Annotated in this window: 55 protein-coding genes and 1 tRNA gene (2 of these 56 only partly in view); 38 read left to right on the top strand and 18 right to left on the bottom strand. The window is 65.5% G+C overall.

The features are described from left to right. From G3W89_RS22970 to G3W89_RS22915, 12 genes are all read left to right on the top strand, one after another. Positions 1-367 carry the 3' portion of a TatD family hydrolase gene (locus G3W89_RS22970; protein WP_162577613.1) on the top strand. Its footprint begins 494 nt before the window's first position, so only the last 367 of its 861 coding nucleotides appear in the window; its start codon lies off the left edge, out of view; the stop codon is at positions 365-367. A gap of 120 nt (positions 368-487) precedes the next feature. Then, complete coding sequence (locus tag G3W89_RS22965; RefSeq protein ID WP_162576327.1) at positions 488-916, top strand: hypothetical protein; 429 nt, start codon at positions 488-490, stop codon at positions 914-916. Positions 917-983: 67 nt separating this feature from the next. Further along, positions 984-1,517 (top strand): DNA-deoxyinosine glycosylase, encoded by a 534-nt coding sequence (locus tag G3W89_RS22960; RefSeq protein WP_162576326.1) that lies wholly within the window; start codon positions 984-986, stop codon positions 1,515-1,517. Continuing rightward, positions 1,514-2,263: a spermidine synthase gene (locus G3W89_RS22955; RefSeq protein WP_162576325.1), complete on the top strand. Its 750-nt coding sequence runs from the start codon at positions 1,514-1,516 to the stop codon at positions 2,261-2,263. Before G3W89_RS22960 ends, G3W89_RS22955 begins: the two co-directional genes overlap by 4 nt. Then, entirely contained in the window at positions 2,260-4,131 is a 1,872-nt protein-coding gene (locus tag G3W89_RS22950) for a GspE/PulE family protein (protein ID WP_162576324.1), read from the top strand. The genes G3W89_RS22955 and G3W89_RS22950 overlap by 4 nt, the downstream gene beginning before the upstream one ends. Positions 4,132-4,252: 121 nt before the next feature. Next, complete coding sequence (locus G3W89_RS22945) at positions 4,253-4,741, top strand: tripartite tricarboxylate transporter TctB family protein (RefSeq protein WP_162576323.1); 489 nt, start codon at positions 4,253-4,255, stop codon at positions 4,739-4,741. An 11-nt stretch (positions 4,742-4,752) separates the two neighbouring features. After that, on the top strand, positions 4,753-6,267 hold the full coding sequence (locus G3W89_RS22940) for a tripartite tricarboxylate transporter permease (RefSeq protein ID WP_162576322.1): 1,515 nt from the start codon (positions 4,753-4,755) through the stop codon (positions 6,265-6,267). Between the two features lie 94 nt (positions 6,268-6,361). Beyond that, positions 6,362-7,336: a Bug family tripartite tricarboxylate transporter substrate binding protein gene (locus tag G3W89_RS22935; protein ID WP_162577612.1), complete on the top strand. Its 975-nt coding sequence runs from the start codon at positions 6,362-6,364 to the stop codon at positions 7,334-7,336. 4 nt (positions 7,337-7,340) lie between these two features. Beyond that, complete coding sequence (locus G3W89_RS22930) at positions 7,341-8,954, top strand: gamma-glutamyltransferase family protein (protein WP_162576321.1); 1,614 nt, start codon at positions 7,341-7,343, stop codon at positions 8,952-8,954. 6 nt (positions 8,955-8,960) lie between these two features. Then, positions 8,961-9,881 carry a DMT family transporter gene (locus G3W89_RS22925; protein ID WP_162576320.1) on the top strand — a complete coding sequence of 307 codons (921 nt, stop codon included), beginning with the start codon at positions 8,961-8,963 and terminating at the stop codon, positions 9,879-9,881. 156 nt (positions 9,882-10,037) lie between these two features. Next, positions 10,038-10,829 carry an SDR family oxidoreductase gene (locus G3W89_RS22920; RefSeq protein WP_162576319.1) on the top strand — a complete coding sequence of 264 codons (792 nt, stop codon included), beginning with the start codon at positions 10,038-10,040 and terminating at the stop codon, positions 10,827-10,829. 213 nt (positions 10,830-11,042) lie between these two features. Next, a complete protein-coding gene (locus G3W89_RS22915; protein WP_162576318.1) occupies positions 11,043-12,029 on the top strand; it encodes a quinone oxidoreductase family protein in 987 nt (328 codons plus the stop codon). A gap of 7 nt (positions 12,030-12,036) precedes the next feature. On the opposite strand, the gene G3W89_RS22910 is transcribed toward G3W89_RS22915, so the two are convergent. The 4 genes from G3W89_RS22910 to G3W89_RS22895 form a co-directional block, all read right to left on the bottom strand. Further along, entirely contained in the window at positions 12,037-13,695 is a 1,659-nt protein-coding gene (locus G3W89_RS22910) for a Na/Pi cotransporter family protein (protein ID WP_162576317.1), read from the bottom strand. Between the two features lie 53 nt (positions 13,696-13,748). Next, positions 13,749-14,252 (bottom strand): signal peptidase II, encoded by a 504-nt coding sequence (gene lspA, locus G3W89_RS22905; protein WP_162576316.1) that lies wholly within the window; start codon positions 14,250-14,252, stop codon positions 13,749-13,751. Continuing rightward, on the bottom strand, positions 14,252-17,122 hold the full coding sequence (gene ileS / locus G3W89_RS22900; protein ID WP_162576315.1) for an isoleucine--tRNA ligase: 2,871 nt from the start codon (positions 17,120-17,122) through the stop codon (positions 14,252-14,254). The genes lspA and ileS overlap by 1 nt, the downstream gene beginning before the upstream one ends. Positions 17,123-17,244: 122 nt before the next feature. Beyond that, on the bottom strand, positions 17,245-18,282 hold the full coding sequence (locus G3W89_RS22895; RefSeq protein ID WP_162576314.1) for a bifunctional riboflavin kinase/FAD synthetase: 1,038 nt from the start codon (positions 18,280-18,282) through the stop codon (positions 17,245-17,247). 165 nt (positions 18,283-18,447) lie between these two features. Between G3W89_RS22895 and G3W89_RS22890 the strand changes: the two genes are divergently transcribed. Further along, positions 18,448-19,005: an HNH endonuclease gene (locus tag G3W89_RS22890; RefSeq protein ID WP_068681453.1), complete on the top strand. Its 558-nt coding sequence runs from the start codon at positions 18,448-18,450 to the stop codon at positions 19,003-19,005. Here the strand turns inward: G3W89_RS22890 and G3W89_RS22885 are convergent. From G3W89_RS22885 to G3W89_RS22870, 4 genes are all read right to left on the bottom strand, one after another. Continuing rightward, positions 19,002-19,799 carry an enoyl-CoA hydratase gene (locus tag G3W89_RS22885; RefSeq protein ID WP_162576313.1) on the bottom strand — a complete coding sequence of 266 codons (798 nt, stop codon included), beginning with the start codon at positions 19,797-19,799 and terminating at the stop codon, positions 19,002-19,004. The two genes, G3W89_RS22890 and G3W89_RS22885, sit on opposite strands and share 4 nt — an antisense overlap. 11 nt (positions 19,800-19,810) lie before the next feature. Next, positions 19,811-21,190: an alpha/beta fold hydrolase gene (locus G3W89_RS22880; protein ID WP_162576312.1), complete on the bottom strand. Its 1,380-nt coding sequence runs from the start codon at positions 21,188-21,190 to the stop codon at positions 19,811-19,813. 88 nt (positions 21,191-21,278) lie between these two features. Next, positions 21,279-22,394 (bottom strand): acyl-CoA dehydrogenase family protein, encoded by a 1,116-nt coding sequence (locus G3W89_RS22875; protein WP_162576311.1) that lies wholly within the window; start codon positions 22,392-22,394, stop codon positions 21,279-21,281. Positions 22,395-22,422: 28 nt separating this feature from the next. After that, entirely contained in the window at positions 22,423-23,604 is a 1,182-nt protein-coding gene (locus G3W89_RS22870) for an acyl-CoA dehydrogenase family protein (protein ID WP_162576310.1), read from the bottom strand. A gap of 152 nt (positions 23,605-23,756) precedes the next feature. Here G3W89_RS22870 and purN point away from each other — a divergent pair, with 152 nt between their 5' ends. The 3 genes from purN (at position 23,757) to G3W89_RS22855 (ending at position 27,033) form a co-directional block, all read left to right on the top strand. Then, entirely contained in the window at positions 23,757-24,341 is a 585-nt protein-coding gene (purN, locus tag G3W89_RS22865; protein WP_162576309.1) for a phosphoribosylglycinamide formyltransferase, read from the top strand. A 74-nt stretch (positions 24,342-24,415) separates the two neighbouring features. Next, positions 24,416-25,687 (top strand): RsmB/NOP family class I SAM-dependent RNA methyltransferase, encoded by a 1,272-nt coding sequence (locus tag G3W89_RS22860; protein ID WP_162576308.1) that lies wholly within the window; start codon positions 24,416-24,418, stop codon positions 25,685-25,687. Between the two features lie 131 nt (positions 25,688-25,818). Then, positions 25,819-27,033, top strand: coding sequence for a DesA family fatty acid desaturase (locus G3W89_RS22855; protein WP_162576307.1), 1,215 nt, complete (start codon positions 25,819-25,821; stop codon positions 27,031-27,033). A 128-nt stretch (positions 27,034-27,161) separates the two neighbouring features. On the opposite strand, the gene rpmG is transcribed toward G3W89_RS22855, so the two are convergent. The 3 genes from rpmG to trxB form a co-directional block, all read right to left on the bottom strand. Then, positions 27,162-27,335 carry a 50S ribosomal protein L33 gene (rpmG, locus tag G3W89_RS22850; RefSeq protein ID WP_007830291.1) on the bottom strand — a complete coding sequence of 58 codons (174 nt, stop codon included), beginning with the start codon at positions 27,333-27,335 and terminating at the stop codon, positions 27,162-27,164. Positions 27,336-27,346: 11 nt separating this feature from the next. After that, positions 27,347-27,580 carry a 50S ribosomal protein L28 gene (gene rpmB, locus G3W89_RS22845; RefSeq protein WP_162576306.1) on the bottom strand — a complete coding sequence of 78 codons (234 nt, stop codon included), beginning with the start codon at positions 27,578-27,580 and terminating at the stop codon, positions 27,347-27,349. A gap of 188 nt (positions 27,581-27,768) precedes the next feature. After that, positions 27,769-28,731, bottom strand: a complete 963-nt coding sequence (gene trxB, locus G3W89_RS22840) for a thioredoxin-disulfide reductase (protein ID WP_162576305.1) — start codon at positions 28,729-28,731, stop codon at positions 27,769-27,771. 166 nt (positions 28,732-28,897) lie between these two features. On the opposite strand from trxB, the gene G3W89_RS22835 reads away from it, so the two are divergent. The 8 genes from G3W89_RS22835 to G3W89_RS22800 all read left to right on the top strand — a co-directional run bounded on the left by G3W89_RS22835 (position 28,898) and on the right by G3W89_RS22800 (position 37,965). Beyond that, a complete protein-coding gene (locus G3W89_RS22835; protein ID WP_162576304.1) occupies positions 28,898-29,572 on the top strand; it encodes a Crp/Fnr family transcriptional regulator in 675 nt (224 codons plus the stop codon). A gap of 133 nt (positions 29,573-29,705) precedes the next feature. Further along, entirely contained in the window at positions 29,706-32,087 is a 2,382-nt protein-coding gene (locus tag G3W89_RS22830) for a DNA translocase FtsK (RefSeq protein WP_162576303.1), read from the top strand. Between the two features lie 13 nt (positions 32,088-32,100). Next, positions 32,101-32,742 carry an outer membrane lipoprotein chaperone LolA gene (lolA, locus tag G3W89_RS22825; RefSeq protein ID WP_162576302.1) on the top strand — a complete coding sequence of 214 codons (642 nt, stop codon included), beginning with the start codon at positions 32,101-32,103 and terminating at the stop codon, positions 32,740-32,742. 67 nt (positions 32,743-32,809) lie between these two features. Then, on the top strand, positions 32,810-34,105 hold the full coding sequence (locus G3W89_RS22820; RefSeq protein WP_162576301.1) for a replication-associated recombination protein A: 1,296 nt from the start codon (positions 32,810-32,812) through the stop codon (positions 34,103-34,105). A 224-nt stretch (positions 34,106-34,329) separates the two neighbouring features. Beyond that, entirely contained in the window at positions 34,330-35,259 is a 930-nt protein-coding gene (locus G3W89_RS22815; RefSeq protein ID WP_068681425.1) for a branched-chain amino acid ABC transporter permease, read from the top strand. Between the two features lie 12 nt (positions 35,260-35,271). Continuing rightward, positions 35,272-36,459, top strand: coding sequence for a branched-chain amino acid ABC transporter permease (locus G3W89_RS22810; RefSeq protein WP_162576300.1), 1,188 nt, complete (start codon positions 35,272-35,274; stop codon positions 36,457-36,459). A gap of 17 nt (positions 36,460-36,476) precedes the next feature. Beyond that, the gene (locus G3W89_RS22805) at positions 36,477-37,247 is read left to right on the top strand and encodes an ABC transporter ATP-binding protein (RefSeq protein ID WP_162576299.1); all 771 of its coding nucleotides are present in this window, start codon (positions 36,477-36,479) and stop codon (positions 37,245-37,247) included. 1 nt (position 37,248) lies between these two features. Then, positions 37,249-37,965 (top strand): ABC transporter ATP-binding protein, encoded by a 717-nt coding sequence (locus G3W89_RS22800; RefSeq protein ID WP_162576298.1) that lies wholly within the window; start codon positions 37,249-37,251, stop codon positions 37,963-37,965. 27 nt (positions 37,966-37,992) lie between these two features. Here G3W89_RS22800 and G3W89_RS22795 read toward each other — a convergent pair whose 3' ends face one another. Beyond that, positions 37,993-38,973, bottom strand: coding sequence for a Bug family tripartite tricarboxylate transporter substrate binding protein (locus tag G3W89_RS22795; RefSeq protein ID WP_162576297.1), 981 nt, complete (start codon positions 38,971-38,973; stop codon positions 37,993-37,995). Between the two features lie 58 nt (positions 38,974-39,031). Next, positions 39,032-40,096, bottom strand: coding sequence for a CDP-6-deoxy-delta-3,4-glucoseen reductase (locus G3W89_RS22790; protein ID WP_162576296.1), 1,065 nt, complete (start codon positions 40,094-40,096; stop codon positions 39,032-39,034). A gap of 40 nt (positions 40,097-40,136) precedes the next feature. On the opposite strand from G3W89_RS22790, the gene G3W89_RS22785 reads away from it, so the two are divergent. Both G3W89_RS22785 and G3W89_RS22780 read left to right on the top strand, forming a co-directional pair. Further along, a complete protein-coding gene (locus G3W89_RS22785; protein WP_162576295.1) occupies positions 40,137-41,060 on the top strand; it encodes an SDR family oxidoreductase in 924 nt (307 codons plus the stop codon). 42 nt (positions 41,061-41,102) lie between these two features. Further along, positions 41,103-41,687, top strand: a complete 585-nt coding sequence (locus tag G3W89_RS22780; protein ID WP_162576294.1) for a GNAT family N-acetyltransferase — start codon at positions 41,103-41,105, stop codon at positions 41,685-41,687. Positions 41,688-41,742: 55 nt separating this feature from the next. Here the strand turns inward: G3W89_RS22780 and G3W89_RS22775 are convergent, their stop codons facing one another. Beyond that, positions 41,743-42,093, bottom strand: coding sequence for an alpha/beta hydrolase (locus G3W89_RS22775; protein WP_162576293.1), 351 nt, complete (start codon positions 42,091-42,093; stop codon positions 41,743-41,745). A 234-nt stretch (positions 42,094-42,327) separates the two neighbouring features. On the opposite strand from G3W89_RS22775, the gene G3W89_RS22770 reads away from it, so the two are divergent. Continuing rightward, on the top strand, positions 42,328-43,212 hold the full coding sequence (locus tag G3W89_RS22770) for a S1C family serine protease (RefSeq protein WP_162576292.1): 885 nt from the start codon (positions 42,328-42,330) through the stop codon (positions 43,210-43,212). Between the two features lie 20 nt (positions 43,213-43,232). Beyond that, on the top strand, positions 43,233-43,595 hold the full coding sequence (locus tag G3W89_RS22765) for a response regulator transcription factor (RefSeq protein ID WP_162576291.1): 363 nt from the start codon (positions 43,233-43,235) through the stop codon (positions 43,593-43,595). A gap of 203 nt (positions 43,596-43,798) precedes the next feature. Here G3W89_RS22765 and G3W89_RS22760 read toward each other — a convergent pair whose 3' ends face one another. Further along, positions 43,799-43,954: a hypothetical protein gene (locus G3W89_RS22760; protein WP_162576290.1), complete on the bottom strand. Its 156-nt coding sequence runs from the start codon at positions 43,952-43,954 to the stop codon at positions 43,799-43,801. Between the two features lie 417 nt (positions 43,955-44,371). Here G3W89_RS22760 and G3W89_RS22755 point away from each other — a divergent pair, with 417 nt between their 5' ends. Continuing rightward, entirely contained in the window at positions 44,372-44,650 is a 279-nt protein-coding gene (locus tag G3W89_RS22755; protein WP_162576289.1) for a hypothetical protein, read from the top strand. A gap of 267 nt (positions 44,651-44,917) precedes the next feature. Further along, complete coding sequence (locus G3W89_RS22750) at positions 44,918-45,316, top strand: RNA recognition motif domain-containing protein (RefSeq protein ID WP_162576288.1); 399 nt, start codon at positions 44,918-44,920, stop codon at positions 45,314-45,316. A gap of 91 nt (positions 45,317-45,407) precedes the next feature. Here G3W89_RS22750 and G3W89_RS22745 read toward each other — a convergent pair. Then, positions 45,408-45,492, bottom strand: a tRNA-Leu gene (locus G3W89_RS22745). Between the two features lie 51 nt (positions 45,493-45,543). Between G3W89_RS22745 and cysM the strand changes: the two genes are divergently transcribed. Genes cysM through G3W89_RS22725 form a run of 4 tightly spaced genes read left to right on the top strand, consistent with a single transcriptional unit; the run spans position 45,544 to position 48,398 of the window. Next, positions 45,544-46,446 (top strand): cysteine synthase CysM, encoded by a 903-nt coding sequence (gene cysM, locus G3W89_RS22740; protein WP_162576287.1) that lies wholly within the window; start codon positions 45,544-45,546, stop codon positions 46,444-46,446. Positions 46,447-46,451: 5 nt separating this feature from the next. Further along, a complete protein-coding gene (locus tag G3W89_RS22735) occupies positions 46,452-47,009 on the top strand; it encodes an NUDIX domain-containing protein (RefSeq protein ID WP_162576286.1) in 558 nt (185 codons plus the stop codon). Positions 47,010-47,039: 30 nt separating this feature from the next. Then, complete coding sequence (locus G3W89_RS22730) at positions 47,040-47,267, top strand: sulfurtransferase TusA family protein (RefSeq protein WP_162576285.1); 228 nt, start codon at positions 47,040-47,042, stop codon at positions 47,265-47,267. 12 nt (positions 47,268-47,279) lie between these two features. Beyond that, positions 47,280-48,398 (top strand): SGNH/GDSL hydrolase family protein, encoded by a 1,119-nt coding sequence (locus G3W89_RS22725; protein ID WP_162576284.1) that lies wholly within the window; start codon positions 47,280-47,282, stop codon positions 48,396-48,398. Here the strand turns inward: G3W89_RS22725 and galU are convergent. Then, entirely contained in the window at positions 48,379-49,269 is an 891-nt protein-coding gene (galU, locus tag G3W89_RS22720) for a UTP--glucose-1-phosphate uridylyltransferase GalU (RefSeq protein WP_162576283.1), read from the bottom strand. The two genes, G3W89_RS22725 and galU, sit on opposite strands and share 20 nt — an antisense overlap. An 86-nt stretch (positions 49,270-49,355) precedes the next feature. Then, entirely contained in the window at positions 49,356-52,226 is a 2,871-nt protein-coding gene (locus tag G3W89_RS22715; protein WP_162576282.1) for a valine--tRNA ligase, read from the bottom strand. Between the two features lie 183 nt (positions 52,227-52,409). On the opposite strand from G3W89_RS22715, the gene yaaA reads away from it, so the two are divergent. The 4 genes in view from yaaA to queF are tightly spaced (at most 34 nt apart) and all read left to right on the top strand, a layout consistent with a single transcriptional unit that may run on beyond the window. Further along, positions 52,410-53,195, top strand: a complete 786-nt coding sequence (gene yaaA, locus G3W89_RS22710; protein ID WP_162576281.1) for a peroxide stress protein YaaA — start codon at positions 52,410-52,412, stop codon at positions 53,193-53,195. Further along, on the top strand, positions 53,192-54,034 hold the full coding sequence (locus G3W89_RS22705) for a 2OG-Fe(II) oxygenase (protein ID WP_162576280.1): 843 nt from the start codon (positions 53,192-53,194) through the stop codon (positions 54,032-54,034). The genes yaaA and G3W89_RS22705 overlap by 4 nt, the downstream gene beginning before the upstream one ends. 34 nt (positions 54,035-54,068) lie before the next feature. After that, positions 54,069-54,962 carry an alpha/beta fold hydrolase gene (locus tag G3W89_RS22700; RefSeq protein ID WP_162576279.1) on the top strand — a complete coding sequence of 298 codons (894 nt, stop codon included), beginning with the start codon at positions 54,069-54,071 and terminating at the stop codon, positions 54,960-54,962. After that, positions 54,959-55,748, top strand: the 5' portion of a protein-coding gene (queF, locus tag G3W89_RS22695) for an NADPH-dependent 7-cyano-7-deazaguanine reductase QueF (RefSeq protein WP_162576278.1). It continues 68 nt past the right edge of the window; the window shows 790 of its 858 coding nt (coding positions 1-790); its start codon is at positions 54,959-54,961; its stop codon lies off the right edge, out of view. Before G3W89_RS22700 ends, queF begins: the two co-directional genes overlap by 4 nt.

The raw sequence follows: 55,748 nt of genomic DNA, 5'->3' as shown, positions 1-55,748 counted from the left end.
TCAGCAGGCGCAGGCCTGTCTCGCGCTCGGGTTGAAGCTGGGCTTTGGCGGTGCCCTGACCTTCGAGCGCGCGCTGCAGCTGCGCCGCCTCGCGACCGAGCTGCCGCTGGAGGCGATCGTGCTCGAGACCGACTCGCCCGACATCCAGCCCCAGTGGCTCTATCGCACGCAAGCGCAGCGCGCCGCGGGCGAGCCGCAGGGCCGCAACGAGCCCGGCGAACTGCCCCGCATCGCCGAGGTCCTGGCAGGGCTGCGCGGGATCACGGTCGAAGCACTGGCCGCAGCCACCACCCACAACGCGGTCGACGCGCTGCCGCGTCTGTCGGCGCTGATGGGCGTGTCGGCAGATCGCCGGGGAAGCACGTAGGCCGATGACGCAAATTGCGCGACCGGGTCTCGGGGTGCGCTTTTGATGTCATCCTCGCCGGCCTGTCGCCGTTGCAAGGAGGTGGCAAGTTCGTCACTCCAACTCCAAAGGACCTTTCCCATGAAGACATCATCGATTCGCTGGGTGCCCGTCGCGCTGGCGCTGTCTTTGGCCACCCTCGGCCTGTCGGCCGCCGCACAGACGCAGCCCGCGCCAAGCGCACAGCCGAGCACGGTCGAGAAGGCGGAGAACACCGGCGAGAAGGCCTGGGATGCCACGAAGAGCGGCACCAGGAAGGCCGTGAACGCGACCGAGAGCGGCGCCAAGAAGACCTGGACCGGCACCAAGAAGACCAGCAAGAAGGCCTGGAACGCCACCAAGCGCGGCACCAGGAAGGCGGTGGATACGACAGAGAACGTCGCCGGCAAGGCCGGCACGGCCGTGAGCAACACCGCGACAGCCGCCGCCGACAAGACGCGCCAGGTGGGCGACAAGATCGGCGAGAAGATTCCGGGCACGGCCCAGAACGAAGCTGCGAAGAAGCCCTGATCCGGTTCGAGGCGCCTGCGAAAACCCGCCATCGGCGGGTTTTTTTACTTCTATGCTCACGAGCCTGATGAATCGACCCGACGTGTTTCCGTTGCAGACGCAAGCCGTGCTCACCGGACTGGCGCCCATCGTGTCGGAAGCCACGGTGCTGTTGATTCTCGGCAGCTTTCCAGGCGCCCGGTCGATCGAGCAGCAGCAGTACTATGCGCACCCACAAAATCAATTCTGGAGAATCTTGCAAGCCATCTGGCCTCATAACCCGCTGCCTACGGGGGGCGACAGCTATCAGAGGCGCAGCGACTGGCTGCTCGCGCGCGGGCTCGGCGTGTGGGACGTGTACGGGCGCTGTCGGCGAGAGGGCAGCCTCGATGCGGCGATCCGCGACGCCGTGCCGAACGACATCGCCAGCCTGCGCCTGCCGGCTCTCGCCGCCATCGCGCACAACGGCGGCGAGAGCTTCAGGCATGCGCGGCACACGCGCACGCTGGGCGTGCCGGTGCATCGCCTGCCCTCGTCCAGTCCCGCGCATGCATCGTGGAGCTTCGAACGCAAGTCGGCGGCATGGCGCGAGGTGATCGCGCAGTACCTGCCCGTCCCATGAAGCGCGCCTTGCCCGAGGTCAACTTCTCCGACTTCGGGGATGTGCGCTACCTGCACCTGGGCACCGAATGGGTCCAGGGCTCGATGAAGCTGGATGCGCCCTTCGAGATCGAGCTCGAGTACGTGCAGCGCATGATGGCCTGGCTGCTCTTCGTCGACCCGGCGGACGTGGCCAAGCGCCACGCCATGCAGCTGGGCCTGGGCGCCGCCAGCCTCACCAAGTTTTGCCGCAAGGCGCTGCGCATGCGCACCACCGCCATCGAGCTCAACCCGCAGGTGGTGGCGGCCTGTCGCGGCTGGTTCAAGCTGCCGGCCGACGACGCCAGGCTGCAGGTGGTCGTGGCCGATGCGCAGACCGAAATCCGCAAGGCCGCGTGGCAGGGCACGGTCGATGCGCTGCAGGTCGACCTCTACGACCACGAGGCCGCGGCGCCGGTGCTCGACAGCGAGGACTTCTATGCCGACTGCCGCCGTCTGCTGACCGAGGACGGCTGCATGACGGTCAATCTCTTCGGCCGGTCCTCGAGCTACGAGCGCAGCGTCGAGAAGATTGCTGCCGCATTCGGCGAGAAGGCGCTGTGGGCTTTCCGGCCGACGCGCGAAGGCAACACCATCGTGCTGGCCCAGCGCAGTCCGAGCCGGCCCAAGCGGCCCGAGCTTGCCGAGCGCGCCCAAAGCATCCAGACTCGCTGGGGCCTGCCTGCACCGAAGTGGCTGCGGGTGTTCAAACCGATTGCCGACCGATGAGCGCAGTGACTTCTCCCGCATCCGCCGCGTCTGCCCGTCCCGAAGGGCCGCTCAACCTGCGGCACCTGATCGAATGGCTTGCCAAGGACCGCGTGATCTCGCCCGAGGAGGCCAAGCGCACGATGACGCGGTGCGCGCAGGCCGAGAGCCGCCAGCCCCCGCTGGTGCGCCTGGCCAATGTCGCGATGACGCGGCAGGCCGATGGCAAGCCGCTCGATCTGGAGATGCTGACCGAATGGCTGGCCGGCCGCGCCGGGCTGGCCTACCTGCGCATCGACCCGTTGCGCGTCGATGTCGGCAAGGTGGCCGACACCATGAGCGCCGCCTATGCCGAGCGCCACAAGGTGCTGCCGGTGCAGGTCACGCCGACCGAGGTGGTGGTGGCGACGGCCGAGCCCTTCCTCACCGACTGGATCGCCGAGGTGGAGCGCCAGTCCCGCCGCCAGGTGCGGCGCGTTGTGGCGAACCCGACCGACATCCAGCGCTACACCGCCGAGTTCTTCTCGCTGGCAAAGTCGGTGCGGGCGGCGCAGAAGGCCGGCGGCAGCGCGGGCGGCGCGAGCTTCGAGCAACTGGTCGAGTTGGGCAAGAGCAACAAGCAGCTCGACGCCAACGACCAGAGCGTGGTGCAGGTGGTCGACTGGCTATGGCAGTACGCCTTCGACCAGCGGGCCAGCGACATTCACCTGGAGCCGCGGCGCGACCAGGGCGTGATCCGCTTCCGGATCGATGGCGTGCTGCACCCGGCCTACCAGATGCCGATGGGCGTGATGAATGCGATGGTGTCGCGCATCAAGCTGCTGGGGCGCATGGACGTGGTCGAGAAGCGCCGCCCGCTAGATGGACGGATCAAAACCCGAAGGCTTCGGACCCCCACGCTCGGCGCTGACGCGTCCTCCCTGCCCCCCGAGGGGGCTCCGCCTCGGGGCGGCCCGTCAGCGGCTGCCGCGTACGACGAGGTCGAGATGCGGCTTTCGACCTTGCCCACCGCCTTCGGCGAGAAGATGGTGATGCGCATCTTCGACCCCGACACGGCGGTCAAGGATCTCGATGCACTGGGCTTCGCGCAGCACGACGCGCAGCGCTGGGAGCAGTTGGTGACGCGCCCGCACGGCATCATCCTGGTGACCGGACCGACCGGCTCGGGCAAGACCACCACGCTCTACTCGACGCTCAAGCGGGTCGCGACGGAGGAGGTCAACGTCAGCACCATCGAGGACCCGATCGAGATGATCGAGCCCTCCTTCAACCAGACGCAGGTGCAGCCGCAACTGGACTTCGGCTTTACCGAAGGCCTGCGCGCGCTGATGCGGCAGGACCCGGACATCATCATGGTGGGCGAGGTGCGCGACCTCGCCACCGCCGAGATGGCGGTGCAGGCCGCGCTCACCGGCCACCTGGTCTTCAGCACGCTGCACACCAACGACGCGCCCAGCGCGATCACGCGGTTGATGGAGCTGGGCGTGCCCAACTACCTGATCAACGCCACCATGCTCGGCGTGCTGGCGCAGCGACTGGTGCGCACGTTGTGCCCGCATTGCAAGGCGCCCGACGAGAGCGTCACGCGCGAGCAGCTCGGCGCGTTCGTCAAGCCCTGGCAGATCACCGGCTCGGTGCGTGCGTACAAGCCGGTCGGCTGCGTCGATTGCCGCATGACGGGCTACCGCGGCCGCATGGGCCTGTACGAGCTGCTCACCGTGAGCGAGCCTTTCAAGACGCTGGTCGACAAGGAGCCGAACACGGTGGCGCTGCGGCACCAGGCCGTGGTCGACGGCATGCGGCCGCTGCGCCTGGCCGGTGCCCTGCGCGTGGCCGAAGGGCTGACCACGGTGGATGAAGTGCTGAGCGCCACACCACCGCTCGAATAGCGCAGCCTGCGCGGCTGTCCCTCCGGAGTAACCCTCGCCTCACGTTAGGTGGTATCCACATCGATCCTGACCGGGAGCTGACCTCACAATCCGCTGTTCGAAATTTTTCGAGGGGCAGTTCGTGAAAATCAAAAGTCAGAAAGACTTTTTTGCGGGTCTGATGTTCACCGTCGTCGGCATTGCCTTCGCATGGGGAGCGACGACCTACAACGTCGGCACCGGCGCCCGCATGGGTCCCGGCTACTTTCCGTTGATGTTGGGCATCCTGCTCGGTGTTCTTGGGATCATCGTGATCTTCACCGCGCTGGCCATCGAGACGGTGGACGGCGAACCGGTGGGCAAGATCGCCTGGCGACCGCTGGCCTTCATCATCGGCTCCAACCTGATCTTCGGCATCCTGCTGGGTGGCCTGCCCAGTGTCGGGCTGCCGGCCATGGGGCTGATCGCCGCCATCTACGCGCTGGTGCTCGTCGCGGGTCTCGCGGGCGAGCAGTACAGCGTCAAAGCAAGCCTGGTCCTCGCCACCATCCTGGCCATGGGCAGCTATGTCGCCTTCGTGGTCCTGCTCAAGCTGCAGTTCCAGGTCTGGCCTACCTTCATCACCGGCTGAGAGCAAGCGTCATGGATCTCATCAACAACCTGACCATCGGCTTCACCGCGGCCGTCACGGTCCAGAACCTGATCTACGCCTTCGTCGGCTGCCTTCTTGGCACGCTGATCGGCGTGCTCCCGGGCATCGGCCCGGTCGCCACCATCGCCATGCTGCTGCCGGCCACTTACGCGCTGCCGCCCGTGGCCGCGCTCATCATGCTGGCAGGCATCTACTACGGCTCGCAGTACGGCGGCTCCACCACCGCCATCCTGGTCAACCTGCCAGGCGAATCGTCATCGGTGGTGACGGTGATCGACGGGCACCAGATGGCCAAGCAGGGGAGGGCCGGTCCAGCCCTCGCGGCGGCCGGCCTGGGCTCCTTCTTCGCAGGCTGTGTCGGCACCCTGATCCTGGCCGCCTTCGCGCCGCCCCTGACCGAGCTGGCCTTCAAGTTCGGCCCGGCCGAGTACTTCTCGCTGATGGTGCTGGGCCTGATCGGCGCCGTGGTGCTCGCCTCGGGCTCGCTGCTCAAGGCCATCTGCATGATCGTGCTGGGCCTGCTGATCGGGCTGGTCGGCACCGACGTGAACTCGGGCGTGGCGCGCTACAGCTTCGATATTCCCGAGCTCACCGACGGCATCGGCTTCATCGTGATCGCGATGGGCGTGTTCGGCTACGGCGAGATCATCGCCAACCTGTCGCGTCCCGAGGAAGAACGGCAGGTCTTCACCGCCGAGGTGCACGGGCTCTGGCCGACCAAGGCCGACTTCAAGAACGGCTTCCCCGCCGTCCTGCGCGGCACGGCGCTGGGCTCCTCGCTCGGCATCCTGCCTGGCGGTGGCGCGCTGCTGTCGGCCTTCGCGGCGTACACGCTCGAGAAGAAGATGAAGCTCAAGGCGGGCGAGATTCCCTTCGGCAAGGGCAACATCCGCGGCGTGGCCGGCCCGGAGGCGGCCAACAACGCGGGCGCGCAGACTTCCTTCATCCCGCTGCTGACGCTGGGCATTCCGCCGAACCCGGTGATGGCGCTGATGGTCGGCGCGATGACCATCCACAACATCCAGCCCGGCCCGCAGGTGATGACCAGCAACCCGGAGCTCTTCTGGGGGCTGATCGCCTCGATGTGGATCGGCAACCTGATGCTGATCATCCTGAACCTGCCGCTGATCGGCATCTGGATCAAGCTGCTGTCGATTCCTTACCGCTGGCTGTTCCCGGCCATCGTGCTGTTCTGCGCGATCGGCGTGTACTCGACCAACAACAACACCTTCGACGTCTGGATGGTGGCGATCTTCGGTGTGGTGGGCTACATGTTCATCAAGCTCGGCTGCGAGCCGGCGCCGCTGCTGCTGGGCCTCATCCTGGGGCCGATGATGGAAGAGAACCTGCGGCGCGCGCTGCTGTTGTCTCGTGGCGCGTGGAGCGTGTTCGTCACGCGGCCGATCTCGGCCGGGCTGCTGGTCGCGGCTGCGCTGATGGTGGTGATCGTGTTGCTGCCCGCGGTGAAGTCGAAACGCGAGGAAGCCTTCGTCGAGGCCGACTGAAGCGGTTCGCTTCGCTTCGCCGAGCGGCGCCTTCGGGCGCCGTTTTGCTTTTGAACGGACCCGGCCCTGAAGCCTCAGAATCTGACCCATGAAGCTGAAGAGATCCTCCTTTCTTCGCGCCGGCGCCCTCGCGCTGTGCGCCACTGCATGGCCCGCCGCGTTCGCGCAGCAGTCCTATCCCAACAAGCCGATCCGCCTGATCGTGCCTTTCCCGGCCAGTGGTGCCACCGATCTTTTCGCGCGCACCCTGTCGCAGAAGATGGGCGAGAAGCTCGGCACGACGCTGGTGATCGACAACAAGCCGGGTGCCGGCGGCGCGATCGGTTCCGACCTCGCGGCCAAGGCGCCGGCCGACGGCTATACGCTGCTCCTGGCCACCACCAGCACGCATTCGATCGGGCCCGCGATCAACCCGAAGCTCCCCTACGACACGGTGCGCGATTTCGCGCCCATCGCGCATGTGGGCGATGCGCCCAGCATCATGCTGGTGCCCAACAGCTCGCCGGCGAAGACGGTGCGCGAATGGATCGACTACGCCAAGAAGAACCCCGGCAAGCTCAACTACGCCTCCAGCGGCAACGGCACCATCGTCCAGCTCACGGCGGAGCTCTTCAAGTCGCAGGCCGGCGTGTTCGTCACCCACATTCCCTACAAGGGCACGGCGCTCGCGATTCCCGACCTGATCAGCGGCAAGGTGGACGTGCTCTTCGACGCGCTGCCTACCGGCATGCCACACGTGCGCGACGGCCGCCTGCGCGCCCTGGGGGTGACCTCGCTGAAGCGCAGTCCGCTGGCACCCGAGCTCCCGGCGATCGCGGACGTGCTGCCGGGCTTCGAATCGAACACCTGGTTCGGCCTCTACGGGCCGAAAGGACTGCCGGCCGACCTCGTCGCGCGCGTCAATGCCGCGGCCAACGAGGCGGTGAGCGATCCGGAAGTGCGCGACAAGCTTTCCAGGTTGGGCATCGAGCCGGCCACCGGAACGCCCGCGCAGTTCGCGGCGATGGTGGCGCAGGACGCTGCCAAGTGGAAGAAGATCATCATCGAACGCAAAATCATCAGCGAGTGAAGCCATGAAGTTTGACTACGCCAACCTCTACTCCTCCACCCGCATCCCCATCTTCGCGCGCAACGTCGTCTCGACCTCGCACCCGCTCGCCGCCCAGGCTGGCCTTCGCATCCTGCAGCAGGGCGGCAATGCGGTCGATGCCGCCGTCGCGACCGCAGCCGTGATGACCCTTGTCGAGCCGGTGAGCAATGGCCTGGGCAGCGATGCCTTCTGCATCGTGTGGGACGGCGAGAAGCTGCACGGGCTCAATGCCTCGGGCTGCTCGCCGGCCGCCTGGACGCCGGAGTACTTCCTGCGCAAGTACGGCAAGGACGCCCGGACGCCGCCGCAACGCGGCATCGATTCGGTCACGGTGCCCGGCGCCGTGGGCAGCTGGGTCGCGCTGTCCGAGCACTTCGGCAAGTTGCCCTTCGAGGACCTGATGGCGCCAGCGATCGAGATCGCCGAGCGCGGCTACCTGGTGCCGCCCGTGGTGCAGCAGAAGTGGGCCGCCGGCACGCCGATCCTGCAATCGCAGCCTGGCTTCGGCGAAGCCTTCCTGCCCTGGGGCCGCGCGCCCGAGGTCGGCGAGCTGTTCCGCTTTCCGGCCGCGGCCCGCGCGCTCAGGGCGATCGCCACCACCAAGGGCGCTGCCTTCTACAGCGGCGAGATCGCCGAGGCCCTGGAAAAGTTCTCGAGCGCCCAGGGCGGCAGCCTCAAGGTGCGCGACCTCGCGAACTGGAAGCCGGAATGGGTGGCGCCGATCGCGCAGGACTACCGCGGCTACACCGTGCACGAGATGCCGCCCAATGGCCAGGGCATTGCGGCACTGATCGCGCTGGGCATCCTGCAGAACTTCGACATGGGCTCGATGCCGATCGACTCGGTGGCCGCGCAGCACCTGCAGATCGAGGCGATGAAGCTGGCCTTCGCCGACACCTACCGCTACGTGTCGGACCCATCGTCGATGGAGGTGTCCCCGCTGCAAATGCTCGACGGCGCGTATCTCGCCTCCCGTGCCAGACTCATCGACGTGAACAAGGCACAGGACTTCAAGGCCGGCAACCCGGTCAAGGGCGGCACGATCTATCTCACCGCGGCCGACGAGAGCGGCATGATGGTGAGCTTCATCCAGAGCAACTACATGGGCTTCGGCTCCGGCTGCGTGGAGCCGTCCTTCGGCATCAGCCTGCAGAACCGCGGGCACGGCTTCAGCCTGGACGCCAACAGCCCCAACGTGGTGGAGCCGCGCAAGCGCCCCTTCCACACCATCATCCCGGCCTTCCTGACGAAGGACGGGCAGCCGGTGATGAGCTTCGGCGTGATGGGCGGGAACATGCAGCCGCAGGGCCACATGCAGACCCTCGTCCGTATGCTGGACCATGGCCAGAACCCGCAGGCCGCTTGCGACGCGCCGCGCTGGCGCTTCAACCATGGGCTGGAGATCAACGCCGAAGGGGCGATGAAGCCGGAACTCGTGCAAGGCCTCGGCGCGCTCGGCCACAAGGTCGAGGTGATCAACGATTCCTACCAGGACTTCGGCGCCGGCCAGTTCATCTGGCGCGCAGGCGATCCGGCAGTGGAAGGCTACGTGGCGGCGAGCGACGCGCGCCGCGACGGCCTCGCCGCCGGGTTCTGATCGCCGATGTCCTCTGTTCAGGCCGCTACCGGACCCCACGCGTACAGGCACCTCGGCCCCGGCCTGGCGCTTGCCTCTTTGGGCGCCATCGCCTTCAGCGGCAAGGCCATCATCGTCAAGCTGGCCTATCGCTACGGGGTGGACGCGGTCACGCTCATCATGCTCCGCATGCTGTTCGCGCTGCCGCTGTTTGCGCTCATGGCATGGTGGGCGGGGCGCGGCAAGCCGCCGCTCACGCGGCGCGACTGGTTGGGCGTGATGGGGCTGGGCTTCTCCGGCTATTACCTGTCCAGCTTTCTCGACTTCGCCGGCCTGGCCTACATCACGGCGAGCCTTGAGCGGCTCATGCTCTACCTCAACCCGACGCTGGTGCTGCTGTTCGGCTGGATCGCCTACCGCCGCCGCATCACGCGCTGGCAGATGGCCGGCATGGCGATCAGCTACGCCGGCGTGCTGCTGGTCTTCGGCCATGAAATGAGCCTCGGCCAGTCCAGCGCGGCTGCCTGGGGCACGCTGCTGGTGTTCCTGAGTGCGGTGAGCTACGCGATCTACCTGGTGGCCAGCGGCGAGTTCGTCAAGCGGCTCGGCTCGCTCCGGCTGGTCGGGCTGGCGACCGGCGTGGCCTGCGTGTTGTGCATCATCCAGTTTGTTCTGCTGCGCCCGTTGGACACCGTTCTGCAGTTGGCGCCCGAAGTGATCTGGCTCTCGGTGCTCAACGCGACCGTCTGTACCGCGCTGCCGGTGCTGGCGGTGATGATGGCCATCGAGCGCATCGGCCCCGCGATGGCCGCGCAAACCGGCATGATCGGGCCGATGTCGACCGTCGTGATGGGCGCGCTGATCCTCGGCGAACCCTTCACAGCGTGGATCGCGGCCGGCACTGCGCTGGTCATCGCCGGCATCTTTGTGTTCACACGAACGGGATGACACTCTCCCCCAGGTTGGCCCACTTCGTGTGGCCGCCTACCCCCTCACCGGGGGCAACACCAGCGGCCCGGCAAAGCCGGTTCCGCGGTGTTCCCCCGATCGGCCGCGACAGTCCCCACTGTCGCGACCCACACGAAGCGTCAAGGAGCAATCGATATGGATCTGGGAATCACAGGCCGCACGGCCCTGGTGTGCGGTGCCAGCAAGGGGCTTGGCTACGGGTGCGCGGAGGCGCTGGTGCGCGAGGGCGTGAACGTGGTGATCGTGGCGCGCGGTGCCGAGGCGTTGGCCGAGGCGGCGAAGAAGATCGAGGCCGCGGCCCGTGCGGGCGGGCCGTGGGTGAGGCCGGTGGCCGCCGACATCACCACGCCCGAGGGCCGCGCCTCGGCCTTTGCGGCGCACAAGGACTACGACATCGTCGTCACCAATGCGGGCGGCCCGCCGCCGGGCGACTTCCGTGACTGGGACCGCGAGGCCTGGATGAAGGCGGTGGATGCCAACATGCTCACGCCCATCGAGCTGATCAAGGCCACGATCGACGGCATGGCGGCGCGCGGCTTCGGGCGCATCGTGAACATCACCTCGAGCTCGGTGAAGGCGCCGATCGACATCCTCGGCCTGTCCAATGGCGCCCGCAGCGGGCTCACGGGCTTCGTGGCGGGCGTGGCGCGCAGCGGGGTCGCGGCGCGCGGCGTGACGCTCAACAACCTGCTGCCGGGCGCCTTCGAAACCGACCGCCTCAAGGGCACGATGGCGGGCGCTGCCAAGAAGTCGGGGCAGGACTTCGATGCGGTGTGGGAGAGCCGCAAGAAGACCATCCCGGCGAAGCGCTTCGGCACGCCGGAGGAGTTCGGCGCGATCTGCGCCTTCCTGTGCAGCGTGCAGGCGGGTTATCTGAATGGTCAGAACATCCTGGCGGATGGCGGGGCCTACCCAGGGACCTACTAGGATTCTTGGCGATCCGCTTTGATCGCTTTGCTGCAGGGGCGGGCCGCCCCGCACATCCGTGGGCACCTTTGCGAGGAGACGGTGCGCCGACGAGAACAGCGCCCCGCCGAACTGATCCGCCCACGCGCGGGCATTTCGTGCGGCCCAGCACCGGATCTCGGGCCTGTCTACCATGTGCTCTTTTCGTGCAAGCAGAACTGAAAGAGGACACCCATGCGCAGCCAAGCCGTTCGCATCAACCGCCACGGCGGTCCCGAAGAACTGAAGATCGTCGACGTGGAGGTCGGCGAGCCCGGGCCGGGCGAAATCCGCATCCGTCACCATGCGGTCGGCCTCAACTTCATCGACACCTACCAGCGCAGCGGGCTCTACCCCTTCGCGATGCCGCTGCAACTCGGCATGGAAGCCGCGGGGGTGGTCGAGGCGGTGGGCGAGGGCGTCGCCCACCTGAAGGCCGGCGACCGCGCCGCCTATGCCAGCCAGCCGCCGGGCGCCTACAGCGAGCTGCGCGTGATGCCGGCAAAGAACGTGTGCAAGCTGCCCGACGCGATCTCGTTCGAGACGGGGGCGGCCATGATGCTCAAGGGGCTGACCGCTCAGTACCTGCTGAAGAAGACGCTGCCGGCCGAGGGCTTGCAGCCGGGCGACTTCATCCTCTTTCACGCGGCCGCCGGGGGCGTCGGCCTGATCGCCTGCCAGTGGGCCAAGGCCCTGGGCCTGCAACTGATCGGCACCGCCGGCACCGATGCCAAGTGCACGCTGGCGCTGGAGCACGGCGCGGCGCACGCAATCAACTACAGCACCGAGAACTTTGCCGAGCGCGTCAAGGAGATCACCGGCGGCCAGGGCGTGAAGGTGGTCTACGACTCGGTGGGCAAGGACACCTTCGAAGGCTCGCTGAACTGCCTGCGGCCCTTCGGCCTGCTCGCGATCTTCGGCAACGGCTCGGGGCCGGTGCCGCCCTTCAATCTCGGCCTGCTGGCGTCCAAGGGCTCGCTCTACGTGACCCGTCCGACGCTGTTCTCCCACATCTCCAGCCGCGAGCGCACGCAGGCGATGGCGGACGACCTGTTCGCGGTGGTGGAAAGCGGCGCCGTCAAAATCCCGATCGCACAGCGCTATCCGCTGGCCGAGGTGCAGCAGGCGCACCGCGACCTGGAAGCGCGCAAGACCACGGGCTGCACGATCCTCACACTTTGAGGCTCCGTCACTCCATCGGACTGAGCCGCGACTCGCGCATGCGCGTGCGCGAGAGCGCACCGGCCGAGTCGAGGATCGGGTAGGCGATCGAGCAGATGTGGGAGTTGATGCGCTTGAGCTCGCTGATCAGGTCGATGTGCAGCGAGCTGGTCTCGATGCTCGAGGCGGTCTGTTCCGCAAGCCGCTCGAGGTGCGTGGAAGCATAGGCGCGCTCGAGGTCTCGGAAGCGTGCCTTCTCTTCCAGCAGCTTCTGGGCGTCGCGCACGTTGGCATTGAGGAACACGCTCATGCCGAGCCGCAGATTGGCGAGCAGGCGCTCGTGCAGCTCGACGATCTCGCGCATGCCGGCGGCGGAGAAGTTGCGTTGCTTCTTGATCTTCTTGTCCTCGATGTCGAGGATCACCCGCTCGATGATGTCGCCGATCTGCTCCATGTTGATGGTGAAGCTGACGATGTCGGTCCAGCGCCGGCTTTCCTCCTCGCCGAGCGCCTCGCGCGAGATCTTGGTCAGGTAGTACTTGATGGCCGAGTACAGCTCGTCCACCGTGTCGTCCATTTTGCGCAGCTCGGCGGCCAGGCGCAGGTCGTTGTCGCGGATCACCTTGAGCATGCCGATCAGCATGGTCTCGACCACGTCGGCCTGGTGCAGGGCCTCGCGCGCGGCGTTGGAGATGGCGAGGGTGGGCGTGGACAGCGCCGATGGATCGAGATGGCGTGGCCGCTGCATGGCCGTGGGGTCGGTCGGCATCGGGAGCAGGTGCTTCATCAGTCGCGCGACCCAGCCGGTGAAGCCGATGAAGCCGATGCTGATCACCAGGTTGAAGCCCAGGTGGAAGAGCACGACCAGCTGCGTCGCGTCGGAGATATAAGGCCGGGCCTCGCGCAGGTAGGTCCCGACGAAAGGCGCCGCGATCGCCACGCCCAGCAACTTGAAGACCAGGTTGCCGACGGTGACCTGGCGCACCTCGACCGCGGATTTCGCGGTGGTCAGCACCGCCAGCAACCCACTGCCAAGGTTGGCGCCCAGCACCAGGCCCAGCGCCACATCCAGCGGCACCACGTTGGAGCTGGCCATGGCGGCCACCAGCAGCACCACCGCGAGACTGGAGTACGCCGCGATGGCCAGCACCGCGCCGATGGTGATCTCCAGCAGCACGTCGCTGCCGAGCGAGGCCAGCAGCTCCAGCACCGGTTGGGATGAGAACAGCGGCCCGGTCGCCTCGACCACCAGCCGCAGCGCCAGCAGCATCAGGCCAAGACCGATCAGCACCCGCCCGACGCGACCGGCCACGGTGGAGCCGCGCGAGATGAAAAGCACCACGCCGACGAAGATGAAGAGCGGCGACAGCCAGGAGAGGTCGGCCGAGAACAGCACCGACATCAGCGCAGTACCGACGTCGGCGCCGCGCATGACGGCCAGCGCGGCCGGCAGGGCCACCAGGCCCTGGCCGACGAAGGAGGAAGTCATCAGCGAGGTGGCGGTGCTCGACTGCACCAGCGCCGTGACGCCGATCCCCGAAAGCGCCGCGGTAAAGCGGTTGCGCATGCTGTGGACCAGGATCTTGCGCAGGTTGGCGCCGAAGACGCGCAGCACGCCGGTGCGAACGAGATGGGTGCCCCATACCAGCAACGCAACGGCGGCCAGTAGATTCAACAGGTGCTTCATGGAAGCCGACGACTATAGACCAGCCTTCGGCTTGCGTTTGCCGGGGGCGGCCCCTACTTGCCCCGGCGTACGCGTCGCAGCTCGTCGAGGATGAGGCAGATCGCGCCGATCGTGATCGCGCTGTCGGCCACGTTGAAGGCCGGGAAATGCCGGCCGGCCAGGTGGAAGTCGAGGAAGTCGACCACGTAGCCATGCATCATGCGATCGACCACGTTGCCGATGGCGCCACCGAGGATCGCAGCCATGGCGAAGGAAAAGAGCTTTTGCCCCGCATGTGAACGCAGCATCCACACGATGAACAGCGCCGCCGCAATCCCGATTGCGGTGAAGAACCAGCGCTGCCAGCCCGCCGCGTCCGCGAGGAAGGAGAAGGCGGCGCCGGTGTTGTGGGCACGCACGATGTTGAAGAAGCCGGTGACGTAAGTGGCGTCGCCCAGCTTGTAGTAGCCCAGGATCAGCGTCTTGGTGAACTGGTCGAGGATCAGGATCACAAGGGCCAGTGCGAGCCAGGGCCAAATGCCGGTGCGCGGCGGGGCGAGGGAGCGGGTGGCGGCCATCAGGCGGCACTCCTGGCTTCGCCGGCGCCGAACAGGTTGCTGGTGCAGCGGCCGCACAGGCCCGGGTGCGCCGGGTCGTGGCCGACATCGTCGCGCCAATGCCAGCAGCGCTCGCATTTGGTGGCTGTGCTGGGCGAGACCTGTGCCGCGACGCCGTCCCCTTGCGCGAGCTCGACGGCAGAGGTGATGAAGACGAACTTCAGGTCTTCACCGAGCGAGGCCAGCAGCGCATGGTCGTCGGCCGGCACGGCGAGCTTGACGTTCGCTTGCAGGGAGGAGCCGACCTGGCCGGCGGCACGCACGTTCTCGATTTCCTTGTTGACGGCATCGCGGATCTCGCGGATGCGCGACCACCGGGCCAGCAGCGCCTCGTCGGGCGTGCCGAGCTCGCAGTAGTGTTGCGTGAAGATCGACTCGCCATTGCCGCAGAACTTCCAGGCCTCTTCCGCCGTGAAGCTCAGGAAGGGCGCCATCCAGCGCAACATCGCCTGCGTGATGTGCCAGAGCGCGGTCTGCGCACTGCGGCGCGCGAGCGAGCCGGCGGCGGTGGTGTAGAGGCGGTCCTTCAGGATGTCGAGGTAGAACGCGCCCAGGTCCTCCGAGCAGTAGACCTGCAGCTTGGCCACCACCGGGTGGAACTCGTAGACCTTGTAGTGCGCAAGCACCTCGGCCTGGAACTGCGCGGCGCGGCTCAGCGCGTAGCGGTCGATCTCGAGCAACTGGTCGAGCGGCACCGCATCCTTCGCGATGTCGAAGTCGCTGGTGTTGGCGAGCAGGAAGCGCAGCGTATTGCGGATGCGGCGGTAGGCATCCACCACGCGCGCGAGGATCTTGTCGTCGCCGGCGATGTCGCCCGAGTAGTCGCTGGCCGCCACCCAGAGGCGGATGATCTCGGCGCCCAGCTTCTTGTTCACTTCCTGCGGCTCGATGCCGTTGCCGAGCGACTTGCTCATCTTGCGGCCCTGGCTGTCGACGGTGAAGCCGTGGGTCAGCAGGCTCTTGTAGGGGGCACGGCCCTCGAGGGCGCAGGCGATCAGCAGCGATGAGTGGAACCACCCGCGGTGCTGGTCATGGCCTTCGAGGTAGAGGTCGGCCTCGGGGCCGGTCTCGTGGTGCACGTTTGCATGCGTGCCGCGCAGCACGTGCGAGAAGGTGGAGCCGGAGTCGAACCAGACCTCGAGGATGTCGGTGCTCTTGGTGTAGTGGGGCGCGTCGTCGGGCCCGAGGATCTCCTCGGTCGTGACGCGGCTCCAGGCCTCGATGCCGCTTTTTTCGACGATGGCGGCGGCCTGGTTGAGGATTTCCATGGTGCGAGGATGCAGTTCGCCCGTGTCCTTGTGCAGGAAGAAGGGAATCGGCACACCCCAGCTTCGCTGGCGGCTGATGCACCAGTCGGGCCGGTTGGCGATCATGTCGTGCAGGCGCGCCTTGCCGTTCTCGGGGTAGAAGCCGGTCTCTTCGATCGCCTCCAGCGCCATCTGGCGCAGGGTCTTGGGCGCCTTGTCCTTGGTGAACACGCCCTCGCCCTCGTCCATGCGCACGAACCACTGGGCTGCGGCGCGGTAGATCACCGGCGTCTTGTGGCGCCAGCAGTGCGGGTAGCTGTGGGTGATGGCCTCGGTGGTCAACAGCCGGCCGGCATCGCGCAGGGCCTGGATGATGTGCGGTACCGCCTTCCAGATGTGCTCGCCGCCGAAGAGCGGGAAGTCCGGCGCATAGGTGCCGTTGCCTTGGACCGGGTTCAGGATGTCGTCATAGGCCAGGCCGTGCGAGACGCAGGAGTTGAAGTCGTCGAGGCCGTAGGCGGGCGAGGAGTGGACGATGCCGGTGCCGTCTTCCGCGGTGGCGTAGTCGGCCAGGTAGACGGGTGACAGGCGGTGGTATCCGGCATCGACATCGTAGAGCGGATGCTCGAACTCGAGTCCGCCCAGCTTGTCGCCCTTGACCGTCGCGAGCACCTTGCCGTCGAGCGCATAGCGGTTCATGCACATCTCGACCAGCGAGGCGGCCAGGATCAGGAGGCCGCGCTCGGTGTCGACAAGCGCGTAGTCGAGCTCGGGGTTGAGGTTGAGCGCCTGGTTGGCGGGGAGGGTCCAGGCGGTGGTGGTCCAGATCACCGCGAAGATGTCCTTGCCTTCACTCCCTCGCGCTCCGGGAGCGGTTCGGGATGAGGGCAGTCCGAAGGCCTCCAGCACTTTGGCCGGTTCGTGCGCCTTGAACGCCACATCGACGGTGTTCGACTTCTTGTCCGCGTACTCGATCTCGAACTCCGCGAGCGAGGAGCCGCAGTCGAAGCACCAGTACACGGGCTTGAGCCCGCGATAGACGAAGCCCCGCTCGATCACGCGCTTGAAGGCGCGCAACTCGCCCGCCTCGTTGGCGAAGTCCATGGTCTTGTACGGATGGTCCCATTCGCCCAGCACGCCCAGGCGCTGGAAGTCGGCCATCTGCTGCGCGATCTGCTCGGACGCGTAGGCGCGGCTCTTCGCCTGCATCTCGTCGCGGCTGAGATTGCGGCCGTACTTCTTCTCGATGGCGTTCTCGATCGGCAGGCCGTGGCAGTCCCAGCCGGGCACGTAGAGCGCGTCGTAGCCCTCGAGCTGGCGCGCCTTGGTGATCATGTCCTTCAGGATCTTGTTGACGGCATGGCCCATGTGGATCTGGCCGTTGGCATAGGGCGGGCCGTCGTGCAGGATGAACTTGGGGGCGCCGCGGCGCGCGTCGCGCAGGCGGTGGTAGCGTCCCTCGTCGTTCCATTCCTGGACCCAGCCCGGTTCGCGCTTGGGCAGGTCGCCCCGCATCGGAAAGGGCGTGTCGGGCAGGTTTAGGGTGGCGCGGTAGTCGGTGGTGGAGGCGGCGTCAGCAGACATGGTGAAGTTCGAACAGAGGACTTCGACAGGCTCGGCCCGAACCTTGGGGAAGGCGTCGGTGCGAAGGAAAGAAGCCGCCTGCCCTGAGCTTGCAGAAGGGCGGCAGCGCGGTCGGGCCCGGGCTAAATTCGATCGCGCGTGGTCTGGCGACGGGTCTCGGCGTGGGCGGAAGCGAAGAACGCACGTGCATCGCGGCCATCCTTGGCGATGCCCGCCGTCAGGGCCTCGAGGCTGGTGTAGCGCAATTCGTCGTGCAGTTTGTGCAGCAGTTCCACGCGGGCGATTTTACCGTAGGCCCCCTCCTCGCCGAGGTGGGCGGGCCAATCGAGGCAATGGGTCTCGAGCAGGACCCGGCCGGCGTTCACGTCGTTGGCGTCGAGCGAAGGGCGCACGCCCAGGTTGGCGACGCCGTGCAGCGGCTGCTCGGCCAGGCCGTGCACCAGTACCGCGAAGATGCCGCTGGCGGCCGGCTTCCAGTGCTTGAAACGCAGATTGAGGGTGCGAAAGCCATCATGGCGACCCGGGGCCGAGGCGCCCAGGGCCCGGCCGAGCTTGCGGCCGTGCACCACATGGCCGGAGATCGCGTAGGGGCGGCCGAGCAGGGCCTGCACGTCGCTCATCCGGCCCTCGGCCAACGCTTCGCGTACGGCGGAGCTGGACACGCGCAGGCCGTGTACCTCGTAGCTGTTCATGCGCGCCACGTCGAAGCCATGGGCCTCGCCAGCTGCGTCGAGCATCGCGTAGTCGCCCGCGCGCTTGGCACCGAAGCGGAAATCGTCGCCCACCAGAACGTAGCGTGCGCCCAGGCCCTCGATCAGGACATGCCGGATGAAATCCTCCGGCGTTCGGGAAGCGAGCCGGGCATCGAAGGGCAGCACGATGGTCTGGTTCACGCCGCTGGCCGCCAGTGCGCTGAGCTTGTCGCGCAAGGTGGCGATGCGCGCTGGCGCCAGCTCGGGCCGCTTGGTGCGCTGGGCGAAGTAGTCGCGCGGATGGGGTTCGAAGGTCAGCACGCAGCTGGGCAGCCCGCGCAGGCGCGCCTCCGTGTTGAGCAGGCCCAGCATGGCCTGATGCCCGCGGTGCACGCCGTCGAAATTGCCGATGGTCAGGGCGCAGGCCGGAGCCACGCCCGGATGCCTGAAACCCCGGAAAACCTGCATCTTCTGATATCTTTTTGATAGCGCTTCGCGCCCGCCGAATGGGCCCACTCAGGGCCTTTTGTCACAAAGCCGGTATATTGTGACGCAGTGCGTCGTTCGCAAGCCGACCGGTATGCGCGACGACCTGGTCTTTCCGTGGTTCTTCCCTTTTGTGAGGAGGCGTGTGTGAAGGTCTTGAAGCTCTCGGCCCAGGGGTTGCCCCAGTCGTGGATCTCGCTCGAACAGGCGGTGATCCATTACGCGGCGGACGAGGTGCGCTGGGAAGTCGGTGCGCAGGTGGCCGTGTTCCGCGGCGGGCACAACGCGGTCACGGGCCAGCAGTCGCAGATTGCGATCAACAGCATCATCGGCACCAAGGGCGTACCGCGCATCAATCCCTTCGCGATGCGCCCGGGCCTCACCAACAGCAAGCTTTTCGCGCGCGACCGCAACATATGCGCCTACTGCGGCGGCCACTTCCATGAGGAAGACCTCACGCGCGAGCACATCATCCCGTTCGCGCAGAACGGCATCGACAGCTGGATGAACGTGGTGACGGCCTGCAAGCCCTGCAACCACCGCAAGAGCAGCCGCACGCCCGAGCAGGCCAACATGCCGCTGCTCTACGCACCCTACGTGCCGAGCCTGTGGGAGGACTTCATCCTGCGCAACCGCCGGATCCTGGCGGACCAGATGGAGTTCCTGATGGCGCATCTGCCGCACAACTCACGGCTGCACGGCTAGTCGGCCGCCGGGGCGGGCCAGTTCGGCGGCCGTTTCTCGATGAAGGCTTGAACGCCCTCCAGCGCGCTGTCGTCCATCATGTTGCAGGCCATGGTCTGGCTCGCATCCGCCAGCGCCGCTGCAACCCCGGTCTCGATCTGGCGGTAGAACAAGGCCTTGCCCAAGGCCAGCGCAGTCTTCGGCTTGCCGACGATGCGGGCGACAAGCGATTCGAGTTCGGCATCGAGCGCATCGGGGGCGGCCACCCGGTTGACCAGACCCTTGGCCATGGCTTCGTTCGCATCGATGAAATCACCTGTCACCAGCATCTCGAAGGCCGCCTTGCGGCCGAGGTTGCGCGACAGCGCCACACCGGGCGTCGAGCAGAACAGGCCGACGTTGATGCCGCTCACCGCGAATTTCGCCGCACTGGATGCCACTGCGAGATCGCACATCGCGACCAGCTGGCAGCCAGCCGCGGTCGCGATGCCGTGCACGCGCGCGATCACAGGCACCGGCAGGCGCTGGAGGGCCAGCATCATCTCGCCGCATCGGGCGAACAGTGCTTCGTAGTAGCCCGCCGAGGGTTCTGCCCGCATCTGCTTCAAGTCGTGGCCGGCGCAGAAAGCCTTGCCGGCGCCGGCAAGAACGACGCAACGGGCCGCTTCGTCGGCGGAGACAGCGTCGAGTTCGGCGGCGAGGGCAGTAATCATTTCCTCGGAGAGCGCGTTGAAGGCTTCCGGACGGTTCAGCGTCAGCGTGACCACGCCGCGGGTGTCGCGCGCATGCAGGACGAGGTTTGCGTTCGCATTCATTGTGCAGCCCCTCAGTAGGTCAGCTCGAGCACGCTGATATGGCCTTGCGCTGCCGGCCAGCTCTGGCCCGTCACCCGCTCCCCATTGAATTCGGCAGCAACGCTGCGAGAGGCATCGCTCGCAAGCTTCAGCTTCGCGCTCGATACGCCGGCGCCCTGCGGCGGCACGCCGGGCAGTTCGCGTTGTCCGTCGAGGCGCATCAAGTCGCGCTGGGCGTCGAAGTAGCCGCGCGGTCGCGTGAAGATGACCAGGGCCTTGGCATCGCGGTCGGCTTCGGCGAAACGTTCGGGCCGCAGTTGCACCACCGAACTGGAGCGCGGGAAAGGGCTGCGGTAGATGTGCGTGGTGGCGTAGCCGGGCGCGCTCAGCACGAATTCGTGTGCAGCTGTCGTTTGCGCGGAGAAGGGGCCCCAGCGGCCATCCGCGCCGATGGCCTGCTCCCAGGCGGGGTTGCTAAGGCGGGCACCGGTCGTGGCATCGACGGCGTAGATGGCGAGCCGCGCGCCGGCCAGTGGCAGGTTGTTGGCGAAAGCGCCTGTGGCTGGATTGAGAGGATCGAGCCCGAGGCCGGTGACACGGCCCGACAGCGTGACGGTCGGTTCCGCCACTGGCTGCAGCGTTCGCGGCGCCTGGCCGGTCAGGAAGCGCCAGGTCGCATCGAAGGCGGCCGGCGAAAAGGAGCTTTCGCGATGGTCTGCGCCGGGGAGCACGATATTGGTCGCCCCCTTGAGTGCCGGCCCGTCGAAGCCGATGAGGGTGGCGGTGCCTTTTGCGCCGATCCACACGCCGTCGGGCTGCGCGTACTTGTCGTTGTTGTCAGAACGCAAGGTCAACCACTTGACGCCCGGCGTCACTTCGTCGCCGGCCGCATTCTTCGGCGCGTTGAGCCGCTGCATGAAAGGACTGAGGCCCGAGAACTCGCTGCCCTCGCGCAGGCCCTTGACGGCCCATATACCGTGGGCGGGATTTCCGCCCAGCACCACATGGCTCACGACCCGGTTTCCTCCGCCGTTCTGCACATAGTTTCGGATCGTGTTGCCGCCGCGCGAGTTGCCGACCAGCACCACCTTGGCCGCACCCGTGGCCTTCAGCACGCGCTCGACCTCGGCTTTCAGGAATGCCATCGATTCCGCGGTGGAACTGCGCCCCGGCTGCGCCACGCTGTCGTCGTCTCGCGCCAGCGGAAAGGGTTGGTCCGGTGCGAACAGCCGGTCGCTCGGCCAGCCGTTCGACTCGAAGCGCCAGAGAGTGGTTTGCCAAAGTGCCGCCGAGTCGCCGTTGCCGTGCATGAAGACGATCGGCGGACGATCGGTCATTGTGGGCACGGAGCTGCAGGCGGCGAGCATGGTCGTGGCGAGGCTGAAGGCGATCAGGTGTCGGCGAGTGTGCATGAGAGCTCCAGCGCAATAAGAAAGCGCCCGCCGGCACTGGGCTGGCGGGCGCGGCGTGCTATCGGAAAAAAGATAGCAGCTCTGCGTGTCATGCAAAGACGCCGGCGCTGTCCTGCATGCGTGACGATACCTCGCCGAGGTGATGCAAGCTGTCGCCGAACACCATCTCGAGCTGTGTCAGCTTCCTGAAGTAGTGGCTGCCGATGTACTCGTCGGTCACGCCGATGCCGCCGTGCAACTGTACCGATTGCTGGCCGACGAAGCGCATGGCCACGCCCAACTGGTACTTGGCGCGGGCCATGGCCCCGCGGCGTTCGGCTGCGTGTGCGTTGAGCTTGAGGGCCGCGTAGTAGCTCATCGAACGGGCCAGCTCGAGCTGCATCTTCATGTCGGCCACCCGATGGCGCAGCGCCTGGAAGCTGGCGATGGGCACGCCAAACTGCTTGCGCGTGTTCATGTACTCGACGGTGAGGGCGAGGGTCTTGTCCATCGCGCCCACGCCCTCGGCGCAGGTGGCGGCGATGCCGATGTCGACTGCGTGCTCGAGCACTGGCAAGCCGTCGGTCGCGAGCAGCGTGGCGGCCGCCTTGTCGAACACCACCTCGGCTGCGCGGCTGCCGTCCTGCGTGCCGTAGCCGCGGGCGGCGACGCCGTCTTCGGAGCGCGGCACAAGGAAGAGGGCGATCGTTCCGTCCAGCTGAGCGGGCACGATGAAGGCATCCGCTTCGTCGCCGGCCGGCACCAGGCTCTTGGCGCCGCTCAGGCGGTATGCGTCGCCGTCCTTCGTCGCCGTGGCAGCGCAGACGTCGAGCCGATAACGCCCTGCGCGCTCCTGATGAGCCAGCACGACGAGTGCCTGGCCCCCGGCAATGCGCGGCAGCCAGTTGTTCCTGGTGTCCTCGTCGCCATGTCCGGCGAGCACCGCGCCCGCGATGAACGAGTGAGCGAGCGGCTCCAGCACGATGCCCCGGCCGAGCTCTTCCATGACCACCATGCCTTCGACCGGCCCCATGCCCAGGCCGCCGTCCTCTTCGGGAATGTAGAGGCCGCCCAAGCCGAGCTCTGCCAGTTCGTCCCAGGCCTCGCGCGAGAAGCCGCCCGCCGCCTCGATGCCGCGGCGCCGCTCGAAGGCGTAGCCTTTTTCAACCCACTTGGCGACGGCGTCGCGAAGCTGCTGCTGGTCGTCGCTGAAATTGAAGTCCATCGTCTCGTTCCTTCGTGCTGTGTCGCGCTCAACCGAGAACGGTCTGAGCGACGATGTTGCGCTGCACTTCGTTGCTGCCGCCGTAGATGGTGGTCTTGCGCATGTTGAAGTAGGTGGTCGCGAGCGGCGCCAGCTCGGGGTGGCCACCGGGGAAGTCGCCTTGCCAGCCCGCCGCCATCGCCTCTCGGATCAGGGGCAGCGCGAAGGGGCCGCCCGCGAGCATCATGAGCTCGGAGTAGCGCTGCTGGATCTCGCTGCCCTTGATCTTGAGCAGGCCCGCGATGTCCAGGGAGTTCTTGCCCGAGGTGGCGGCCGAGAGCACGCGCAGCACGAGCATCTCGAGCGCGATCACGTCGACTTCGAGCTTGGCGATCTCATCGCGGAAGCGCTGGTCTTCCCAGACGCCTTCACGTTTGGCGATGCGCTTGAGGCGCTCCAGCTCGCGCTTGGCGCGGTTGGCGTCAGCGATGTTGGTGCGCTCATGGGACAGCAAGTGCTTGGCGTAGGTCCAGCCCTTGTTCTCCTCGCCGATGAGGTTCTCGGCCGGCACCTCGACATTGTCGAAGAACACTTCGTTGACCTCGTGGCTGCCATCCATCAGCTTGATGGGCCGCACGGTCACGCCGGGCGACTTCATGTCGACCAGCAGGAAGCTGATGCCGGTCTGCGGCTTGCCCTCGGTGCTGGTGCGTACCAGGCAGAAGATCCATTCGCCGTACTGGCCCAGCGTGGTCCAGGTCTTCTGGCCGTTGACGATGTATTTATCACCCTTGCGTTCGGCCCGGGTCTTGATCGAGGCCAGATCGGAACCGGAGCCGGGCTCGCTGTAGCCCTGGCTCCACCACACCTCGCCACTGGCGATGCCGGGCAGAAAGCGCTTGTGCTGCTCGGCGTTGCCGAACGCCTGGATCACTGGCGCCACCATCACGGGGCCGAAGGGCACGATGCGCGGCGCGCCGGCCAGCGCGGTCTCTTCCTCGAACAGGTGCTTCTGCACGGCGGTCCAGCCAGGGCCGCCGAACTCGACCGGCCAGCCATAGCCCAACCAGCCTTTTTTGCCGAGGATCCTGGCCCAGCGCTGCATATCGTCGCGCGTGAGCTCCAGGGCGTTATGCACCTTGTGGGAGATGTCCTGGGGGAGGTTCTCTTTAACCCAGGCGCGAATCTCTTCTCGGAACTTCTGTTCCTCGGGCGTGAAGCTCAAATCCATGCGTTGCCTCGCTGTGTTGGTCGGGACGCCACGAAGGCGGCGGTCCGGTCTGTCGAACCAGTCGGTTTTAGCACGGTCGTGCTTGTTTGCCTGTCAGCGCGGAGACAAACCGACGGGGGTGGAAACCAGCAGCAAAGATAATCCCGCCTCCCATGAAGAACATCGTGATTCTGATCTCCGGCAGCGGCTCCAACATGGCCGCGATCGTGCGCGCCGCCGAGCGCGAGCAATGGACGCGGCGCTTTGGGGCGAGGGTCGCCGCGGTGATCAGCAACAAGGCCGACGCCGGCGGGCTGGGAGTCGCCCAGGCGGAGCGCATCGCCACGGCCGTGGTCCCGCACCAGGCGTTCGCAAGCCGTGAGGCTTTCGATGCGGCGCTCGCGGAAGCCATTGACGCGCATGCGCCGGCGCTGGTTGTGCTTGCAGGCTTCATGCGCATCCTGACGCCTCATTTCGTCGCGCGCTACGAGGGGCGCCTCATCAACATCCATCCTTCACTGTTGCCGGCTTTTCCCGGGCTTCACACACATCGACGCGCCATCGAGGCCGGATGTAAGGTGGCGGGGCTGACCGTCCACCAGGTGACCACGGAACTCGACCATGGCACGATCCTGGCCCAGTCGGTGGTCCCGATCCTCCCGGACGACACGCCTGCGAGCCTCGCTGCGCGAGTGCTGACGCAAGAACACAGGGTTTACCCTCGGGCAATCGCGGGCTGGCTGTCAAAAAGGAACTGACGAGGACTCGTTGCCGGTTGGGAGCCCTGCGTTGTTCCAGCGTGACGGGGACCGCCGGCTGAGACAATCACGGCATGCATCCCCGAGCCCTTCTCGAGGCCTGCGCCGACCTGGTCGGCCTGGTCCTCAAATTCGAACATCCCGCCGACCAGGTCGTCTCCCGCTACTTCCGCGATCATCGCGAACTGGGGCCGCGCGAGCGTGCCACGCTGGCCGAGACGGTCTACGCCGTGCTGCGCAAGAAGCTGCTTTTCGATCACCTGTCGCCCTCGGGCAGCGGACCCAAGGAGCGGCGCATGGCGATCCTTGGCTTTTACGGGCCCCGCGATTTCCTCAAGAGCGCACTCAGCGATGTCGAGAAGCGCTGGCTCGACCAGTGCGATGGCGTCAAGCCCGACGACTTGTTGGAGCGCCATCGCCACAACCTTCCGGAGTGGCTCGTCGGGCCGCTGAAAGCGCAATTGGGCGAGGGCTTCTGGCCGCTGGTGCAAAGCCTGCAGCAACCCGCGCCGCTGGATCTCCGTGTCAACGCGCTGACCGACAAGCGACCCGATGTGCAGAAGGAGCTGGCGCTGGCGGGCATCCAGGCGACCGCCACGCCGTACTCGCCGTGGGGCCTGCGCGTCGAAGGGAAGCCGGCGCTCGCCAAACTCGACGCATTCGCCCGGGGCGCTGTCGAAGTGCAGGACGAAGGCTCGCAACTGCTGGCTCTGCTGCTCGATGCCAAGCGCGGCGAAATGGTGGTCGATTTCTGCGCTGGTGCAGGCGGCAAGACGCTTGCGATCGGCGCCACCATGCGCAGCACCGGGCGCCTCTATGCCTTCGACACCTCTGCGCACCGGCTCGTTGCGCTCAAGCCACGGCTGGCGCGCAGCAAGCTGTCGAACGTGCATCCCGCGGCAATCGCCCATGAGCGCGACGAACGCATCAAGCGCTTGGCGGGAAAGATCGACCGGGTGCTGGTGGATGCGCCCTGCTCGGGGTTGGGCACGCTGCGCCGCAATCCCGACCTCAAATGGCGGCAGTCGCCCAAAAGCATCGAAGAACTGACCGCCAAGCAGGCCGCAATCCTGCAGAGCGCCGCGCGGCTCGTGAAGGCCGGCGGGCGCTTGATCTATGCCACCTGCAGCGTGCTGCCGGAGGAGAACGAGGCCATTGCCGAGGCGTTCGGGGCGGCTCATCAGGAGTTCGAGGCACTGGATGTGGCGTCGCTGCTCGGCGCCCTGAAGATTTCCGATTCCGCAAGCCTCTGCGCTGGCGGCGAAGGCGGCGGGCTCTATCTGCGGCTCTGGCCGCATCGTCATTCCACCGACGGTTTCTTTGCCGCAGCCTGGCAGCGGAAGTAGGACGAAGCCCTCAACACTGTCTAATACTTGTTGCAGATCAAGGATTTAGCCCCTTTTTTGGAGCGGCTCCGTTTAAAATCAATGGTTACCAAAAGGCTGCACCTTCGTGCGGCCATGGAGTACCGAATTCAATGTTGCTTCCTGACTCTGCCCTCCTGAGTGCGGCCATCGACTGGCTTGGGAACGGCCTGTGGAATCTCACGTGGTGGCAGGTCGTGCTGTACACGCTGTTCACCACGCACATCACCATCGCTGCGGTCACGATTTTCCTGCATCGCACGCAAACCCACCGGGCCATGGACCTGGGTCCGATCCCTTCTCATTTCTTCCGCTTCTGGCTCTGGCTCGGGACCGGCATGGTGACCAAGGAGTGGGTGGCAATCCATCGCAAGCATCACGCGAAGTGCGAGACTGCGGAAGACCCCCACAGCCCTCAGGTCAAGGGCATCGATGAGGTGTTTTGGCGCGGCGCCGAGCTTTATCGCACCGAGTCGAAGAACAAGGAAACGATGGAGCGTTACGGCCACGGCACTCCGGACGATTGGCTCGAGCGCAATCTTTACTCGCGCTATAGCTGGCAGGGCGTGGGCCTGATGCTGGTGCTCAACCTGGCGCTCTTCGGCGCGCTTGGCTTGGCGGTGTGGGCCGTTCAGATGCTGTGGATCCCGATTACTGCGGCCGGCGTCATCAATGGAATTGGTCACTACTGGGGATACCGCAACTTCGAGGCGCCCGACGCCAGCCGTAACATCATGCCCTGGGGGCTGATCATCGGCGGCGAGGAGTTGCACAACAATCACCACACCTATCCCACCTCGGCCAAATTCTCGGTCAAGAAGTACGAGTTCGACATCGGCTGGATCTATATCAGCCTGATGCAGAAAATCGGCTGGGCGAAGGTCAAGAAGCTGCCGCCGAAGATGCAACTGGGCGACATCCAGCCGGTGGCTAACGAGAAGACGCTGGAAGCCGTCATCGCCAACCGCTACGAAGTGATGGCCGGCTACGCCCGCGAGATGCGCCGCGCCACCAAGCAAGAACTGGCATTGCTCAAGGACAAGGGCGCCGACCTGTCTGCGCTGAAGGCTGCCAAGCGCTGGCTGCATCGCGACGACGACAAGGTGCCGGCAACTGTTCGTTCGAACCTGGTGCAGGCCCGTGCGGCGCACCCGGTTTTGGACAAGATGGTGACGATGCGCGAGGAGCTGCGCCAGCTCTGGCTCAACACCTCGCAGTCGCGCGAGCAGCTGGCCGCCGATCTGGCTGCCTGGTGCCATCGCGCGGAAGCCAGCGGCATTGCGGGGTTGCGCGACTTCTCGACCCGACTCCGTGCTGCCCGCGCCTGATACTTCATCCTGGGGTCAACGCCCCACGTAAAAAGCCGGCGTTTGGGCCGGCTTTTTATTTCGTGCACCTGCAAAGGCAGGCGCAAAAAAAGCCCGCTGTGTCACAGCGGGCTTTCTTACAGGCCGAATTACTTCAGCTTGATTTCCTTGTATTCGACGTGCTTGCGTGCCTTGGGATCGAACTTCATGATCGACATCTTTTCAGGCATCGTCTTCTTGTTCTTGCTGGTGGTGTAGAAGTGGCCGGTACCCGCGGTGGATTCCAGCTTGATCTTTTCGCGTCCGCCTTTGCTCGTTGCCATGGTTCAGCTCCTTAGGCTTGGCCGCGCGCACGCAGGTCTGCGAGCACGGCGTCGATGCCCTTCTTGTCGATCAGGCGCAGCGCGGCGCTCGAAACACGCAGGCGCACCCAGCGGTTTTCACTCTCGACAAAGAAACGGCGGTATTGCAGGTTCGGCAGGAACCGGCGCTTGGTTTTGTTGTTGGCGTGGGAAACGTTGTTCCCGACCATCGGGCCCTTGCCCGTGACTTCGCATACGCGTGCCATGTAGAACACTTTCTTGAACAGCTGGCACCCGGCGCAAGGATTGCGGGGGTGGGTTGCAGCTTGACCTCGCCAGAATCGGGTGGCGGTATCCCGGCTTACCCCGGCTTACCGAGAGCTTCGAACCCAGGACAAGCAAGGGCCCGAAATCAGCAAAGCCTTGGATTATAGCGCTGCCACCCAGGATCGGCTCAAAGGGTCCCGTCCTGCTCCAGAAAACGTTGGGCGTCCAATGCTGCCATGCAGCCGGTGCCAGCGCTGGTGATCGCTTGGCGGTACACATGATCCTGCACATCCCCGGCCGCGAACACGCCCGGGATGCTGGTCATGGTTGCGAAGCCTTGCAAGCCGGAGCGGGTGAGGATGTAGCCATCCTTCATTTCCAGTTGACCCTGGAAGATGTCCGTATTCGGATGATGGCCGATCGCGATAAAGCAGCCCTTGAGGTCGACCTGCTCGGTCGCTCCGCTCTGGATGTTCTTCAGCCGGATGCCGGTGACGCCGGAATCGTCGCCGATCACCTCGTCCAGCGTACTGTGCAGCTTGAGCTCGATCTTGCCTTCCTTGACCTTTTCGTGGAGCTTGTCGATCAGGATCGGCTCGGCGCGGAACTTGTCGCGACGATGCACCAGCGTGACCTTGCTCGCGATGTTCGAGAGATAGAGCGCCTCCTCCACGGCGGTGTTGCCGCCTCCGATGACGCACACTTCCTGCTCGCGGTAGAAGAAGCCGTCGCAGGTCGCGCAGCCGGAAACGCCGCGCCCCATGAAGTGCTGCTCCGAGTCAAGGCCGAGGTACTTGGCTGACGCACCGGTGGCGATCACCAGCGAATCGCAGGTGTAGGTGCCGCTGTCCCCTGTCAGGGTGAAGGGCCGCTTGCTCAGGTCGACCTTGCTGATGTGGTCGAAGACAATTTCCGTTTTGAAGCGCTCGGCATGCTCCAGGAAGCGTTGCATCAGTTCCGGCCCCTGCACGCCATGCACGTCGGCTGGCCAGTTATCGACCTCGGTGGTGGTCATGAGTTGGCCGCCCTGCGCGATGCCGGTGATGAGCAACGGCTGCAAATTGGCGCGTGCCGCATAGACTGCCGCGGTATATCCGGCAGGGCCGGAGCCCAGAATGAGTACCTTCGCGTGGCGTGGAGAGGACGACATGAGTAGAAAACCTAGGTTTGACGCTGCATCAGCGTGTACATTTTCAAGGGTGATAGATATGGAGTATCACCGTTCGGTTCAAGACCGGGCGCAAGGTCTTATCAATGCGTGCGATTGTATTAATGCATGGGCTTTTCAATCGCGCGACAGATCCGGGGATTGATGAATGTCGATGCTGTCCAATCTTGAATTGCTCCGCCGCGTGCCGCTGTTTGCTGCGCTCACGCCGGCTCAATCGGCGAGCATTGCAGATGCAATTGTCAAGAAGCGCTTCAAGCGCGCCGAAATGGTCGTCGAGCAGGGAAAGAAGTCGGATGCGCTCTATATCATCCTCACGGGTCGCGCCCGCGTGATGAGCACAGACAGCCGAGGCCGCGAGGTCATCCTCGCCACGCTGCACCCCGGTGACTACATCGGCGAGATGAGCATGATCGACGACGAGCCGCACTCGGCCACTGTGCGCACCGAGGTCCAGACCGACGTGCTGATGCTCGGGCGCGAGGCCTTCGCCCGCTGTCTGCCCGAGAACTCATCGATGTCCTACAACATCATGCGCGGCCTGGTCTCGCGGCTGCGCCATGCCGATCGCAAGATCGAATCGCTGGCCTTGATGGATGTCTATGGCCGCGTCGCGCGCTCTCTGATCGAGTTCGCGGTCGACGATGGCGCAGGGAACCTGAAGGTGCGTGACAAGATCTCGCGCCAGGACCTGGCCAAGATGGTCGGCGCCTCGCGCGAGATGGTCAGCCGCGTCATGAAGGATCTCGAGGAGCGCGGCTTCGTCCAGACGCAGCCCGATGGCTCCATGATCGTCAAGGAACGACTTTCATCACTTGCGTGACCCACCGGCCGGCACCCTCGCGGCCTGCCGGCGCCTGCATCGCCGGCCCCGATGACAACGCGGCCGCAATGGTGTTCGTTGTAGTTTCAGTGCGCTGCCTGCCCGCTCCCGCTGGGCATCAGCCGTGCCTTCCATGACCTATTCGCTCAATACCCTTCAATCCTCCGCGTCGGGCGAAGCGCAGCCCGTGCGGGCGCGCGCGATGCGCTTCGCGCACGAGATCACGCTGATCGCGGGCTTCGTCGCGCTGCTCTTCTGGCTGCTTGCCATGCTGAGCTTCACGCCCTCAGACGCCGCCTGGTCCACCTCCGGCACTGGCGGCGAGGTCAAGAACTGGGCCGGCCGCATCGGCGCATGGCTGGCCGATGCCAGCTATTTCCTGGCCGGCTACTCGGTCTGGTGGTGCCTTGCTGCCGGCCTGCGCGTGTGGCTGTCCTCGCTGGCCGGCTGGATGCGCGGCGGCGAAACTGCGGCCGAGCAGCTGCCGCGCGGCCGCTTCAACCGCAGCCGTCTGGCTTTCTGGTTCGGCCTGGTGCTCCTGCTGTGCGCCAGCGTGGTGCTCGAGTGGTCGCGCCTCTATCGGCTCGAATCGCATCTGCCCGGCCATGGTGGCGGCGTGCTCGGCTATCTGGTCGGTCCGCTCAGCGTGAAATGGATGGGCTTCACGGGCTCGGCACTGATCGCGATCGCCGCCGGCGTCATCGGCTCGGCCCTCGTGTTCCGCTTCTCCTGGAGCCAGATCGCCGAGCGCATCGGCTCGCGCCTCTATTCGCTGTTCGAGTCCCGCCGCGAGAAGCGCGAGATCGCCGAAGACATCGCCATGGGCAAGAAGGCGGTGCGCGAGCGCGAGGAGCTGGCTTCCGTAGAGCAGGACGACGACCCCGAATCGCCGGGCGAGGAGTTGCGGATCGTGCCGCGCCCCAAGCGGCGACCGCCTGCACCGCCTGTACAGATCGAGCCCGCCATGACCGAGGTGCCGAAGAGCGACCGGGTTGCCAAGGAACGCCAGAAGCCGCTTTTCCGCGAGCTGCCCGACAGCAAGCTGCCTCAGGTGGACCTGCTCGATGCCGCGCAGGGACGCCAGGAAACCGTGTCGGCTGACACGCTGGAAATGACTTCGCGCCTGATCGAAAAGAAGCTGAAGGACTTCGGCGTGGAGGTCCGCGTGGTGCTGGCCTCCCCCGGCCCGGTGATCACGCGCTACGAGATCGAGCCGGCCACCGGCGTCAAGGGTTCGCAGATCGTCAACCTAGCGAAGGACCTGGCGCGCTCGCTGTCGCTGGTCTCCATCCGGGTGGTCGAGACCATCCCGGGCAAGAACTACATGGCGCTCGAGCTGCCCAATGCCAAGCGCCAATCCATCCGCCTCAGCGAGATCCTCGGATCGCAGATCTACAACGAGGGCAAGTCGATGCTCACGATGGGCCTCGGCAAGGACATCATCGGCAACCCGGTCGTTGCCGACCTCGCGAAGATGCCGCACGTGCTGGTGGCGGGCACCACGGGTTCCGGCAAATCCGTGGGCATCAATGCAATGATCCTGAGCCTGCTCTACAAGGCCGAGGCGCGCGATGTGCGCCTGCTCATGATCGACCCGAAGATGCTGGAAATGTCGGTCTACGAGGGCATCCCGCACCTGCTTGCGCCGGTGGTCACCGACATGCGCCAGGCGGCCCACGGTCTCAACTGGTGCGTGGCCGAGATGGAGCGCCGATACAAGCTGATGAGCAAGCTGGGCGTTCGAAACCTTGCGGGCTACAACACCAAGATCGACGAGGCGAAGGCGCGCGAGGAGTTCATCTACAACCCGTTCAGCCTGACGCCGGACGATCCCGAGCCTCTCAAGCGCGAGCCGCACATCGTGGTCGTGATCGATGAACTCGCCGACCTGATGATGGTGGTGGGCAAGAAGATCGAGGAACTGATCGCCCGCCTCGCGCAGAAGGCGCGCGCTGCCGGCATCCACCTGATACTCGCCACGCAGCGGCCCAGCGTGGACGTGATCACCGGCCTGATCAAAGCCAACATTCCCACGCGCATCGCCTTCCAGGTATCGAGCAAGATCGACTCCCGCACCATCCTCGATCAGATGGGTGCCGAGGCGCTGCTGGGCATGGGCGACATGCTCTACATGCCGAGCGGTACCGGTCTGCCGGTGCGCGTGCACGGTGCCTTCGTGAGCGACGACGAGGTACACCGTGTCGTCGCCTACCTCAAGTCCCAAGGGGAACCGGACTACATCGAAGGGGTGCTCGAAGGGGGAACCGTCGACGGCGATGGCGATCTACTCGGTGAAGGCGGCAGCGAAGGCGGCGAAAAGGACCCGATGTACGACCAGGCGGTCGAGATCGTGCTCAAGAACCGCAAAGCCAGCATCTCGCTGGTGCAGCGCCACCTGAAGATCGGATACAACCGCGCTGCGCGGCTGGTCGAGGACATGGAAAATGCCGGGCTGGTGAGCGCGATGAGCGGCAGCGGCCAGCGCGAGATCTTGGTGCCGGCGCGTGCTGAATGACGGATGTGCAGGGATGCTGTTGAAGAAGACACTCGTTGGGATTTTTTGGACGTTGACTGCAGCCGCCGGCGCATGGGCCGGTGGTATCGAGAGCCTTGAAGCCTTCGTGAAGAACGCGAAGTCGGGTCGCGCCGAGTTCACTCAGACCGTGACCGCGCCCGCCAAGGAGGGCCAGCCCTCCCGGGCCAAGGTCTCGAGCGGTACCTTCGAATTCCAGCGGCCGGGCAAATTCAAGTTCGACTACAAGCAGCCCTTTGCACAAAGCATCGTGGCCGACGGCGAGACGCTCTGGCTGTACGACGCTGACCTGAACCAGGTCACGCAGCGCAAGCAATCGCAGGCGCTGGGCTCGACGCCGGCGGCCCTCATCGCTTCCGCGCCCGACCTGCGCGCGCTGCAAGCCGACTTCACGCTCGAGGGCGTCCCCGAACGGGACGGCCTCCAATGGGTCAAGGCGAGTCCGAAGAACAAGGACGGCCAGTTGCAGAGCGTGCAAATCGGCTTTCAGGGCGACGCCTTGGCATCGCTCGAAATTCTCGACAGCTTTGGACAGCGCTCAGTGCTGAAGTTCAGCAAGGTCGAGGTGAATCCTGCACTGCCCGCGAGTACTTTTCAGTTCAAGGCGCCGGCCGGTGCCGACGTGATCCGGCAATAGCCTGCAGGCGGTGATGCCGCCTCGGTCCGCAAGCGTTGTGCAACGCATGCGCGACACTATGGCTTCCATGGCCTCTACCCCCCATCAACCTCTTGCCGAGCGCCTGCGCCCGAAGAACCTGGGCGAGGTCATCGGGCAGCAGCACCTGCTCGGACCGGGCATGCCGCTGCGCATCGCCTTCGAATCGGGTCAGCCGCATTCCTGCATTCTGTGGGGTCCGCCCGGAACCGGCAAAACCACCATCGCGCGGCTGATGGCCGATGCCTTCGATGCGCAGTTCCTCAGCATCAGCGCCGTGCTCGGCGGCGTGAAGGACATCCGCGATGCGGTCGAGCGCGCGACGACGGCGCGAGACGGCCTGGAGCAGCGCCGCACGATTGTTTTCGTCGACGAAGTGCACCGCTTCAACAAGAGCCAGCAGGACGCGTTCCTTCCCCATGTGGAGTCGGGCCTGTTCACCTTCATCGGCGCCACCACCGAGAATCCGTCCTTCGAGGTCAACTCGGCGCTGCTGTCCCGCGCAGCGGTGTACGTGCTGAAGTCGTTGACCGAGGACGACCTGCGTCAAATCATCGCAAGGGCGCAGGACATTCAGGCTGTGCCCGCCGTCGAGCCGAACGCAGTGGAGCGGCTCGTGGCCTACGCAGATGGCGACGCACGCCGGCTGCTCAACACGCTCGAGACCCTCACCGTTGCCGCCGGTGCCGAGAAGCGCGAGGCCATCGGCGACGACTGGCTGTTGCGCGTGCTCGGCGAGCGCATGCGCCGCTACGACAAAGGCGGCGAGCAGTTCTACGACACCATCTCCGCGCTGCACAAGTCGGTGCGCGGCAGCGACCCCGATGCTGCGCTCTACTGGTTCGTGCGCATGCTCGATGGCGGCGCCGACCCGCGCTACATGGCACGCCGGCTGGTGCGGATGGCCAGCGAGGACATCGGCCTGGCCGATCCACGCGCGCTACGGCTGGCGCTCGATGCGGCCGAGGTCTACGAGCGCCTGGGCTCGCCCGAAGGTGAACTGGCGCTGGCCGAATGCGTGGTCTACCTCGCGATCGCGCCCAAGTCGAATGCGGTCTACCAGGCCTACAACGAGGTACGCGCCTTCATCCAGCAGGACGGCACGCGCCCCGTGCCCCTGCACCTGCGCAATGCGCCGACGCGGCTCATGAAGCAGCTCGACTACGGCAAGGGCTATCGCTATGCCCACGACGAGGTCGATGGCTTTGCGGCCGGCGAACGCTATCTGCCCGACGGCATGGAACCTCGGCAGCCCTTCTACCGACCGGTGGAGCGCGGACTCGAGATCCGTATCGGCGAGAAATTGCGAGATTTGCGCAAGCGCAACGAAGACGCGAGCCGCTGATACGAGCTTGCGTTCTGGCGCGCCATCAATGCGCTGCACCAGCGGGAAAACCCCCGTCGTTCCGAGCAAATATGGCGATCCGAGGTGACTACAATCCCGCCCACAAACCCGCCGTCGATACATGCTGGCGGGTTTTTTGCTAAGGGAAACCAGTGCACCCAACCGGCGCACCTGGTACATCGGGCGCCAACCTAGGGCGTCTCATTACAAATAGGGAAATCTCTATGGATATCTTGCTGCAGCAGATCATCAACGGTCTGGTTCTCGGCAGCATGTACGCCTTGATAGCCTTGGGCTACACCATGGTGTACGGCATCATCAACCTCATCAACTTCGCGCACGGTGAAGTCCTCATGGTCGGGGCGCTGACCAGTTGGACCATCATCGGATGGATGCAGACCGCAATGCCTGGCACTCCCGGCTGGATCATCCTCATCCTCGCGCTCATCATTGCCTGTGTGGTCGCTGCCACGCTCAACTTCACGATCGAGAAGGTGGCCTACAGACCACTGCGCAACAGCCCCAAGCTGGCGCCGCTGATCACCGCCATCGGCATGTCGATCCTGCTGCAGACGCTGGCGATGATCATCTGGAAGCCCACCAACAAGGCCTATCCAAACCTGCTGTCCACCACGCCGATCCACGTCGGGGGTGCCGTGATCTCGCCGACCCAGGTCATGATTCTCAGCGTCACCGCTTTCTGCCTTGTGGTGCTGATGTGGCTGGTCAATTACACCAAGCTCGGCCGCGCGATGCGCGCCACCGCCGAAAACCCACGCGTCGCGGCGCTGATGGGTATCCGGCCCGACATGGTCATCTCGGCCACCTTCATCATCGGCGCCGTGCTGGCAGCAGTGGCCGGCGTGATGTATGCGTCCAACTACGGCATCGCGCAGCATGCGATGGGCTTCATCCCCGGCTTGAAGGCCTTTACTGCGGCGGTGTTCGGCGGCATCGGCAACCTGGCAGGCGCAGTGGTCGGCGGCATCCTGCTGGGGCTGATCGAAGCCATCGGCTCAGGCTACATCGGCGCGCTCACCGGCGACGTGCTGGGCAGCCACTACAGCGACATCTTCGCTTTCATCGTGCTGATCATCATGCTTACGCTGCGGCCCTCGGGCCTGCTCGGCGAGCGGGTGGCGGACCGGGCCTGAGGAGGACGCGCCATGAAAGACACGAAAAGAATCGCCTACGTCGTGATCGCGGCCATCGCCCTGCTGGCGCTGCCGCTATTGCTGCAAAGCCAGGGCAATGCGTGGGTGCGCATTGCCGACATCGCGCTGCTCTATGTGCTGCTGGCACTGGGCCTGAATATCGTGGTCGGGTACGCCGGCCTGCTCGATCTTGGTTACGTGGCCTTTTTCGCGATCGGAGCCTACCTCTTTGCGCTGCTCGGCTCGCCGCACCTGACGGACACTTTCCCGGCAGTAAAGGCCATGTTCCCGAACGGCCTGCACAGCTCGCTGCTGCTCGTGATACCGGCGGCTTTCGGGCTTGCCGCGCTGTTCGGCGTGCTGCTGGGCGCGCCCACGCTAAAGCTGCGCGGCGACTACCTCGCGATCGTCACCCTGGGCTTCGGCGAGATCATCCGCGTGTTCCTCAACAACCTGGACCATCCCTTCAACCTCACGAACGGGCCCAAGGGCATCACCGCCATCGACTCGGTGCATTTCTGGGGCCTCAACCTCGGCAAGGCGCTCAAGCTGGGCGACTATGCGATTTCCTCGGTCTCGCTGTACTACTACCTCTTCCTCGCGCTGGTTCTCATCACCATCGTGATCTCGCACCGCCTGCAGCTCTCGCGCGTCGGCCGCGCCTGGATGGCAATCCGCGAGGACGAGATTGCCGCCAAGGCGATGGGCATCAACACGCGCAACATGAAGCTGTTGGCCTTCGGCATGGGCGCCAGCTTTGGTGGCGTTTCTGGCGCCATGTTCGCGGCTTTCCAGGGCTTCGTCTCGCCAGAATCCTTCAGCCTGATGGAGTCGGTGATGATCGTCGCCATGGTGGTGCTGGGCGGCATCGGCCATTTGCCGGGCGTGATATTGGGCGCAGTGCTGCTGGCTGCATTGCCCGAAGTGCTGCGCTACGTGGCAGGGCCGCTTCAGGCCATGACCGATGGGCGCCTCGACGCCTCGATCCTGCGCCAGCTCTTCATCGCGCTGGCCATGATTGTCATCATGCTGGTACGTCCGCGCGGCCTCTGGCCGTCGCCGGAGCATGGCAAGTCGCTGCTGCGCAAGGGCGCTGCGCCCGCGCCGACATCCGGCATGCCTGCTAGCGCGCCGGGCATCGACACGCCTGCCGACGAGCTCCCTGGTGCTGCCTCGCGCCCCATGTCCATCAATCCGTGAGCGAGAGGAGCACCAGCATGACTGACACCATCCTCGACGTCCGCGGCATCTCCAAGCGCTTCGGCGGCCTGCAGGCACTGTCCGATGTGGGCATGAAGATCACCCGCGGTCAGGTTTATGGGCTGATCGGGCCCAACGGCGCCGGCAAGACCACTTTCTTCAACGTCATTACCGGCTTGTACACGCCCGACAGCGGCAGCTTCGAGCTGGGCGGCAAGCCCTACCAGCCCACCGCCGTGCACGAGGTCGCCAAGGCCGGCATTGCGCGCACCTTCCAGAATATCCGCCTGTTCTCGGAAATGACCGCGCTGGAAAACGTGATGGTCGGCCGCCACGTGCGCACGAATTCGGGCGTGCTGGGTGCCGTTTTGCGCACAGCCCGTTTCAAAGCCGAAGAGGAGGCGATTGCCAAACGTGCGTACGAACTGCTCGACTACGTAGGCATCGCCAAATACGCCGACTACAAGGCGCGCACGCTGAGCTACGGCGACCAGCGCCGCCTCGAAATCGCCCGCGCGCTTGCCACCGACCCGCAACTGATTGCGCTCGACGAACCCGCGGCCGGTATGAATGCCACCGAGAAGGTGCTGCTGCGTGAGCTGATCGATCGCATCCGCAAGGACGACCGCACCATCCTGCTGATCGAACACGATGTGAAGTTGGTGATGGGCCTGTGCGACCGCGTGACGGTGCTCGACTACGGCAAGCAGATCGCCGAAGGCACACCGGCGGACGTTCAGAGAAACGAAAAGGTGATCGAGGCCTACCTCGGCACGGGAGGACATTGAAATGGCACAAACGCTTTTGAAAGTGAGCGGCCTGAAGGTCGCCTACGGCGGCATCCAGGCGGTAAAGGGCATCGATTTCGAGGTGCGAGAAGGTGAGCTCGTCTCCCTCATCGGCTCCAACGGCGCCGGTAAAACCACCACCATGAAGGCCATCACCGGAACCTTGCCCTTCATCGCCGGTGGCATCGAGTTCCTCGGCAAGAGCATCAAGGGCCGGGGCGCCTGGGATCTGGTGGGCGAAGGCCTGGTGATGGTGCCCGAGGGGCGCGGCGTGTTCACGCGCATGACCATCACCGAGAACCTGCAGATCGGCGCCTACATCCGCAAGGACAAAGCCGAGATCGCCAAGGACATCGACCGCGTGTTCGCCACCTTCCCACGCTTGAAGGAGCGCGCCACGCAGCTGGCCGGCACGATGTCCGGCGGCGAGCAGCAGATGCTGGCGATGGGCCGGGCGCTGATGGCACGCCCCAAGGTCCTGTTGCTCGACGAGCCCTCGATGGGCTTGTCGCCGATCATGGTCGACAAGATCTTCGAGGTGGTGAAGCAGGTCTACGCTCAGGGTGTCACCGTGTTGCTGGTGGAGCAGAACGCCAGCCGCGCCTTGCAGCTGGCCGATCGCGGCTACGTCATGGAATCGGGGTTGATCACCATGAGCGGCGATGCGAAGGTGATGCTGAGCGATCCAAAAGTTCGCGCGGCGTACCTGGGTGAATAGGCCCAGGTGCCGCTGCGGCGGCTGACCTCAATCGACCTTCGCGCCAGTGGCCTTGACCACCTTCTCGTACTTCGCGAGTTCGCCTTTCATGAAGGCGCCGAACTGATCCGGCGTGTTCGCGACCGGCTCGGCCAGCAGCGAGGCGAAGCGGGTCTTCGTCTCGGGCGAGTTGAGCGCCGCGACGAAGGCGCGGTTGAGCTTGTCCAGCACAGGCGCCGGCGTGCCGGCCGGTGCCACCAGGCCCCACCATGTGTCGATGGCGAAGCCCTTGAGCGTGCTGGCAACTGTCGGCACCTCGGGGAGCGCGCTGCTGCGCTCGGCGGTGGTCACCGCGATTGCTTTCAGCTTGCCCGAGCGGATGTTCGGCGCCGCGGTCGCGAGATTGTCGAAGTTGAAGTCGACCTGGCCTGAGAGCAGTGCAAGCTGCGCCGGATTGCCGCCGTTGTAGGGAATATGCACGGCGAAGATGCCGGCTTCCTTCTTGAACATCTCGCCCGCCAGGTGGCCGGCGCTGCCGTTGCCGCCGCTGCCGTAGTTGAGCTTGCCGGGGTTGGCCTTGGCGTAGGCGATCAGGTCGCGCAGGTTGTTGATCTTCAGGCGCTGCGCGGTTTCTGCATTCATCACCAGCACGTTCGGCACCCGCACCATCTGCGTAATGGGCGCGAAGGCAGTGGCGGCGTCGAAGGGCATCCTGCTGTAGAGCCACGGGTTGACCGCGTTGGTGGCGGTCGCCGCGATGCCGATCGTGAGGCCGTCAGGTGCAGCCTTCGCGACCGCGTCGGCACCGATGTTGCCGCCAGCGCCTGGCTTGTTGTCGATGATGACGGGCCCGAGTGTGTCCTTTACCCGCTCGGCCAGTACGCGGGCGGTGACATCGATCGGACCGCCGGCAGCGTAGGGGACCACCAGCCGGATAGGGTGTTGTGCCGACTGGGCGGAAACGTGGGTGGTGGTGGCGAGGAGGGCCGTGGAGGCGAGGAGGGTGAGGAGGAAGTCTCTGGTTTTCATACATCCGATTGTGCGTGGACACGAAGCGGCGAGGCCTCGGTATTACTCCCTCTCCCGCTCAAGGCTGCGCCTTGTCCGCCTCGGTCGTGAACGCATCCGCGAAAAACTCGTCCTCCGGCAACCCTCGCTGTGCCACGTAGTCCCGCTTCGCCGACTCGACCACGATGGGCGCGCCGCAGGCGTACACCTGATGGGCGGACAGGTCCGTGAAGTCCTCCATGACCGCCGCGTGCACGAAGCCGGTCCGTCCGCGCCAATCGTCGTCTGGCACTGCATTCGAGATCACCGGGACATAGCGCAAGCCGGGCATTGCCTCCATCGCCGACCGCACCCAGTCATCCATGTACAGGTCTTCGGGCCGCCGCCCGCCCCAGTAGAGAACGGCCGGCCGATCGATGGCCTTGAACTTCATGTGCTCCAGCAGCGCCTTGATTGGCGCGAAGCCGGTGCCCGAGGCCAGCAGGATCATCGGCTTGTCGGAGTCCTCGCGCAGGAAGAAGCTGCCGTACGGTCCCTCGATCCGCAGGATCTCCTTTTCCTTCATGGCACCGAACACGTGGTCCGTGAACTTGCCACCGGGCAGATGCCGGATGTGCAACTCGATGCCGGTGCCCGGCACGCCCAGGGTGTGCGGCGCATTCGCCATCGAGTAACTGCGCCGCGTGCCGTCGCGCAGGATGAACTCGACGTACTGGCCCGCGTGGAACTGCAGCGGCTCGCCCGCCGGCAGCTGCAGGCGCAGCATCACCACGTCGTGTGACTTCTTGACGATGGACTGCACGCGCACCGGCATCTTGCGGATCGGGAAGGCATTGGCGTCGGTGACCTGGCGCGATTCCAGCACCACATCGCTGCGTGCTGTCGCGCAGCAGGTCAGCACATAGCCAGCCGCCTCTTCTTCCGCGCTCAGCGCCTTGCTCTGATGCATGCGCAGCGTGATCTCGCCGGAGAGCTTCTTGCACTTGCAGGAACCGCAGGCGCCGTCCTTGCAGCCGTAGGGCAGGCCGATGCCCTGGCGGATGCCGGCCGCGAGAATGGTTTCGTCTGCGTGCGCGATGAAATGCCGTCCACTCGGCTCGACCGTGATGTGAAAGCCCGCCTCGTCCGGCGCTGCGCTCGTCATGGGTATTCTTCGACTCTTGTTCAGCAAAAGGGAACCGATTTTGCCCGCATTCAACAGCCCGTTCGGCAGCAGGCCTACCCGCTTTCGCCGCGAGCGCGTGCTCGTGGTCGGCTGCGGCGACGTCGGCCTGCGGGCGGCAAGCGCCCTGCGCGGCCGCGTACGCCTGATCGCGCTGACCTCTTCGCCCGACCGGGTGGTCGCGCTGCGGGAGGCCGGCCTCACGCCGATCGTGGCCGATCTCGATCGGCCGGCGACCTTGCGCCGCCTCTCGGGTCTGGCCACGCGCGTGCTGCACCTCGCGCCGCCCCCCCGCGTCGAAGGCGCGCACTGGTGGCGTGACGCCCGCACTTCCTCGCTGGTGCGGGCACTGCGCCTGCGCACGCTGCCGGCTGCACTCGTTTATGGCTCGACCAGCGGCGTCTACGGTGACTGCGGCGGGGCGCGCGTCGACGAGACACGCCCAGTGCGGCCCGACACGGCGCGGGCGCACCGCCGCGTCGATGCCGAGCGGGTCGTGCGCTGGCTGGGCCGCGCCGGCGTCGCCACGCGCATCCTGCGCATTCCCGGCATCTACGCGCCGGATCGCGAAGGCGGCACCCCGCGCGAGCGACTGCACAAGCGCACGCCGGTGCTGCGCACCGAGGACGACGTCTACACCAATCACATCCACGCCGACGACCTGGCGCGCGCGTGCGTGGCGGCGCTGTGGCGCGGCGGCCCTCAGCGCGTGTTCCATGTGAACGACGACAGCGACCTCAAGATCGGCGACTACATGGATCTCGCGGCCGATCTCTATGGCCTGCCGCGCCCGCCTCGCATCACGCGCGAGGAAGCCCGGACGCAATTGCCTTTGTCTCAGATGAGCTTCATGAGCGAGTCACGCCGGCTGGACAACAAGCGGCTCAAGCAAGAGCTGCGGGTGCGCTTGCAGTATCCGACCGTTGCCACGGGCCTGCTGCCCTGAACAGTTCAAAGAACCGACCCAGAACTGAGAAAGCGCAACAGCATGCCGCCAACTCACGCCACACGTCTGATCACTTCGCGCCTGATCCTTCGCCCTTGGCAGGACGAGGACCTCGAGCCCTTCGCTCGCCTGAATGCGGATGAGCGCGCGACACAGTACCTGCTGCATCGGTTGACCCGTGCCGAGAGCGACGCGCTGGTCGCGCGCATCGCCGCCCACTTCGAGCGCGAGGGCTTCGGCCTCTGGGCGGTGGAGGCGCCGGGTGTCGCGCCTCTGGTGGGCGCAGTCGGTTTGCTGGTGCCCGGCTTCAGCGCACCATTCACGCCATGCGTGGAGATCGGCTGGCGCCTGGCCCCTGCCTTCTGGGGCCGCGGCTTCGCAACCGAAGCGGCCCGCGCTGCGCTGGCCTTCGGCTTCGAGAGGGCGGGACTGGACGAGATCGTTGCTTTCACCGTGCCGGCCAATACACGCTCGCGTGCCGTCATGCAGCGGCTTGGCATGACGCACTCACCAGCCGACGATTTCAACCATCCGCGGGTGCCCGCAAACCATCGCCTGCTGCGGCATGTCCTCTACAGGCTATCGAAAAAGGCGTGGCGCGCCTCTACCGTGCAAGCACGGCGTTAAACAAAACGGGCCGTGAGGCCCGTCTTCTTCTATTCGCTTTTCACTCGTCCAGGGCTCAGAGGCCCGCCTGACGCGTGAACGACACCTTCGGCCTCTTGTAAGCGGCGGGGACTTCGTCGCGATAGAAGGCGCGGCGGTCGAGGCTCGCGAACGGATCGTGTGCCTTGGCTACGGCTTCCGCACGCACTTGAGAGCGATCGGCCGTAGAGTCGAAGGTCTGAGCGCCGGCACTTGCGCCGTCGGCATAGAGGTTGCCGGCGCGCGCGGCCGCAACCGCTTGCGTGGCCACTTCGCTTCGGCTGGCCGAGGAGGTCAGCGAGTGCACGCCTTCGTAGGTTTCAGCTTGTGCCCCGGCGACGGCCAGAAGCGAAAAGGCTGCAGTAGCGATGAGTTTCGAGGCATTCATTTCAGGTCCTTCAGATGGGTTGTCGATGGGGACTAGTTTGAGACGAACGCCCCTCGAAAAAACACCGTGCTTTGAACCGCGGTGTTCGCAGGCTGGAAACAATCGAGGCATTGCCCAGCGGAGCGCGTGACGCTGCGCGGCACGCGTGAGCTCTCTTGAAGCGCGTCCTGCCCAACCGGGCAGTAGCCACGCGGCGGCGAGCTTTCGACAATGCTGAGCATTCAAGGAGCTGCGATGTCGAAGGTTTTTTCCCCGTCTCCGCTTGAGGTGATGTCGACTTCGGCGGCCGATGCTGTGAGCGCCGTCGCGGCCAGCGTGCTCGCGATCCAGACGCGCAACGCGCGCGCCAGCGGATTCGTTTGGCGGCCCGGATGGGTCGTGACTTCCGAGGAAGGTCTGCCGGAAGACGAGGAGGCCGAACTCCAGCTGTCCGGCGGCGCGATGGTCGCGGCCAAGGTAGCGGGGCGCGACCCCACTACCGATGTGCTGCTGCTGCGCTGCGATGGCGTAACGGCGCCGCCGGTGGTCTTCGATGCCGGGCCGCTGCGTGCCGGCGAGATGGTGCTCGCCGTCGGCGCGCGCGAGGGCCTGCCACTGGTGGCGGGCGGGCTGGTCTCGCTGGCCGGGCCGGCATGGCGCAGCCTGCGCGGTGGGGAGATCGACGCGCGCGTCGAGCTCGACCTGCAGCTGCAACTCGGCGCGGAGGGAGGCATCGTGCTCAATGCAAAGGGTCATGCGGCCGGCATGGCGGTGTTCGGTCCGCGACGGCGCGTGCTGCTCATCCCCGCGGCCACGATCGAGCGCGTTGCCGCGCAGCTTCTGTCGCACGGCCGCATCCCGCGCGGTTATCTCGGGCTGAGCCTGCAGCCGGTGCGAGTGGACGCAGGGAGTGTCGGCGCGATGGTGATGAGCGTCGCGGAGCCGGGGCCCGGCGCATCGGCCGGGGTTCGGCAGGGCGACGTCATCGTGGCATTGAACGGGCAGCCGATTCGCAGCGTGCCCCTGCTGCTGCGCGCCCTGGGTCCGGCGAGCGTAGGGACGGTCCTCGTGCTGTCTCTGCGGCGCGCAGGCGAGGCAATGGAGGCACGGCTGACGGTGGGGGAGCGGCCGGCAGATTGAGTGCGGTCGACAATGCCGCTATGAAGCCGATCGTGGTCGCCCTCGAGATCGAGGACGAGGCCTTGTCGCAGCGCCTTGCCGCCGCTCTGGCCGTGGCGCCTGACATCCGCGTGGCCCAGGGTGGCGAGACGGCCGACGTGGCCGTGGTGCTGCCAGAGGCGGCGCAGCGGGGCAAAGCGATGGACTCAGCCCTGACCCGGCGCGAGTTGGAAGTGCTTGCCCTGGTGGCCGAGGGCGCATCGAACAAGCTCATTGCCCGGCGTCTCGGCATCTCGGTGCACACCGCGAAGTTCCATGTGGGTTCGCTGATCGACAAGCTCGACGCCACAGGCAGGACCGATGCGGTCGCGCAGGCAGCGCGGCTGGGCGTTCTCCATCTTTAGGCGAAGGGCCTGCCAAGTGGCAGGCCACCGGATGATCTGTTCAGTCCTGGCGCAGCGGACAGAAGGGACGTCCTTCGACGGACGCCCAGATGCAGGCGCGTATGCACGCTACGACCAGGCGCGCGTCCTGCGCCCTGGGAACGGTCCTCATGACGATCAGCATGTTTGTTCTCCCTGAAGGGCGAAGGGCGTGCTTGACGGCTTCACGCCGGCCAGTGCGAATAGTGAAGCACGACATACCCGAGTGAATGCCAGAAGCAGGCTTCCACATGGCTGCGGGTCAGGATGCGGGAGCCGTGCAGCCCCAGACATTCATAGCAGCGGCCATCGCCCGCCGAGTCCAGGATGATCTTGTCCATGACGTGCCTCCAATGTTGCAGGTATAGGCACGAAGGGTGCCGCGAGCCAGCGGCCGAGGGAGCGGCCACTCGTCGGTTCGAGAGCGCAACGCGTGTCCGCCGCATCCGGCCTGTGGGCGTCGACATTGGATGACAGTATGGGTTGGACGGGTTTCCTCCGAGGTTGCGTACGTTTGTCGCGCGGGGTCGGACCGATAGTTCGGTCCGGCAAATCACCGCCCATGAGCCCTCAGTTGGAGAACATGCTCAAAGACGGGGCGATCAAAGCGGTAGTTTGTTTGCAGAATGACAAGCGCAGATCTTGGGTAAAACTGAGAACTAATTCATAACAACATCGCACAAGAGCGCTGGACCTACAGGGCGGATCGGGCGACTGCAGTTACAAAGAGTTCCCGTTGGCTTGCGATGGAGGATGCGATGTTCAGTTTTTTCCAACCCAACCGAAATGGCCATCTGCGGCGCGTCATGACCCTGCTGGAGGAAGCTCATTTGGCTCGCATCGAGCACCAGGCGGCTGCGGAACATCATGGCGCGTTGGCCCGCATGTATTCCGAGCGTGCGAAGCGGCTGGAACGCGAGCTCTACGGCTCGGCGCAGATGCCGATCGGGGATGCATCGGGCAAGGGCCAGGATGAGAAGGCCGTGCTCTACGCGCTGGACGCCAATCGACGGCTGGAGGCGCAGGCAAAGGCTTAAGGAGGGCGCAGATCCGGCAGGCGCGCTGCATCTGGGCGACGCGTGCTGGAAAACGCGCCGATCGGGGTGCCGCGGAGAACTAAGCGTTTCCCTTTATAGGATTCTTGACCGCGACGCCGAGAAGTGCGCGACAATGCCGGGGCGTCGCTTTAGTTCGCTTTGGCTTCGTATTGGGTAATCGGTTCAGTTTCGCGCCACTGCGCATCCTTGCTTGTTGTGACTCTGGGACTCCATCGATTGTTTTTTTGGTTTGATTAGGAGTCCTCCATGGGCAAGAAACTTTACGTAGGCAACCTCGCCTATTCCGTCCGCGACAACCATCTGGAACAGGCGTTTGCCGCCTACGGTTCCGTTGCCAGCGCCAAAGTCATGATGGAACGCGACAGCGGTCGCTCCAAGGGCTTCGGCTTCGTCGAAATGGGCACCGATTCGGAAGCGCTCGCAGCCATCGAAGGCCTGAACGGCCAATCGCTGGAAGGTCGTGCCCTGACTGTCAACGAAGCCCGTCCGATGGAGCCCCGTTCGCCCGGCGGCTTCGGCGGCGGCGGTGGCCGCAGCGGCGGCGGTGGCTACGGTGGTGGTGGCGGCGGTGGCGGCTACGGTGGTGGTGGCGGCGGCCGCAGTGGCGGTGGCGGCTATGGCGGCGGTGGCCGCGGCGGCTACTGAGCGCTTGTCTGCTTCAGTAAAAAGGCTCCCTCGGGAGCCTTTTTTTATGGTTGCGTCGCTGGGCCGCCGTCAGGGCGCGCAGCCTGGTTCGTGGTGCCCGGGGCCGGAATCGAACCGGCACGCCTTGCGGCGGGGGATTTTGAGTCCCCTGCGTCTACCAATTTCACCACCCGGGCAGGGGAAGGAAGAGAGCTCAAAATTATGGCACAGTGCCTAGCATGGCAAATGTGAACTATCCAACGATCGAGGGTGCGATCGGCAAGACGCCGCTGGTCGCGCTGCAGCGCATCGATGCAGCCGAGAACTCGACGCGCGGCAACGTGATCCTGGGCAAGCTGGAAGGCAACAACCCTGCTGGGTCGGTGAAAGATCGCCCGGCGCTCTCGATGATCAAGCGTGCGGAGGAGCGCGGTGAGATCAAGCCTGGGGACACGCTGATCGAGGCCACTTCAGGCAATACCGGGATTGCGCTCGCGATGGCGGCGGCCATCAAGGGCTATCGCATGGTGCTGATCATGCCGGAAGACCTCTCGGTCGAGCGTGCCCAGACCATGAAGGCGTTCGGCGCCGAGCTGGTGCTCACGCCCAAGAGCGGCGGCATGGAGTACGCACGCGACCTCGCCGAGCAGATGGTGGCGCACGGCAAGGGCCGGGTGCTCGACCAGTTTGCCAACCCCGACAATCCGCGCATCCACTACGAGACCACCGGGCCCGAGATCTGGGCGGACACGGGCGGGCGCATTACCCATTTCGTGAGCGCAATGGGCACCACGGGGACCATCACCGGCGTCTCGCATTTCTTGAAAGAGCAGAACCCCGCGGTGCGCATCATCGGCGCGCAGCCCGAGGAGGGCTCGCGTATCCCGGGCATCCGCAAGTGGCCCGAGGAGTACCTGCCCAAGATCTATGAGCCCAGCCGTGTCGATCAACTGGTCCACGTGAGCCAGGACCAGGCCGAGGAAATGTGCCGGCGGCTGGCGCGCGAGGAGGGCATCTTTGCGGGCATCTCGTCGGCTGGGGCGCTGTGGGTGGCGCTCGAGACCGCCAAGAAGGTAGAGAACGCGACGATCGTGTTCGTGGTCTGCGACCGTGGCGACCGGTACCTCTCCACCGGCGTTTTCCCGGCGTGAGCGCGATGGTTGATCCCAGGTTCTGTACGGCCTGTGCAACGGCGCTCTCGCGCATCGAGCTGGCGGAAGACGGAGGACCCAAATCGCGCCTGCGCTGCGCGGCTTGCGGATGGACCCATTGGAACAATCCGACCCCGGTGCTGGCTGCGATCATTGAATATCGTGGCCAGGTGCTGCTGGCGCGCAACGCCGCGTGGGCGCACAAGATGTATGCGCTGATCACCGGCTTCATGGAGGCCGGCGAGACGCCGCAGGAAGGCATCGCACGCGAGATCAAGGAAGAAACCAACCTCGACACCATTACCCTCGATCTGGTCGGCGTCTACGACTTCCAGCGCATGAACCAGGTGATCATCGCCTATCACGCAGTGGCCGACGGCGAGGTGCGGCTTTCGCCCGAACTGGTCGACTACCGGCTGTACGACCTGGCTGCGTTACGCTGCTGGCCGGCAGGCACCGGCTATGCCCTTGCCGATTGGCTGCGCACACGCGGGCACGAGCCGCAGTTCATCGAATGGCCCAGGCCTGTGACGCCTGGATCCGACGCAACGGCCGCCTCCTAGAATCCCGGCAGCCCGCCAGAAGGAACACCGATGGACATCCAAAAAGAAATCGACACGCGCGGACTCAACTGCCCGCTACCCATCCTCAAGGCGAAAAAGTCGCTGAACGAGATGCAGAGCGGGCAACTGCTCAAGGTGATCTCCACCGACCCTGGCTCGGTGCGTGATTTTCAGGCCTTCGCCCGCCAGACCGGCAACGACCTGGTGGATCAGCAGACGGCGGGAACCGACTTCATCCACGTCCTGCGTCGCCGCTGAGGGTGTTCCGCCGTGAAGCGCAGCGCCCGCTTCGCCACTGGTGGCTTGGTGCTGGCAATGGCGGCCGGGGCGCTCGTGCTGGCCTTGTGGAGCGATGGCATGACGCACGACACACCTGCGCGTTCCACCCCCGCATCAGACGCGATCCCATTCGCCGTGCTGGGTGATTCCAACAGCCACTCCTACCAGGACAATGCCTGGTTTCCCGCGGACAGTACCGAGCGCGGCGGCGCCTTCCGTCCGCGCACCTTCCAATGGACAGAAGTCCTGGTGCGCCTGCGCAGCCAACAGCTCGATCCAGGCCCCTGGATGCGCTGGGGTCGGCCGGGCGTGGTGGCGTTGGCGCGCGAATGGATGGGGCTGCCAGGCGGACGGGCGCCACGCAAGGAAGACTATCTCTACAACTTCGCCAACTCCGGCGCTGCCTGCAAGAATCTTATGCAAGGGCGCTTTCGGCAGGTGCCGCGGCTGGTCGCGTTGATGGACGAGGAGCCCGAGCGCTGGAGGCGCGGCGTGGTGGTGGTCCGAATCGGCATCAACAACTGGGCTGGCCTGCTCGACATTCAGGCAAAAGATCCTGAGGCGCCCGAGTTGCGCAAGGTCAGGGACTACTGCGCGGGCGAAATCGGTGCGGCGGTCAGGCGGATCCACGCTTCGCACCCGGCCACCCGCATCCTGCTGGTGGGCATCGGCAACGAGGCGGACGACCCCGCAAACTTCGACCGTTGGCAGTCAGCAAAGGAGTCTCGCAACATCGGGGTCGCGCTCGAGGCCTTCAATGCCGCCATCCGTCGCTTGACCGAGGGCGACGCGCGCCTGGCCTATTTCGATGACGTGGCCTGGTTCGAGGCCCACTGGGGCTCGCGAAATGCCGAAGGCAAGCCGGACTACAAGACGGTGCAGATCGGCCCGGCACTGCGTGTGACGAACACCATCGGGGATGAGCCGCACAACTCGGTCCTCGCGGACCTGCATCCAGGCTTGGTGTGGAACGCGCTGTGGGCACAGGCACTGGTGGCGCGCCTGCGCGAGGCGTTCGGTCTGCCGCTCGCCCCCATACAGGACGAAGAGCTGCGCCGCTTCCTCGAGCCGCTGACGGCGGCGGCGCCCCCTAAAGCTCCAGGGTCTTGAGGTAGGCCCGGAACTGGGCACCGACCTCCGGGTGCGCGAGCGCAAGTTCTACGCTGGCCTGCAGGAAGCCCTCCTTGCTGCCGCAGTCGTAGCGCACGCCCTGGTACGAGTACGCGTAGACCGCTTCCTTCTTCATCAACGATGCGATGCCGTCCGTCAGCTGGATCTCGCCGCCGGCGCCCTTGGGCTGGCTGCGAATCTCATCGAACACGCCGGGCGTCAGGATGTAGCGGCCCGCCACGCCGAGCCGCGAGGGTGCGTCCTCGGGCTTGGGCTTCTCGACCATGCGATTGACCTTGACGAGGCCTTCCTCTACCGCATCGCCTGCCACGATGCCGTACCGCTTGACCTGCTCCAGTGGCACCTCCTGTACCGCCAGCACGGAGCCGCCGAGCCGGGCGAAGGCCCGCGTCATCTGCGCCAGCACGGGCTCGCCCCCGTCGGGGCCGACCATCAGGTCGTCCGCCAGAAGCACGGCGAAGGGTTCGTCGCCGACGAGATGCTCGGCGCACAGCACGGCGTGGCCCAGGCCCAGCATGCGCGGCTGGCGCACGTACGAACAGGTCATGTCGTCCGGCATCACCGATTGGGCGATCTTGAGGAGCTCCAACTTGTTGCTGGCCTCGAGCTGGCTCTCCAACTCGTAAGCGGTGTCGTAGTGATCCTCGATGGCGCGCTTGTTGCGGCCGGTCACGAAGATCATGTCGCGGATGCCGGCAGCATAGGCCTCCTCGACGGCGTACTGGATGAGCGGCTTGTCGACCACCGGCAGCATTTCCTTGGGTTGTGCCTTGGTGGCTGGCAGGAACCGGGTGCCGAAGCCGGCGACGGGAAACACGGCCTTGCGAATGCGCTTGGTGGAAGTAGACATGGGCTTAGCGTTGGGGTCGGTGAATCGAAGGAGGGCGGCGCCGGGCGCCAGACTCGAATACTAAAGCTCTCCGTATCCAGGATGTGTCAGCCGAGGCGCACAAGCTGGTCGCGCAGCCGCTCCAGGGTGGCGCTGAAGTCCGCCAGTCGCTTGCGCTCCTGCTCGATCACCGCCGCCGGCGCCTTGGCGACGAAGGCTTCATTGCCCAGCTTGGCCTTGACCTTGGCGATCTCGCCGTCGACGCGTGCGATCTCCTTGCCGATGCGGGCTCTTTCGGCGGCCTTGTCGATCTCCATGTGCAGGCATAGCCGCACATCGCCTACCACGGCGACCGGGGCCGCCTCGGCTGCTGCGGCCCAGCTCGCCTCTTCGTCGAAGACCTTCACTTCCTTGAGCTTGGCGAGCGCCTGCAGTACCGGCGCCGCCTCGCGCAAGAAGGCGTTGCCGTCCGTGGTGTCGGCCACGGCATAGAGCGGCAGACGCATGGCGGGCGACACGTTCATCTCGCCTCGGAGCGTGCGGCAAGCATCGACCAGCGATTTGAGCCGCGCAACATACGCCTCGGCGGCCTCGTCGATCTTCTCGGGTTGGCTTTGCGGATAGGGGGCGATCATCACGGACTCGCCATGCCGGCCGGCCACCGGCGCAACTTTTTGCCAGAGCTCCTCGGTGATGAAGGGGATCAGCGGATGCGCCAGGCGTAGCAACGCCTCGAGTGTGCGGATCAGCGTGCGGCGGGTGGCACGCTGCTGGGCGGGCTCGCCCTGTTGGATCTGGACCTTGGCGATCTCGAGGTACCAGTCGCAGAACTCGTCCCATGCGAACTGATAAATCGCATTGGCGACGTTATCGAGCCGGTATTCTTCGAAGCCCTTGGCAACCTCGCCCTCGACGCGCTGCAGCTGCGAGGCGATCCAGCGGTCGGCCTGGCTGAACTTGAGGTAGCCATGGGCCGGACCACCCGAAGCGCATTCTTCCTTGGTGTGCTCGCGCAGACCACAGTCCTGACCTTCGCAGTTCATCAGAACGAAGCGCGTCGCATTCCACAGCTTGTTGCAGAAGTTGCGATACCCCTCGCAACGCTTGGCGTCGAAGTTGATGTTGCGGCCCAGTGAGGCCAGCGAGGCAAAGGTGAAACGTAGTGCGTCGGCGCCGAACGCGGGGATGCCGTCGGGGAATTCCTTCTGCGTGTTCTTGCGCACGGCCGGCGCGGTCTCGGGGCGGCGCAAGCCCTGCGTGCGCTTCTCCAGCAGCTCGGGCAGGGCGATGCCGTCGATGAGGTCCACGGGGTCGAGCACATTGCCCTCGGACTTGCTCATCTTCTGACCGTGCGAATCGCGCACCAGTCCGTGAATGTAGACATGCCTGAAAGGGACCCGGCCAGTAAAGTGCTTCGTCATCATGATCATCCGTGCGACCCAGAAGAAGATGATGTCGTAACCCGTGACCAGGACGCTCGAAGGCAGGTACAGGTCGTAGTCCTGCGTGTTCTCGGGCCAACCGAGCGAGGAGAAGGGCACCAGCGCCGCGGAGTACCAGGTATCGAGTACGTCCTCGTCGCGCACCAGCGTCTTGCCTGGCGCCTGGGCCTGGGCTTCTGCTTCGCTGCGCGCAACGTACAGATTGCCTTCGGTGTCGTACCAGGCAGGAATCTGGTGGCCCCACCAGAGCTGGCGCGAGATGGTCCAATCCTGGATGTTCGCCATCCAGTGGTTGTAGGTGTTGACCCAATTCTCGGGCACGAAGCGCACTTCTCCCGAACGCACCGCGTCGATGGCCTTCTGCGCGATCGATTGGCCACCGGCGTCGGGCTTGGTCATGGCGACGAACCACTGGTCGGTCAGCATCGGCTCGACCACGGCCCCCGTGCGTGCGCAGCGCGGGACCATGAGCTTGTGCTTCTTGGTCTCGACCAGCAGGCCCAGAGCCTCAAGATCGGCGACCACCGACTTGCGGGCGTCGAAGCGATCCAGGCCGCGGTACTTCTCGGGCGCGTTGTCGTTAATGGTGGCGTCGAGCGTCAGCACGCCGATGATGGGCAGTGCATGACGCTGGCCCACCGCATAGTCGTTGTGGTCGTGCGCGGGCGTGACCTTGACCACGCCGGTGCCGAATTCCTTGTCGACGTAACTGTCGGCGATCACCGGGATCAGGCGGTCGACCAGCGGCAGCCTCACCTTGCGGCCGATCAACGCCTTGTACCGCTCGTCTTCCGGGTGGACCATCACGGCTACGTCGCCCAGCATGGTTTCGGGGCGCGTGGTCGCGACGGTGAGCGATCCGGAGCCGTCCTCGAGCGGGTAGGCGATGTGCCAGAGGAAGCCTTCTTCTTCCTCGCTCTCGACTTCGAGGTCGCTCACCGCGGTCTTGAGCACCGGATCCCAGTTGACCAGCCTCTTGCCGCGATAGATAAGGCCTTCGTCGTAAAGCCGCACGAAGGTGTCGGTGACCACCTTCGAGAGCTTCTCGTCCATCGTGAAGTACTCGCGGCTCCAGTCCACCGTGTCGCCCATGCGCCGCATCTGGTTGGTGATGGTGTTGCCCGACTTCTGCTTCCATTCCCATACGCGTGCCACGAAGTTCCTGCGGCCCAGTTCGTGGCGGCTGATCTTCTGCTCCTGCAGCTGGCGCTCGACCACGATCTGGGTCGCGATGCCCGCATGGTCGGTGCCCGGCACCCACAGCGTGTTGTCGCCCTTCATGCGGTGGTAGCGCGTCAGGCTGTCCATGATCGTCTGGTTGAACGCGTGGCCCATATGCAGCGTGCCGGTCACGTTCGGCGGCGGCAGCTGGATCGCGAAGGATGCCGCGCCATCCTTGGGCTGGCCCGTGCCGCGTACGCCTGCTCTCGCGTAACCGCGCCGTTCCCACTCGGGACCCCAGTGCGCCTCGAGGGCGGCGGGTTCGAAGGATTTGGACAGGCTCTCGAGGCCGGGCTGGGACAAGGTGTCGCTCATGGGGTGCAAAGAGAAAACGGCATCCCGCAGGATGCCGTTCGGGTAGGTTGAGGAAGCCTCTGATTTTATTCGAGCGCGGCGCAGGCCGTGGGGTTCAGCACCAGCTTAGCGCTGGTGTGCAAGGCCGGGCGCACTCTAACCCCTTGACGCCGCCTCGTTTCGGCCCCCGGGGATAATTCGCGGATGCTGTTTCTGCTCTCCCCGGCCAAGTCGCTCGACTACGAAACCCTCGTATCCGGCACCCTCCCTGCCACCCAGCCGCACTTCGAGGGGCCCCGCGGTCCTGCTGCAGAACTCATCAAGATCCTGCGCGGGAAGTCGCCGCAGCAAGTTGCCGAGCTCATGGGCCTCTCCGACAAGCTCTCGGCTCTCAATGTGACGCGCTACGCGGCCTGGGTGTCGAAAGGCACGGCTCACAATGCGAAGCAAGCGGCGCTGGCATTCGATGGCGATGTCTACGGCGGCCTCGACGCGAAGACCCTGAGCGCTGCGCAACTCGGGTGGGCGCACGAGCATGTGTGCATCCTGAGCGGTCTCTACGGCGTGCTGCGGCCACTGGACCGGCTCCAGCCTTATCGGCTCGAGATGGGCACGCAGTTGGCCAACAGGCACGGCAAGAATCTCTACGCCTTCTGGAATACGCGCATTGCCGAGTACCTCAACCAGCGGCTGGCCGCGGATCGCACGCCAGTGGTAATCAACCTGGCGTCGCAGGAATATTTCAGGGCGGTGGACCTGAAGGTACTGAAAGCGCGCGTGGTGGAGTGCGTGTTCGAGGAATGGAAAAATGGCAAGTACAAGGTCATCAGCTTTTTCGCCAAGCGGGCCCGCGGCCTGATGGCACGCTGGGCCGTACTGCACAAGGCCTCCACGCCGAGGGTGCTGGAGAAGTTCGATCTCGAGGGCTATGTCTTCGACGCCCAGGCTTCGGCCCCGGAGCGTTTCGTATTTCGAAGGAGATCAGTGTGACGAGTCAAGCCATCAGCCCCGAATTGCGGGAATGGGTTGTCACCCAACTTGCGGCTGGGCATTCCATCCCCAGTCTGCGCGCCTCGATGCGTGATGCAGGCTGGCATGACGACGCGGCGGGCGCAGCACTTGCGGAGGTCGAGGCGCAGACGGCAGGCCTCGCGACCATTCCTGCTGCGCGGACCTCGATGCCGGGGCCGGATCTGTCGAACGCGCCGCTGTACATCAATGCGGGCGATCGGCGCGTGCAAGTGCTCCAGACACTCCGCCATCCGCGGGTCGTCGTGTTCGGCGACCTGCTCTCGGACGAGGAATGCGAGGGGCTGATCGAGACCGCGCGGCAGCGGCTCGCGCGGTCCCTCACGGTCGAGACGCAGACGGGCGGCGAGGCGCTCAACGTCGATCGCACCAGCGACGGAATGTTTTTCGAACGCGGCGAGAACGCTGTCGTGGCGCGCATGGAGCAACGCATCGCGTTGCTTCTGCGATGGCCGCTGGAGTTCGGCGAGGGCCTGCAAGTCCTGCGCTATTCGCCTGGCGCCCAGTACCGGCCGCACTACGACTACTTCGATCCTGGCGAGCCCGGCACGCCAACTATCCTGCGCCGGGGCGGTCAGCGCGTGGCCACGCTCGTGATGTACCTGCAGGAGCCCGAACTCGGCGGTGCGACTACCTTCCCGGACGTGGGCCTCGAAGTTGCGCCAAAGCGCGGCACCGGCGTCTTCTTCAGCTATGAGCGTCCGGATCCGGCGACGCACACCTTGCATGGGGGCGCCCCGGTGCTCGCGGGTGAGAAATGGGTCGCGACCAAGTGGTTGCGTGAGCGCGAGTTCCGCTAGGCGCTGCGCCGGCTTTCAGGAGACTGACGACATCATGAAACTCACAGCCAACGGGCTCCAGATCGAGGTCGAGGACAGCGGTGGCGAAGGCCGGCCGGTTGTGCTGCTGATCATGGGCCTCGGCATGCAGCTCATCGCCTGGCCTGACGAGTTCGTGCGGGCGCTGGTCGACGCCGGGTTCCGGGTCGTGCGCCACGACAATCGGGATATCGGCCTGAGTCAGGGTTTCGACCACGCAGCCACGGGAAACCTGCTCTGGCAGAGCGTCCGGCATCGCATCGGTCTGCCGGTGCGCTCGGTCTATTCGCTGCAGGACATGGCCGAGGATGCGCTCGGGGTGCTTGATGCGCTGGGCATCCGGCGCGCGCATGTGTTGGGCGCTTCGATGGGCGGCATGATCGCGCAGCGCTTGGCCGTCACCGCACCGCAGCGCACGACGAGCCTCGTCAGCATCATGAGCTCGAGCGGCGCGCGCAACCTGCCGGGCCCGAGGCCCGACGTCGCTGCAGCTCTGATGCGTCGGCCGGCCAGCCGGACCGAGGCAGCGCTGGTGGCGCACAGCCTCGGCGTGGTCCGACTGATCGCAAGCCCTGCGTATCCCGAAGATGAGCGTACCTTGACCGAGCGCATTTCCCGCGGTCTGCGCCGCGCCTACCGGCCTGCGGGCATCGTGCGGCAGATGCTGGCGATCGGGGCCGACAGCGGTCGCGATGCCTTGCTGGGCCGGATTTCAAGCCCCACGCTGGTCTTGCACGGCGATGCCGATCCGCTGGTGCCGATCGCTTGCGGCCAGGACACTGCGCGCCGGATTTCGGACGCGCGCTTCGTCGCGCTGCCTGGCATGGGCCATGACCTGCCACCACCAGTGTGCGACATCCTGCTGCAGCACATCGTTCCGTTTGTGCAGACCGCCGAGAAGCGTGCATGAGCCTCGACAACACACCTGAAAGATCGCAGTTGGGGCGAACCTCGGCCTATGTCGATCGCTATGAGCCCGGGCTTCTGTTTCCGATTCCACGCGCCACGCAGCGCGAAGCCATGGGTATCGCGACCCAGCCGTTGCCCTTCTTCGGCGCGGATCTATGGACGGCCTTTGAGCTCAGCTGGCTCAATTCGCGCGGCAAGCCGCAGCTGGCCATCGCGCATTTCACAATACCTTGCGAGACGCCTAACATCATCGAGAGCAAGTCCCTCAAGCTCTATCTCAACAGTTTCAACAGCACGGTGTTTACGGACTTCCAGGCCGTGCAGAAGCATCTGAGCATCGATCTGAGTGAAGCTTTGTGGAGAGGTAGCGGCCGGGCTGCCGGTATTGGAGTGAGGCTGCTGGCGCCTGAGGTGTTCGGCCGTGAACAGGTGCATGAGCTCGAGGGCCTAGATCTCGATCGGCTCGATATCGAGTGCACGCACTACCAGCCCGCGCCGGAGTTGCTGTCGAGCGATGCGACACAGGGCATGGTGACAGAAACGCTTTGCAGCCGCCTGCTCAAGAGCAACTGCCTCGTAACCGGGCAGCCGGACTGGGGCAGCGTTCAGGTCCGCTACAGCGGCCCACCGATCGACCAGGCGGGTTTGCTAGCCTATATCGTGAGCTTCCGCAATCACAACGAATTTCATGAGCCCTGCGCCGAGCGCATGTTCTGGGACATCTGGCGCCGCTGCCAACCGACGAAGCTTGCGGTCTATGCGCGCTACACACGACGCGGTGGCTTGG

Source organism: Variovorax sp. PBL-H6, from assembly GCF_901827155.1.
GTDB lineage: Bacteria > Pseudomonadota > Gammaproteobacteria > Burkholderiales > Burkholderiaceae_C > Variovorax.
The sequence above is the reverse complement of the archived record's forward strand: the minus strand, read 5'-3'. Positions and strand labels throughout refer to the sequence as shown.

Bases quoted from the DNA above. Each gene is read 5' to 3' on its own strand.
- G3W89_RS22965 (WP_162576327.1), top strand. From the start codon at position 488: ATGAAGACATCATCGATTCGCTGGGTGCCCGTCGCGCTGGCGCTGTCT.
- G3W89_RS22960 (WP_162576326.1), top strand. From the start codon at position 984: ATGAATCGACCCGACGTGTTTCCGTTGCAGACGCAAGCCGTGCTCACC.
- G3W89_RS22955 (WP_162576325.1), top strand. From the start codon at position 1,514: ATGAAGCGCGCCTTGCCCGAGGTCAACTTCTCCGACTTCGGGGATGTG.
- G3W89_RS22950 (WP_162576324.1), top strand. From the start codon at position 2,260: ATGAGCGCAGTGACTTCTCCCGCATCCGCCGCGTCTGCCCGTCCCGAA.
- G3W89_RS22940 (WP_162576322.1), top strand. From the start codon at position 4,753: ATGGATCTCATCAACAACCTGACCATCGGCTTCACCGCGGCCGTCACG.
- G3W89_RS22930 (WP_162576321.1), top strand. From the start codon at position 7,341: ATGAAGTTTGACTACGCCAACCTCTACTCCTCCACCCGCATCCCCATC.
- G3W89_RS22925 (WP_162576320.1), top strand. From the start codon at position 8,961: ATGTCCTCTGTTCAGGCCGCTACCGGACCCCACGCGTACAGGCACCTC.
- G3W89_RS22920 (WP_162576319.1), top strand. From the start codon at position 10,038: ATGGATCTGGGAATCACAGGCCGCACGGCCCTGGTGTGCGGTGCCAGC.
- G3W89_RS22915 (WP_162576318.1), top strand. From the start codon at position 11,043: ATGCGCAGCCAAGCCGTTCGCATCAACCGCCACGGCGGTCCCGAAGAA.
- G3W89_RS22910 (WP_162576317.1), bottom strand. From the start codon at position 13,695: ATGAAGCACCTGTTGAATCTACTGGCCGCCGTTGCGTTGCTGGTATGG.
- lspA (WP_162576316.1), bottom strand. From the start codon at position 14,252: ATGGCCGCCACCCGCTCCCTCGCCCCGCCGCGCACCGGCATTTGGCCC.
- ileS (WP_162576315.1), bottom strand. From the start codon at position 17,122: ATGTCTGCTGACGCCGCCTCCACCACCGACTACCGCGCCACCCTAAAC.
- G3W89_RS22895 (WP_162576314.1), bottom strand. From the start codon at position 18,282: ATGCAGGTTTTCCGGGGTTTCAGGCATCCGGGCGTGGCTCCGGCCTGC.
- G3W89_RS22885 (WP_162576313.1), bottom strand. From the start codon at position 19,799: ATGAATGCGAACGCAAACCTCGTCCTGCATGCGCGCGACACCCGCGGC.
- G3W89_RS22880 (WP_162576312.1), bottom strand. From the start codon at position 21,190: ATGCACACTCGCCGACACCTGATCGCCTTCAGCCTCGCCACGACCATG.
- G3W89_RS22875 (WP_162576311.1), bottom strand. From the start codon at position 22,394: ATGGACTTCAATTTCAGCGACGACCAGCAGCAGCTTCGCGACGCCGTC.
- G3W89_RS22870 (WP_162576310.1), bottom strand. From the start codon at position 23,604: ATGGATTTGAGCTTCACGCCCGAGGAACAGAAGTTCCGAGAAGAGATT.
- purN (WP_162576309.1), top strand. From the start codon at position 23,757: ATGAAGAACATCGTGATTCTGATCTCCGGCAGCGGCTCCAACATGGCC.
- G3W89_RS22860 (WP_162576308.1), top strand. From the start codon at position 24,416: ATGCATCCCCGAGCCCTTCTCGAGGCCTGCGCCGACCTGGTCGGCCTG.
- G3W89_RS22855 (WP_162576307.1), top strand. From the start codon at position 25,819: ATGTTGCTTCCTGACTCTGCCCTCCTGAGTGCGGCCATCGACTGGCTT.
- rpmG (WP_007830291.1), bottom strand. From the start codon at position 27,335: ATGGCAACGAGCAAAGGCGGACGCGAAAAGATCAAGCTGGAATCCACC.
- rpmB (WP_162576306.1), bottom strand. From the start codon at position 27,580: ATGGCACGCGTATGCGAAGTCACGGGCAAGGGCCCGATGGTCGGGAAC.
- trxB (WP_162576305.1), bottom strand. From the start codon at position 28,731: ATGTCGTCCTCTCCACGCCACGCGAAGGTACTCATTCTGGGCTCCGGC.
- G3W89_RS22835 (WP_162576304.1), top strand. From the start codon at position 28,898: ATGTCGATGCTGTCCAATCTTGAATTGCTCCGCCGCGTGCCGCTGTTT.
- G3W89_RS22830 (WP_162576303.1), top strand. From the start codon at position 29,706: ATGACCTATTCGCTCAATACCCTTCAATCCTCCGCGTCGGGCGAAGCG.
- lolA (WP_162576302.1), top strand. From the start codon at position 32,101: ATGCTGTTGAAGAAGACACTCGTTGGGATTTTTTGGACGTTGACTGCA.
- G3W89_RS22820 (WP_162576301.1), top strand. From the start codon at position 32,810: ATGGCCTCTACCCCCCATCAACCTCTTGCCGAGCGCCTGCGCCCGAAG.
- G3W89_RS22815 (WP_068681425.1), top strand. From the start codon at position 34,330: ATGGATATCTTGCTGCAGCAGATCATCAACGGTCTGGTTCTCGGCAGC.
- G3W89_RS22810 (WP_162576300.1), top strand. From the start codon at position 35,272: ATGAAAGACACGAAAAGAATCGCCTACGTCGTGATCGCGGCCATCGCC.
- G3W89_RS22805 (WP_162576299.1), top strand. From the start codon at position 36,477: ATGACTGACACCATCCTCGACGTCCGCGGCATCTCCAAGCGCTTCGGC.
- G3W89_RS22800 (WP_162576298.1), top strand. From the start codon at position 37,249: ATGGCACAAACGCTTTTGAAAGTGAGCGGCCTGAAGGTCGCCTACGGC.
- G3W89_RS22795 (WP_162576297.1), bottom strand. From the start codon at position 38,973: ATGAAAACCAGAGACTTCCTCCTCACCCTCCTCGCCTCCACGGCCCTC.
- G3W89_RS22790 (WP_162576296.1), bottom strand. From the start codon at position 40,096: ATGACGAGCGCAGCGCCGGACGAGGCGGGCTTTCACATCACGGTCGAG.
- G3W89_RS22780 (WP_162576294.1), top strand. From the start codon at position 41,103: ATGCCGCCAACTCACGCCACACGTCTGATCACTTCGCGCCTGATCCTT.
- G3W89_RS22775 (WP_162576293.1), bottom strand. From the start codon at position 42,093: ATGAATGCCTCGAAACTCATCGCTACTGCAGCCTTTTCGCTTCTGGCC.
- G3W89_RS22770 (WP_162576292.1), top strand. From the start codon at position 42,328: ATGTCGAAGGTTTTTTCCCCGTCTCCGCTTGAGGTGATGTCGACTTCG.
- G3W89_RS22765 (WP_162576291.1), top strand. From the start codon at position 43,233: ATGAAGCCGATCGTGGTCGCCCTCGAGATCGAGGACGAGGCCTTGTCG.
- G3W89_RS22760 (WP_162576290.1), bottom strand. From the start codon at position 43,954: ATGGACAAGATCATCCTGGACTCGGCGGGCGATGGCCGCTGCTATGAA.
- G3W89_RS22755 (WP_162576289.1), top strand. From the start codon at position 44,372: ATGTTCAGTTTTTTCCAACCCAACCGAAATGGCCATCTGCGGCGCGTC.
- G3W89_RS22750 (WP_162576288.1), top strand. From the start codon at position 44,918: ATGGGCAAGAAACTTTACGTAGGCAACCTCGCCTATTCCGTCCGCGAC.
- G3W89_RS22735 (WP_162576286.1), top strand. From the start codon at position 46,452: ATGGTTGATCCCAGGTTCTGTACGGCCTGTGCAACGGCGCTCTCGCGC.
- G3W89_RS22730 (WP_162576285.1), top strand. From the start codon at position 47,040: ATGGACATCCAAAAAGAAATCGACACGCGCGGACTCAACTGCCCGCTA.
- galU (WP_162576283.1), bottom strand. From the start codon at position 49,269: ATGTCTACTTCCACCAAGCGCATTCGCAAGGCCGTGTTTCCCGTCGCC.
- G3W89_RS22715 (WP_162576282.1), bottom strand. From the start codon at position 52,226: ATGAGCGACACCTTGTCCCAGCCCGGCCTCGAGAGCCTGTCCAAATCC.
- yaaA (WP_162576281.1), top strand. From the start codon at position 52,410: ATGCTGTTTCTGCTCTCCCCGGCCAAGTCGCTCGACTACGAAACCCTC.
- G3W89_RS22700 (WP_162576279.1), top strand. From the start codon at position 54,069: ATGAAACTCACAGCCAACGGGCTCCAGATCGAGGTCGAGGACAGCGGT.